This window comes from Microbacterium sp. cf332 (assembly GCF_900102175.1).
Lineage (GTDB): Bacteria > Actinomycetota > Actinomycetes > Actinomycetales > Microbacteriaceae > Microbacterium.
This window is the reverse complement of record NZ_FNKN01000003.1, coordinates 414-56,470: the sequence shown is the minus strand read 5'-3', so window position 1 is coordinate 56,470 and position 56,057 is coordinate 414. Positions and strand designations below refer to the sequence as shown.

Sequence of the window (56,057 nt, the reverse complement as noted above, 5' to 3'; positions counted from 1 at the left end):
CCTTCTACGCGGCGCTGCGGCTCGGAGCGATCGTCGTCGAGCACAACCCGCTCTACACGGCCCGGGAGCTGCGACACCAGTTCGAGGATCACGGAGCGCGCTTCGCGATCGTGTGGGACAAGACCGTCGACACGATCGCCGACTTCCCCGCCGACGTCCGCCTCGAGCGCATCGTGAGCGTCGATGTCACCGCGGCGCTCCCCCGCAGCAAGCGGCTGCTGCTGCGACTGCCGATCGCGAAAGCGCGCGCCTCGCGGGCGCAGCTGACGGCGACGCCGAAGGCGAAGGACGCGCTGCCGTGGACGAAACTGCTCGGTCGCCGGCCGATCTCGACGCGGGTCCCCGGGCCCGAGCTCGACGACACGGCGCTGCTTCAGTACACGAGCGGCACCACCGGCATCCCCAAGGGCGCCGTGCTCACCCACCGCAACCTGCGCGCGAACGCGATGCAGGGACGGGCGTGGGTGCCGGGTCTGGTCGAGGGCGAGGAGACCTTCTACGGCGTGCTGCCGCTCTTCCACGCCTACGGGATGACGCTCTGCCTGACGTTCGCGATGAGCATAGGCGCGAAGCTCGTGCTGTTCCCGAAGTTCGACGTGGGCCTGATGGCGGATGCAGCCAAGAAGAGTCCGCCGACCTTCCTGCCGGCCGTACCGCCCATCTACGACCAGCTCGCCCGGGCGGCGTCCCGCGGGACGATCGATCTGTCGCGGGTGCGCTTCGCCATCTCGGGGGCGATGAGCCTGCCTGTCGCAACCGTCGCGCGCTGGGAGGAGACGACGGGTGGACTCCTCGTCGAGGGGTACGGCATGACCGAGTCCTCGCCTGTCGCGCTCGGGAACCCGATCGGCCCGTCGCGTCGACCCGGCACGGTCGGGGTGCCGTTCCCGAGCACCGAGATCCGCGTCGTCGACCCCGATGATCCGAGCGTCGACCGCGAGCCGGGCGAGGAGGGCGAGCTCCTCCTGCGCGGGCCCCAGGTGTTCTCGGGCTACTGGCAGCGACCCGAAGAGACGGCGGACGCACTCCTGCCGGGCGGCTGGCTGCGCACCGGAGACATCGCCGTCGTCTCGCCCGACGGGTTCGTCACGATCGTCGACCGGCTCAAGGAGCTCATCATCACGGGCGGCTTCAACGTCGCGCCGAGCGAGGTCGAGGACACGCTGCACGCGCATCCCGACGTCGAGGCGGCCGCCGTCGTCGCGGCGCCGCGGAACGCGGGCGGCGAGGAGGTCGTCGCCGCCGTCGTGCTGCGCGCCGGGGCCGAACTCGACGCCGAGGGGCTGCGCGACTTCTGCCGTACCCGCCTCGCGGCGTACAAGGTGCCCCGTCGCATCGTCGCCGTCGACGAGCTGCCGCGTTCCCTCATCGGCAAGGTGCTGCGCCGCCAGGTGCGCGACCAGCTCCTCGCGGCCGACTGATCCCGATCCGCCGACCGGGCCGGGCCCTCAGCGCAGGCGTCGCAGCCCGGTCGAGGCAGGCCCCTCGATCCGTTCGCCCGCCGGCGTGAACCGCGAGGCGTGCAGCGGGCAGTCCCACGTGCATTCGAGATCGTTCCACTCGAGCACACCACCCAGGTGCGGGCAGATCGCGCTGACCGCGCGGGTTTCGCCGTCGACCGTGGACACGCCGACGGGTCGCCCGTGCTTTCCGGCAACCGTCCCCGTGCCTTCGGCCGGCCTCGCCACGGGGGTCGACCGGCCGAGCGCCCCGGCCCAGCCACGCGCCGCCTCGGTGCCCGCTTTCGCGTTCTCGGCGGCTCCGCGCGCCAGATCGGCCGGTACCGTCAGCCGCGTGCCGATGACCGTCATCCACGACGGGCGATCGCGCCGTCTCTCGCCGTGCAGCTCGCTCGCGATCCGCAGAGCGGCGGCCGGCGCGTTCGTGAGCCCCCATTTCGCGTAGCCCGTCGCGAACCGCACCCGTCCGAGCGTGCGCGGCATCACCCCGATGAACGGCACGAGGTTGTGCGAGGTGTAGTCCTGCGCCGACCACCGATGGGTCTCGGTTCCGACCGGGAGGGTGTCGCGGGCCCAGGCGACGAGCTCCTCGGCGAGCTCGCGCTCGCTCGACGCACGTCCGACGGGATGCCCGGCTCCTCCGACGATGAGCTGCGGCGCCCGGTCCGATGCGGCACCCGCACCATCGGCGGCCGTCACGGTGCGGACCGAGCGGGTGGGGTCGTCGGCCGACAGGTACATGTCGTCGGGGACGTCGCCGACGAGGTCGAACGAGACGCAGACCGAGCGGGCGGCGCTCGTCTTGGCGAAGTACAGGCCGCGGTCGGTGAAAGGCGTCCCCGTCGCGAGCACGATGTCCGTCGCGAAGAGCGAGCCGTGCTCGGTCTCGATGCGCGGCCTCGGCAGCACCCGCACACGCCGCACGGCCGTGCTCAAGTGCAGCCGTCCTCCGGCCGCGACGAAGGCGCCTGCCAGTGCCGTCAACAGGCTCATCGGGTCGATCGCACGCTGCTGATCGAGCACGACAGCCGTGGCCATGCGTACGGGACCGGCGGCGAGCTCGTCGGCGGTGGCGAGCCGCACGTCGAGTCCGGCTTCGCGGGCCGCCCGGTACTCGTCGGTCACCGCCCGCACCCCGGCCGCGGACTCCGCGTGGGTGACGGCGGTGCGCACGGTCGTCGGCACGCCGAGCTCGTCGGCGGCACGGGTCGTCCACTCGAAGCCGTCGCGGTTCGCCTCCACGTACGCCCGCACGAGCGATGCGGGGTGGTGCCGACGGAGGGCCGAGAGGGTCGTCCCCTGCAGCAGCGAGATCTTGCCGGTGTTGGACCCCGAGGCGAGTTCACCGATGCCGCCGCGTTCGACGACCGCGACATCCATGCCGCCGCGGACGAGCTCGAGGGCCGTGGCGAGACCCGTGAGACCGGCACCGACGACGATCACGTCGTGTCTGCGCCCCGGCTCGAACGGTGTTGCAACAGGCGGCGCGACGTCGGTCTTCCACAGCGAGGTCATGCCCGCATCCAACGCTCGGCGCGGGCCGGCGGCAAGCGACTTGACACTAGGCTCGGTGCCCATGACCGACGCCCCTCGCACCACCGGCGGCGCCCTCGTCGCGGCCGCCGTGGCGCTCTTCGACGAGCAGGGGTACGAGCGCACGTCGGTCGACGACATCGCGCGAGCGGCGGGCATGTCGCGGTCGACGTTCTTCCGGCAATACGGCGGCAAGGACGATGTCGTGTTCGCCGACCACGACGTCGCCCTCGCGTCCCTGCGCGACCTTCTCGACGCGCCGCACGAGAGCCCGTGGCGCGCGGTGTGCGACGCGGTGCTCGCCGCGTTCGACCACTTCGCCGCCGACCTCGGGCTCGCGCGGCGACGCTACCGCGTCGTCCGCGGCATCCCGTCGCTCCGCGACCGCGAGATCGTGACCGTCTTCCGTTACGAGCGGCTCTTCGCCGAGCATCTGCGCGCTCACCTGCCGGGTCTCGACCCCGCGGATGCCGTCGCATTCAGCGCCGCGGCCACCGCCGTGCACAACCACGTGCTGCGCCGCGCCATCCGCGGCGACGACGCGGTGTCGCGCGCGACCCTCGAGAGCGCTCTCGACGACCTCTTGCATCGCTTCGCGGTGCACCCCGAGGGCGAGCCGCCCGCGCCTGACGACGTCGTCGTCGCCGTCTTCCCGCGCCGGATGCCGGTGGGCGAGGTCGCGCGCCGCCTCCGCGACGACCTCTCCTGAGGGGCCGCGGCGAGGCGCGATGCGCGGCGGGCTCTATGCCGCGCACGATGTGACGTGACGCGGGATGACGACATCCGCCGACATCCGCCGACATCCGGGCCGGTGTGGTGAGGACACCGTCCGCGCCGAGTGGCGAGGATGGTTCCATGGAGATCACGATCCGCGAGCCGAGCGCTGCCGACGCCGGCCCTCTGGCCGCCCTGCACGTCGAGACGTGGCGCGAGTCGTATGCGCACCTGCTGCCCGCGGGCTTCTTCACGCGCGAGTTCATCGAGGGCCGGCACCGTATGTGGAGGCACGTGCTGGCCGACGCGCGCCCCGACATGACGGTACGCGTCGCGGACGCGGGGGGCGACCTCGTCGGGTTCGCGTGGGCGGGGCCGACGGTCACGAGCGGGGAGGCGCCGCCGCGCCGCGAGCGCCAGCTGTACGCGATCTACGTCGCCGCGGCCCATCACGGCACCGGGGCGGGCCAGTCCCTGCTCGAGGCCGTCCTGGGCGCCGGACCCGCCGAGCTCTGGGTCGCGAAGGAGAACCCTCGCGCGATCGCGTTCTACCGCCGTAACGGGTTCGAATTCGACGGCATCGAGCAGATCGATCCGACGGCGCCCCGCATCACCGACGCGCGGATGGTGCGCTGACGCATCCCCAACGATGACATCCAGTATCAATCAGAGTGATACTGGATGTCATGACTGATGACGTGCGGTTCGACGACGATCTGCTGCCGGGCGAACGGGTGACCTCTTACGACCTCACGGGGCGCCGCGACACCGACTACTACGGCGTCTTCGCCGACGTCGACGGCGCCGACCGGGCCGCGTGGGACCGCGCGCGCGGCTTCGTCGACGAGGTGGGCGATCGGATGCGGCGGGCGTGGGACACGGCCGAGTACCCCCTCGACCTCGTCCGACGCATGGGCGAGCTCGACCTCTATGTCGACGGTATCGAGCACCCCGAGCTCACCCGCATCAGCCCGCTCGGCGCGGGCCTGGTCAACATGGAGATCTCTCGCGGCGACGGATCCCTGGGCACTGTGCTGGCCGTGCAGGGCGGCCTCGCGGTCCGCACCCTGGTGCTCTTCGGGTCGCGGGCGCAGCAGGACCGTTGGCTCCGGCCCCTCGCGACCGGCGAGGTGCTCGGCAGCTTCGCCCTCACCGAGCCCGACCACGGCTCCGACTCCGTCTCGCTCGAGACCACCGCTCGCCGCGAAGGCGACGAGTGGGTGCTGCGCGGAGCCAAGAAGTGGATCGGCAACGGTGCTTCGGGCGGTGTCACCTTCGTCTGGGCACGCGTCGACGACGAGGGTGACGAGCTGAACGGCGCCGTCCGCTGCTTCCTCGTCGAGCAGGACCGGCCGGGCTACACCGGCACGGTCATCGCCGGGAAGGCCTCGCTGCGCGGCATCCACCAGGCGCACGTCGCGTTACGCGATGTCCGACTGCCGGCGGACGCGGTGCTCGAAGGCACGCGGTCGTTCCGCGACGCCTCGACCGTGCTCTACGCCACCCGGTCGGGCGTCGCCTGGTCGGCGCTGGGTCACGCCACCGCATGCTACGAGGCCGCGGTGACCTACGCCGGGGAGCGCATCCAGTTCGGCCGCCCTCTCGCGCGCTCGCAGATGGTGCAGGAACGTCTCGCCCAGATGCTCGACGAGCTCACGGCGATGCAGCTCTACTGCCGACGCCTCGCCGATCTCGAGATCTCCGGCGGGCTGCGCCCGACCCAGGCGTCGCTCGCGAAGTACCACAACACCCGGGTCGCACGCCGGGTCGCGCAGATCGCGCGCGATCTGCTCGGCGGCAACGGCATCCTGATCGAGAACGGCGTGATGCAGCACCTCGCCGACATCGAGGCTATTCACACCTACGAGGGCACGGAGAGCGTGCAGGCCCTGCTCCTCGGACGCGACATCACGGGCGTCGGCGCGTTCGTCTGACCCGCGGCCCCTCAGCGGCGAGCGCGATCGGCCGCGACGGCGGCCTCGGCCGCGGCCGCGATCCGTCGCTGCGTACGGCCGCGAGCGCGGACGACGAGCAGGATCACCGCCGCGAGGACAGCACCCGTGCCCACGGCGAGAATGAGCGCCGACCACGGCACGGCCGCCGATGAGAAGCTCGACGAGGCGGCCTCGGGGAGCGGCGCCCGATCGTCGCCCAGCGAGACCGGCGTGACGAGCACCTCGCCGGCCGCGAAGAAGAGCGGGGTCAGCGGGATGTCGATGCGCCGGGTGGCCGACCCGCCCGGCAGCAGCTCGAAGACCTCATCGCTGCCGGCGGCCGGCAGGGCGCCGAGGATCCCCGAGGCACGCGCATCCGCGCTCGCACCGAATCGCACGTTGCCCGTGTTCGTCACGCGGTACTCCACCCGCAACGTGCCCGCGGAGAAGGGCTGCCACGACGGCTCGAAGGTCGCCGCTGCGGCGTCGATCCGCAGCGACGGGGCGATCTCGCCCGTCACCTGCAGGTGCATTCGCACGCCGACGCGGTGGGTGACGGTGACCCCCGACTCCTCGCTGCTGAGCGCAACGACGATCCCGGCGGGATGATCGCCGGGCGTCGCGTCCGCGGGGACGCCGATCGCGACGGGGAGCACGCGGGTCTCCCCCGCCGCGAGCGCCAGCGATCCGTCGTCGAGGCCGGCGACCGAGACCCACGATCCGCCGGCGACCGGGTCGTCGGTTCGGACGTCGTACGCACCGTCCGCCCCAGCGATCCCGTCTCCGGCCGCGACCACGAACACCGCGGCATCCGCGGAGTGGTTGGTGACGGCGATCGCATCGCGGACCGTCGCCCCCGGATCGATCGCGTGGCGCAACGACACGCGGCCGTCGGGGCCGGAGGCGTCGGCGGGCACGACACCCCACTCGGTCACGGGGCCGGTCGCAGCAGACGACGGCGCGGCGACGACGGATGACGCGGCGGCGGGCGGGCCGACGGTCAGCGTCGCCGAGGCGATGACGAGAGCGGCCGCGACGAGAAGCCCGGCGGGGCGGGGACGAGCAGGGCGGGGACGAGCAGGGCGGGGCATGGCGGTCTCCGGGGGCGGGAGGACAGGGCGGTGGTGGGGACGGGCTCGGCCCGCCCCCACCGGTCGATCCTCAGTCCTGCGCGAACAGGGTGAGGGTGATCTCGCTGCCGTATCGGCCGCCGGCCGCATCGGCCGGGACAGCGAGATCGAGATCGGCTCCGACGACGGTCGCGCCGAGGCGCGAGGTGCGGTCGGCCGCAGCCAGCGTCGCCGGGGCCTGCAAGGTCGCGCGACCACCGGCCGCCGCGCCCGATTCGGAGCGGACGACGCGCGGGGTCCAGGCGAGGTTCTCGGCCTCGAGGGTGCGGTTTCCGGCGACGAATGCGCTCGCCGATCCGGCGAGGGTCCAGCCGCGACCCTGCGCGCGCACCTCGTTGCGGGTGTCGGCCACGGTGACCAGCGGCAGCGTGGCGTCGAGCTGAGAACCGGAACCGGTGAACGAGACCCGCTCGCCGTGACCGGCGATGCTCAGGCTCAGGGCGCCGTCGGCCTGCTGACCGGCGACCGTGGCCTCGAGCGGCACGGCGTCGGCCGAGCCACGCTCGGCGTGGCCGAGGAAGTCGAAGATCGTCTCGCCGATGGCCGTGTTGTCGAGGTACGCGCCGCGCACGAGGTCCCACTGGTCGGCGCGCGCATCGAGCACATCGGCTCCGGCGCCGCGGGCGAACACCGGCACGAGCGCATTCGTGTGCCCGCCCGAGTGCCAGTCGAGACCGGGCAGCTCGCCGGCTGCCCCGGTGAGCGGCGTCCAGCCGGCGTCCGGTCCCGACCCCGGCCCGGCGAGGTAGCCGGTCTCGTGGTCCGCGGTGACGATGACGAGCGTCTCGTCCCAGCTGCTGTTGCTGTCGACCCACGACTCGACGGCTTCGACCGCGTCGTTGAAAGCGATCTGCTCTTCGACGAGACGGGTGCTCTGGTTCGCGTGCCCGGCCCAATCGACCGCGCCGCCCTCGACCATGAGGAAGAATCCCTCGTCACCCGTGTCGAGCACGTTGAGGGCCCCCTGCGCGAGGGTGTCGAGGTCGGCGACGTCGTTCGCCGGGTCGCTGTACGGCAGCACATCGTCGTTGGTGAGACCCGGACGGTTGTACTGCAGCGTCTCGGCCACCTGAGCGAGGCCGAACACCTTCTCGGGTACGTCGCCGCCGGCAGCGAGGACCTCGAAGTCGGCACGATCCTCGACGAAGGTGTACGGCGTCGCGCCGGACGCCACGCGCTGGTAGTCGTCTTCCGCGATCCAGGTCCAGTTCGCGGCGCGAGACTCGTGCGCGTCGGTGTAGTACGGATGCCCGCCGCCCATGAGGACGTCCACGCCGCTGTCGATCATCTCGGCCGCGAGCCCCTGATAGTCGTTGCGGTCGGCGTTGTGCGCGATGAAGCCGGCGGGAGTGGCGTGGTTGAAGGGCACCGAGGTCACGAGGCCGACCTTCTTGCCGACCGCCTGCGCCTGCTCACCGACCGTGAGCAGGCGATCGCCGCCCGGCGTGATGCCGAGCATGCCGTTGTTCGTCTTGACGCCCGTGCCGAGGGCGGTGCCCGCAGCCGCCGAGTCGGTGGCGCCCGAGGCGACCCAGGTGAAGTCGCCCCACGCCTGCTCGGTCACGTACTCGGCCCGGCCCGATGCCGAGTAGTGCGACTGCCCGACCTGCACGGGCCAGTTCTCGTAGACCTGGCCCGGCACCGCGGGCGCGTGCGCGATCGCGCCGCTCGCGGGATCGACGGTGACCTGGTGGGCGCTCGTACCGTGCTCGAAGAGGCTGGCGGCGTCGAACTGGTTGTAGCCCGCTCCGTCGGAGATGAGCAGGATGATGTTCTTCGGCGCCGACGGGTCGGTGCCGGTGCCGGCGCCGGTCGTGGCGGTCGCGGCGAGCGCCGGGATCGACGCGAGGGCGAGACCCGCGACGATGCTCGTCGCGGTCAGGGTGCAGGCGCGCGTGTGCGCTCTCCGGTGCATGGAGATCCTCTTTCGTATCGGGGGGGTATGGAAGCCGCCGCGACTGGGCGGCTCCTCCACCCTGGGCGGCGCGGGTGGCCGCCCGCCGACCGGTCGGCAACGGGAGGGTGAACGGGTCGCACCGCCTCTGCGACCCGCCTGTCGCGCGGAGGTGCCGAGCGCAACCCCCGGTCCCGATCGGCTCGGTCCGCTACCGTCGTGGTCATGAGCCTGTTCCGACGGGGCCCGCGGCCCGAGACCGTGCTGGCGGATGCCATCGATCGCACCGCCGAGCGAGCGCCGGCGAGCCTGTGGGCCGACGGCTTCGGACGACTGGCGATCCGCGCGACCCAGATCATCGTCCTGGTCATCCTCGCGATCGGCGTCGTCTATGTGCTGCGACAGGTGTCGGTGGTCGCGATCCCGCTGATCCTCGCCCTGATCTTCGCGTGCGCCTTCGCCCCGGCCATGAGTTGGCTGCGGCGACACGGCGTGCCCTCGCTGCTCGCCACGATCATCACCCTGCTGACGATCGTGGCACTGCTGACGGGTCTGTCGTGGCTGATCGTATGGGCCGTCCGCGATCAATGGGACGACCTCTACTCCCAGGCGCAGGAGGGCTTCGACCAGCTCGTCGCCTGGGCGCAGACGCTGCCGTTCTCGATCGACCAGAGCCAGATCGACGAGTGGCTGGGTGCGCTTGGCGATTTCGTCACGAGTGCTCAGTTCGGCTCGGGGGCCATCGCCGGCGTCAGCGCGGTCGCGACCTTCATCACGGGCGCCGTGCTGCTGGTCGTCATCCTCTTCTTCTTCCTCAAGGACGGCCCGCGCATGTGGGAGTTCCTGCTGCGCCCCTTCCGCGGCTCGAACGAGCGGCGGGCTCGCCGCATCGGCGACAAGACGGTGGTCGTGCTGGGCTCGTACATCCGCGGCACCGCGGCCGTCGCGTTCGTCGATGCGGTCGGCATCTTCATCGCGCTGCTCATCCTGCAGGTGCCCCTCGCGATCCCGCTCGCCGTGCTCGTGTTCCTGCTGGCGTTCATCCCGATCGTCGGAGCGACCCTCGCCGGCATCCTGGCCGCCCTCGTCGCCCTCGTCGCCAACGGCCCCCTGAACGCGGTGTTCGTCGTCGGAGCGGTGGTGCTCGTGAACCAGCTCGAGGGCAACTTCCTGCAGCCGGTGCTGATGGGACGCACGATGAAGCTGCACTCGTTCGTCGTGCTCGTCGCCCTCACCGCGGGCACCGCGATCGGCGGCATCCTGGGCACGCTCCTCGCGGTCCCGATCACCGCGGTCGTCTGGGGCATCGTCCAGGTGTGGGACGGCCCGAACCTGCCGGCCCGCTGGGCTCGGCCGAAGCACCGCGAGCAGCTGCAGGCGTGACGACGTCATGACCTACGACATCCCCGCGCCGATGCTGGCCAAGGCGGTGCCGGCGATCCCCGACCCGGCCCGGTCCGCCGGCGGACTGTCGTTCGAGCCGAAGTGGGACGGATTCCGTGCCATCGTGTCGTGGGACGGCGCGGAGGTCGTGATCGGCAGCCGGGGCTCGAAGCCGCTCACGCGGTACTTCCCCGAGCTCGTCGAGGCCTTCGCGCAGCTCCTCCCCGAGCCGTGCCTGCTCGACGGCGAGATCGTCGTGGCCACCGACACGGGAGCGGGCCGGCGCCTGCAGTGGGACGCGCTGTCGCAGCGCATCCACCCCGCCGCGTCGCGCGTCGCCCTGCTCAGCGAGCAGACCCCCGCGATGTTCATCGCGTTCGACCTCCTCGCCCGCGGCGACCGCGACCTGCAGAGCGACCCGTTCTCGGCGCGGCGACGCGAGCTCGTCGACCTGCTCGGCACCGTGCCCGACCCGATCCACGTCACCCGAGCCACCGACGACGTCGACACGGCCCAGCGGTGGCTCGCCGAGTTCGAGGGAGCGGGTCTCGACGGCGTCGTGGCCAAGCCGCTCGACCAGCCGTACGCCCCCGGCAAACGCTCGATGTTCAAGATCAAGCACGCCCGCACCGCCGACGTCGTGGCCCTCGGATACCGCATCCACAAGTCCGGCTCGGGAGTCGGCTCCCTGCTGGTCGGGCTGTACGGCGATGACGGCGAGCTCCACGGCGTGGGCGGAGTGTCGGCCTGGAGCGACAAGCGCCGACGCGAGCTCGTCGACGAGCTCGCTCCGCTGGTCGAACGCGACGCCGACGGGGTCGTCGTGACCGGTGAGTCCGACCGCTCGCGTTTCGCCTCGTCGAAGGACGTGTCGTTCGTCCGGCTGCGGCCCGAGCTGGTGCTCGAGGTGCGGTACGACCAGCTCGAAGGGCAGCGGTTCCGGCACACGGTGCAGTTCGAACGCTGGCGCCGCGACCGGGATGCGCGCTCGTGCACCTTCGAGCAGCTCGAGACGGTCGCCGCGTACGACCTCTCCGACGTGCTGGACTGACCGAGCGCCGTGTTGCTCCGGCGTCGACGCGCCCGAGCGGCCACGGCCGGTGGAAGGATCGGATCATGCGGGATGATGAGCGCGAGGCCGTGCCCGACGGCACCGCGGAGCTGCACCTCGAACCCGTGCGCTTCATCGCGCGCACCGACGCGGTGCTCCGGCTGGGCACGCTCATGCTGGGCGCGGGCGCATCATCGGCGCGGGTGCGCGACACGATGGATCGCACGGCGCACGCTCTCGGACTCGAGCGCCTCGAGTCGCGCGTGGGCATGACCGACATCGTCATCACGGCGCAGCGCGGACAGCTCTTCCGAACCCGGGTCGCCGAGGTACGGCATCCGGTCGTCAATTCCGAGCGCATCGCCGAGGTGATGCACCTCTCGCACCGGGTGGCCGACGGCGTCACGGCCGACGAGCTGCAGCGCGAGCTCGACCGCATCGAGCGGATGCCGCCGCGGTATCCGGCTGCCGTACGCGTGCTCGCGGCTGCCGCCGCCTGCACCGCTTTCGCCTTCCTGAACAACGGCGGCTGGACCGAATGCCTGAGCGTCGCCCTCGCCGTCGCCCTCGGGCAGTACGTCCGCATCCGCGGCGCACGCCTGCAGGTCAACGAGTTCCTGCTGGTCTTCCTGTCGGCGTCGACTGCGCTGCTGGCCTTCCTCGGGGTCTCGCACCTGCTCGAGCTCCTGGGAACACCGTCACCGCAGTACGGTGCGGCCCTCACAAGTGCCGTGCTGTACCTCGTGCCGGGCTTCCCGCTCGTGACGGGCGCACTCGACCTCGCCCGACTCGACCTCAACGCCGGCGTCAACAGGGTCGTCTACGCGTGCCTGGTGCTGCTGTCGACGGGATGCGCGGTGTGGGCCGTCGCGGCGATCTTCCAGACGAGCGCCGTCGCCGTGGCCGCGCCGGAGCTCGGCGAGCCCCTGCTCTCGCTCGGACGCCTCCTCGCGGGCTTCGTCGGCGTCCTCGGCTTCGCGCTGCTGTTCTCGACGCCCTGGCGCATCGCGCTGGCTGCGGCGGCGATCGGCACGGTCGCCAACGTCGGGCGGCTGCTCATGATCGACCACGGCGCCATGCAGCCGGTCGCGGCCGCAGCGGCGGGGGTGGCGGTCGGCTTCGGGGCGTTCGCGGTGTCGCGTTTCGTCCGCGCTCCGCGCATCACCCTGACGGTGCCCGCGGTACTCATCATGGTCCCCGGGGCGTCGGCGTACCGGGCGATCGTCGGCACCATCGAATCCGACACCATCAGCGCCGTGCAGTACGGGGTCACGGCCGTCTTCGTCGTCGTCGCCCTCGCCGTCGGACTCACGGTCGCCCGCGTGCTCACCGAGCGCGAGTGGCTACGGCCGTCGGCGCCGTGACGCGCGGCGCTCAGCCCTCCGTCGGCTCGGAGTGCCGTGCGCGGCTCGGCTGCACGCGCGGCGGTTCGCCCGGCATCTTCGGGAATTCGGGCGGGAACGGCAGCTCGCCGAGACCGGCCTCGAGATCGCGCTCCCACCACTCGAGCAGCGTGTCGATGCGCCCCGGAGCCGACGGCAGCTCCGCCCACGGATCGCCGCGGTCGGCGAGACGCTCAGGTACCGTGCGGACCGTGAACGAGGCCGGGTCGACCCCGTCCGCCAGCTCGTCCCACGTGATCGGGGTCGCCACCGTCGCCGCGGGGAGCGCGCGGGCGCTGTAGGCCCCGGCCATCGTCCGGTCGCGGTTCGCCTGGTTGAAGTCGACGAAGACGCGCTCGCCGCGCTCCTCCTTCCACCAGTTCGTCGTCACCCGGTCGGGCATACGGCGTTCGAGCTCGCGCGCAGCGGCGATCACCGCATGCCGGACATCGAGGAACTCGTGGGCGGGCTCGATCGGACAGAACACGTGGAGCCCACGGTTGCCGCTGGTCTTGAGGAATGCGGTCAGCCCGGCCTCGGCCAGCACCTCGCGGAGCGCGGGAGCGATGGCTGCGGCATCCGCGAATCCCGTGCCGGGCTGCGGGTCGAGGTCGATGCGCAGTTCCACGGGGTCGTCGGTATCGGCGGCGAGCGACGCCCACGGGTGGAAGACCACGGTGTTCATCTGCACGGCCCAGACGACCGCGGCCGCCTCGCTCAGGACGACCTGGGGATGCCGTCGCCCGCTGTTGTACGTGCAGACCACCTGGTCGACGAAAGCCGGCGCACCCTTGGGCGGATTCTTCGAGAAGAACCGCTCACCGTCGATCGTGTCGGGGAAGCGCTCGAGCGAGATGGGACGATGCCCGTTGGCGCGCAGGAACGGCTCAGCCACGGCGAGCATGTACTCCGCGTACTCGTGCTTGGTGATCCCCGGCTCGGGCCACAGCACACGGTTGGGGCTCGACAGGCCCACCTCGCGATCGCCGTCGGGCCCGGGCACGGTCAGGGTGATGCGCTCGCTCGCCATGGCCCGACCATAGGACCCCGCCGCGGTGGCCGCATCCCCCTGGACAACCGGTCGGCCCCGTGTGCGGATACGTCTGCGGGGCGGCCCGGACGGCAGGCTCAGGATGCGGGCGGCTCGTCGGTCGCGGCGGGAGCGGCGGGCTCGGAGTCGGCGGACTCGGCAGCCGCGGGCGCGGCAGCGCCGTCCACCGCGGCAGCGGACTCATCGGTCTCGTCGGCGCGGGCGAGCACGGGGCCGAGATCCGCGCGGTCGACGTGGATCCACGGGCCTCCGGGGTCGACGATCACACCGCTGAGCGCAGGATTGGAGGCGATCGCGCGCGCGAGCTGGGGAGCGGTGACGGGCACCGGGCGGTCTCCGCGCTCGAGCACGAGCACCTCGAGCGGGTGCGAGTACACCTCGAGGCGGCGCTCGCCGGAGGCCGTACGCGACTCGGCGAGACCGAGCTGACCGCTGTCGCCCGCCGGGCCGGCAGCGACCCAGAGCGGTGCCGCCGCGAGGGCTTCGCCGACAGCGGCGGCTGTCTCGGCCGACCGCGGACCGGCCAGCAGGTTCTTGATGGTGAACGCGGGGTCGCCCTCCTCGAACGCCTTCGAGATGAGCTGCACGGGCAGCACGATGCGCGAGCCCGCGATCGCGTGATCGATGACGAGACCTTCGTAGGGCCCTTCGATGGCGTTCCGGAACACGTTCGCCACCGGCAGCCCGAGCGCCGACGTGTCACGGTCACCGTCGGCCTCGACGCTCGCGCGCAGCGATGCCCCACCGGTGAACGCGAGCAGGAACCGGGCGCCGTCGATCTGCGAGACGGCGAGCGTGATCGGCTTGCCCTCGGCGGTGAGGGCGCGGGCGTCGCCGCGCACGCGCACGTACATCGTGCCCTGCATGCTCTGACGCATGACGTTCATGACGTCGACGTTGCCCGGCTTCTCGGGCAGCGACGCCAGGGCTGCCTGCACGAGGGTGTTGTCGGGCATGCCCGGCACCGTCTCGGTGCGGGCGGGCGCCTCGGCGGGCGGACGGGTGACCGATCGCTGAGGCTGCTGCGGCGTGGCCGACGGCGCCGGGGCGCCGAAGGTCGACATCGAGATGCCGACGTGCGGAACGGTCTCGACCGGGGTCTGCTCCGCGGTGCGCGCGGCCCCGTCGGCGTCCGCCCCGGAGACGGCGTCGACGTCGACGTCGTCCGCGGGCTGGCTCGTGGTGTCTCGCGCGGAGCGCTTGAAGATCGCCATGACTCGAGCCTAACCCGCGGCCCCGTGTCGGGCGCGGGTGTCTCGACGGCCCGAGCGTCTCAGAGCTTGGTGATCGGCGCGATCTTGATGAGCAGCTTCTTCGCGCCGGCCGAGTCGAAGCGCACGTGCGCGACGCGTTTCGCGCCCTCTCCCGTGACGGCGTCGACGCGTCCCTCGCCGAAGTCGTCGTGGCGGATGCGGTCGCCCGGGCCGAGCTCGAGATCGCCGTTGTCGCGCACCTTGGCGGGGATGCGGTTGGCGAACTTCGCGATGTCGGCGCTCTTCTCGCGGCGCGGCAGCGGCACCAGGTCATCGCCGTAGCGAGGTCCCGAGCCGCCGCCGGCTCCCCCGCCGCGTCGACCGTTGAGGGCGCGCGACTGCATCCCCCCACGCGAGTTGACGTCGCCCGGCGATTGCCGCCAGTCGATGAGATCGTGCGGGATCTCCTGCAGGAACCGGCTCGGCATCGCCGCCGACACCTCGCCGAACTGGGCGCGGGTCATCGCGAGCGAGAGGTGCAGGCGTTTGCGGGCGCGGGTGAGGGCGACATAGAAGAGGCGGCGCTCCTCCTGCGGCCCGCCGGGCTCGTTGGCCGAGATGCGATGCGGGATCAGGTCTTCCTCGACGCCCGTGACGAACACGGCGTCGTACTCGAGGCCCTTCGCGGTGTGCATCGTCATGAGCGACACCGTGCCCGACGCGTCGTCGAGATCGTCGGCATCGGCGACCAGGGCCACCTCGGTGAGGAAGTCGAGGATGGTGCCGTCGGGGTTGTTCCGCGCGAACTCGCGGGTCACCGCGATGAGCTCGTCGAGGTTCTCGAGGCGCGCCTCGTCTTGCGGATCGCGGCTCGCGCGCAGCGCATCCATGTATCCGGACTTGTTCAGGAGCACGGTGAGCCCCTGCGTCACCGCGGTCGGCGGCGCGACCTCGCCCGAGCTCGGCAGCATGATCTCGGTCGCCTCGGCGAGCACGGCGTCGAGCTGCGCGATCGCGGCCTGGATCTTCGGCCCGACACCGAGCGCCGACGCGTTGGCGAGCGCGTCGCGGAAGGTGATCTGCTGATCGGCCGCGTATCGCGCGATCGACGTCTCGGTGACGTCGCCGATCCCGCGTCGTGGCCGGTTCAGGATGCGGCGCACCGCGAGCTCGTCCGCGGGGTTCGCGACCGCGACCACGTACGCGAGCGCATCCTTGATCTCCGCACGGTCGTAGAACTTCGTGCCGCCCATGATCTTGTACGGGATCGCCGCACGGATGAATATCTCTTCCAGTGCGCGGGACTGCGAGTTCGTCCGGTAGAACACGGCCATCTGCGAGTACGGCACCGATGAGCGGTGCAGCGCCTCGATCTCGTCGGCGACGAACTGGGCCTCATCGTGCTGCGAGTAGCCGGTGAAGCCGACGATCGCGTCGCCGGCGCCGACATCGGTCCAGAGCTTCTTGTCCTTGCGGTCGAAGTTGTTCGAGATGACGGCGTTCGCAGCGGACAGGATGTTCTGGGTCGAACGGTAGTTCTGCTCGAGCAGCACGACCTTCGCGCCGGGGTAGTCGCGCTCGAACTCGGTGATGTTACGGATGTCGGCGCCGCGGAACGCGTAGATCGACTGGTCGGAGTCGCCGACGACGGTCAACGAGGCGCCCTCGACCTCGGGCGTCGTCTCGGGCTCGAAGATCATCATCCCGCCCGCCGAGAACGCGTCGCCGCTCTCGCCCTGGACGGGACGCGTCAGCTCGTGGATGAGCGCGTACTGCGCGTGGTTGGTGTCCTGGTACTCGTCGACCAGGATGTGGCGGAACCGCTTGCGGTAGACGTCGGCGACGTGCGGAAAGGCCCGGAAGAGGTAGACCGTCTGCGCGATGAGGTCGTCGAAGTCGAAGGCGTTGGCACGCTGCAGCGCCGACTGATAGGCCCCGAAGAGCTCGACGAACACGCGCTCGGCGGGGTCGGACATGTTGGCCTGACGCGCGTAGGAGTCGGCGTCGGCGAGCTCGTTCTTCAGCTTCGAGATACGGCTCTGCACGCCGGCCGGCGTGAGCCCGAAGGCATCCGCCTCGTGCTCTTTGACGAGTCGCTTGATGAGCGCGCGCGAGTCGCCGGAGTCGTAGATCGTGAAGCTCTTCGTGAACCCGAACTGCTGCGCCTCGCGTCGGAGGATGCGCACACAGGCGGAGTGGAACGTCGAGATCCACATGCCCTGGGCGCTGTCGCCGATCAGCTGGCGCACACGCTCGCGCATCTCGCCGGCGGCCTTGTTGGTGAAGGTGATCGCGAGGATCTGGCTCGGCCAGGCCTCCCGGCTGCGCAGCAGCGAGGCGATGCGGTGCGTCAGCACGCGCGTCTTGCCCGAGCCGGCTCCGGCGACGATCAGCAGCGCGGGCCCTCGGTAGGTGACGGCCTCGCGCTGCGGCGGGTTGAGTCCCTCGAGAAGGTCGGCGTCGGGACGCTCGTCGGGACGCGGGGATGCGGCGGAGCCGACGATGACGGGCTTGATGGGCTCTGGCATGACCCCTCGATTCTACGTTCGACCGCCGACACCCCCGCGAGACCCCACTTCCGCCCCGAGACCCCGGCGCGCACCCACCTTCTCGGGGCGCGAGTGAGGTCTCGCGGCTCTCATCTCAGAGGAGGCGGCGCGCGGTCGCCCAGGCCGTGAGCTCGTGCCGCGACGACAGCTGCAGTTTGCGCAGCACCGCCGACACATGGGTCTCGACGGTCTTGACCGAGATGAAGAGCTCGGCGGCGACCTCCTTGTACGCGTACCCGCGCGCGATCAGACGCATCACCTCCTGCTCACGAGCCGACAGTCGGTCGAGCTCGTCGACCGCGGTCGCCGTCTCGCCGGCGACCGCGCCGAACGCGTCGAGGACGAACCCGGCGAGCCGCGGCGAGAACACCGCGTCGCCGCCCGCGACCGCCGCGACGGCGCTGCTCACCTCGTCGCCCGAGGATCCCTTCGTGATGTAGCCGCGGGCACCGGCGCGGATGACGCGGACGACGTCGTCGGCGGCATCCGACACGCTCAGCGCCAGGAAGCGCGTCCGCGTCGACCCGACTCCCGCGATGACCTCGGCTCCGCCCGCGCGCTCGTCACCGGAACCGCCGGGCAGGTGCACGTCGAGCAGCACCACATCGGGCTGCGCAGAGCCGATCACCGCGAGGGCGGATGCCACGTCGTGGGCCTCGCCGACGACGTCGATCGTCTCCGCCAGGTCGGCGCGCAGGCCGGATCGGAAGATGGAGTGGTCGTCCACGATCACGACGCGCAGGCGCTCAGCCGCGGGCATGAGCTCAGCCACGCGCATCCCCCGCGCCGCCGACGTGCAGGTGCACCTCGGTGCCGCCGGCCGCTGCGGGACGCACCGTCGCGCCGCCGCCGGCGCGGCGCATCCGTCCGACGATCGACTCGCGCACACCGAGCCGGTCGTCGGGGATGGCCGCGACGTCGAAACCGGGCCCCCGGTCGCGCACCCACACATCGACGCCGCGCGCCCCGCCCTCGATGTAGACCGACACGTCACCGCCGGCGTGACGCGCGGCGTTGAGCATCGCCTCCCGAGCGGCCGCAGCGAGTTCACCGCTCGCCCGCTCGGCCGACAGGCCAGCCGACACGACGTCGATCCGCGCCGCGAAGTCGAGCTCGAGGGCCGCCGCGTGGTCGCGGAGGTCGGTCGGCAGGTCGCTGTCGGCGTGCGCCTCACCGTCGAACAGCCAGGCGCGCAGCTCGCGCTCCTGGGCGCGGGCGATGCGGGCGGCCTCGCTCGATGCGCCCGCCGTGTTCTGGATGAGGGCGAGCGTCTGCAGCACCGAGTCGTGCAGATGGGCGGCCATCGCGCTCCGCTGCTCCTCGCGGATGCGGCGAACGCGCTCGCCCGAGAGCTCGCGCCAGCGGTTCGCGAGGGTGGCCCCGGCGAGCGCGAGCATGCCGACGACCGGGAGCACCAGCGCGGGCAGGGCGACGATGCCGTCGGAGTCGATGCGCGGGAGAGCGAGGAGCGCCACCACGACGAGCACGCCGGCCGACACCGCCCGGACGACGACGGCGTGGCGCGTGCCTCGTGAGACGTCGCGGCGGTCGACGAATGTCGCCCAGCACCCGCCGGCGACGGCGACGGCGCTGATCGCCGCGGTCACGAGGATGAGCACGGGCGAGAACCCGCGCGACATCCACGCGTCGCGGGCTTCGATGGCGAGGACCGCGAGGAGCACGGGGAGGGCGGCGACGCCCGCCGACACGAGGATCCACGCGATCGGCGCGCGCCGGGTCGGCGCCTCGCGGCCCGGCTGCCACGGCACGAGCGCCCACAGCCACAGGTACAGCAGCGGCCCCGCGCCGCCGACGAAGGCCAGCGAGACGAACAGCACCCGGATCCCGCCGGCACCGACACCGAGGTGCGTCGCGAGGGCGGGGCTCACTCCCGATACCAGGCAGTCCCGACGCCGCTCGAGCATCGGACGCGCCCGGGCCGCGCGCGTCGGGCGGGGCGGCGGCGGCCCCGGGTGGACGGCGGTCTCGAGCGCGGAGGACATGGCGACATCCAATCACCCCGGATGCCGCACGACACCGCCCGGGGCGGAGGTTCAGGGGCCGGTCAGGGCCATCCCCCATATCGGCCGAGCACCCCGTCGCCGGAGGATCGGAGCATGACCTCTCGGCCGCTCACCGCCGCCCCGCCGTCTCCCTCGGTGGACGCGGGCACCGACCGCCGCTTTCTCACCTGGGCCGCCGGTCTCGGACTCGTTCGCCGCGACGGCTGGGTCGGAGGCGTGTGCGCCGGGCTGGCGGCGCGGTGGGGTGTCGACCCGGTCATCGTCCGAGGCGTCGCGGTCGTCGCGACCGTCATCGGACTCCCCGCGATCGTCGCGTACGCGGCGGCCTGGGCGGTTCTTCCGGACGCCGCACGCCGCTCGCACGCGTCCGACCTCGAGAACGGCAGGTTCTCGTATGCGCAGGCCGCGATACTCCTCACCGCGATCATCGGGCTCCTGCAGGCGCTCGTCCTGTTCGTGACCATCGCGGCGGTCGTCGCGGGCTCGAACGCCGGGGCGGCCGTGGCGGTGCTCGCCGTCGTCGTCCTCGCGGGCGGCATCGTGGTGGCGGCCACGGTGATCGCGCTGCTCGTGCGGGCAGCGCGTCGGACCCCGGGCACCGTCGATGGGGAGCTGCGTCGGGTAACCGTGGCATCCCAGACGGTCCCGGCCGCATCCGTCGACGGCTCTGTCGCGGATGCCGGCGCGGGCGGGGCGGAGGTCGCTGACGCGCCCGCCACGCCCGCGCCCTCGGACGTGGACGGCGACGCCGATGCGGATGACGATGCCGATGCCGATGCGACCGCCCTGGCCGCCTGGCGCGCTCAGCATGCCTCGTGGAGAGAACGCGATCGGGCGTGGCGTCGCGAGCAGGACGATGCGGAGCGCGCGGCACGGGCGCTCGCGCGGGAGGAGCGGCGCGCCGCGGCGGCCGTATTCGCGCGCGCGGCAGCCGAGCGACGCGACCTTCGACGCGCGCAGCATCCGCGCACGAGCCTCGCGTTCGTCGCGGCGAGCGCCGGGGTCGCGGTCATCGCCGGAACGTTCGCCGGGCTGGCCTCTCCGGGCGAGCTGTCCGTCGCGCTCGGCCTCTTCGTCGCCGCCCTGGTGACGGCCCTCGCCATGATCGTCGCCGGCGCCGCGCGGCGGCGGAGCGGCTTCCTCGCCTTCACCACGGCGTGCCTGCTGGTGGGCGGCGGCGGCGCGATCGCCGTCCCGGTCCTCCTCGAGCTGCACGTCGGCTCCTACTCGATCTCCAACGTCTCGTCCGACGCGACCGAGCCGTTCCGACAGACCTTCGGCGACGTCTTCGTCGCTCTCGTGAATTCGCCGGATGCGAGGCCGGTGACGATCGAGAAGGGCGCGGGAACGACCCTGATCACCGTCGAGCCGGGCGTCGAGCTGTCGCTGCGCGCGTCCGTCGGCGACGAGGCGTCGTTCACCCTCTCCCAGGGCGACGAGTGGACCCTGCTCACGGACGATGCTGACGCGAGGCCCGATGGAGCCGGCCGAACCGCGGTCGTGACGACGATTCCCTCGGCGGGCTCGACGGTCACGCGGCAGGTCCTCACAATCGACCAGGACAGCGGCTACATCGAGATCCGCATCCTCGAACCGGAGGACATCGATGACTGACCCCGACATCTCGGCCGGCACCTCGGCCTCCACCGACACCGACACCGACACCGACACCGACACCGACGGAACGGACAGCGCTGTGACCAACACGATCGAGATCGAACCGACCGCGTCGGCGGCCCCTGTCGATCGCCCTCGGGTCCGCTGGGCGGGCATCGTCTGGGGTCTCGCCTTCGCAGCGACAGCGATCGCCGCTCTCGTCTTCACCCGCTCCCCCGATGCGTACGGCGCGCTGGTCGAGTGGGTCGCGGCGCCGTCGTTGCCGGAACTCGTCGCCGCGGCGCTCCTGATCGCCGGCACGGCGATACTCATCGCCGGGGTCGCCGGGATGCTGCGCCGCGGCCAGCGTCTTCGCGCGTCTCGACGCGCGTCGCGCACGCCCACGCAGGCACCCGAGAAGACCGTCGAGCGTCATACCGCGTAGCACGACGACTCCGACCTTCACAGCGCTGGCGGTCCTTTATGGCCCGACGTAGCGTGAGGGCATCGCGGCGATCCGGGTGGTCCCGGGCATCGGCTCATAACCGATCGCGTTGCGGGTTCGACTCCCGCCGTCGCGTCTACTCCGCTCTTGTCGCAGCGGCGAAGATGCGCTGGCGCAGCAACGACAGGCGCTCGTTCGCCTCGGCGACCTGCGACGACGCGACGCGATGCCCGTTGATGGGATGGATCACGAGGTCGTTCAGGCTGCCCATCCCGCCGAACGCCCGACGGATCGCGGTCGGGTCACCGCCGGCGGCGACGTGATCCGCCGATCGCGAAGCCCACTCCGCCCACGGATCAGCTCCGACGGAACGCAGCAGCGACGCCAGCTCTTCGAGAGCAGCGCGAAGATCGGGTTCGCCCATGAGGCGAGTCTGCCAGTGCCGACCGCCGCCGTGCTCGGCTCAGCCCGCGTCGAGCTCGTCGAGGCGCCGCAGCGCATCTCGCGCCCGTGCGAGGCGCTCGCGCTCGGGCTCGTCCCACCAGTACGGGCCGCGCTCCCCCAGGCCGTGCTTGGCCAGCCCCACCCGTTCCCGGGCCGCCGCGACGCCCTGGTCGTCCCCGCGACGCTTCGCGGCGCCCACCGCCGACCGCCCGCGCCCGAGGTGCGACTTCAGCGCGGCGACGACGTCGTCGGGTAACGAGGGATCGGTGCGCCGCCAGCGCCGGCCGTCGATGACGAGCCAGCGTTCGGAATCGACATCGGCCACGGACTCAGTATGAGCCGTGGCCGATGTCGGAGGGTGCTGCGTGTCAGGCGCGGCGGTACTCCGCACGCATGGGGCAGTCGAACGGATCGCGAGCCGCGAGGCCGACGCGGTTCAGGTACCCGATGACGATGGCGTACGAGCGCCACAGCGTGGTCTCGGTGTAGGGGACGTCGAGCGTCGCGCACTGGTCCCTGACGATCTCGCGCGCGCGGGCGAGCGCCGGACGCGGCATGTTCGGGAACAGGTGATGCTCGATCTGGTAGTTGAGCCCGCCCATGAGCCAGGTGGCCCACCAGCCGCCGCCGATGTTGCGGGAGGTCCGCACCTGCTTGCTGAAGAAGTCGAGCTTCGCGTCGGGCGCGATGATCGCCATGCCCTTGTGGTTCGGGGCGAACGACGCCCCCATGTAGAGACCGAAGACGGCGACCTGAACGCCGAAGAAGGCGAAGGCCATGCCGAGCGGCAGGAAGATGAAGACGGGGGCCACGAACACCGCGAACCGGGCGAGGATCAGCGTGATCTCGAGGGCCCGCTTCTTCACGGGACCGCGGCTGACGAGGTGGCGCACCGACAGTGCGTGCAGGTTCAGGCCCTCGAGCAGCAGCAGGGGGAAGAAGAACCAGCCCTGGCGCTGGGTGATGAACCGGCGGAGGCCGCGCGCCGTGGCCGCATCCTCTTCGACGAACGAGATCGTGTCGATCTCGATATCGGGGTCCTTGCCCACCTTGTTCGGGTTCGAGTGGTGGCGTGCGTGCTTCGTCGTCCACCACGACAGGCTCATACCGACGACGCCGACGGCGAGGAACCGCGCGAGCCGGTCGTTCGCCGGGCCCGAGGCGAGCACCTGACGGTGGTCGGCCTCGTGGGCGAGGAAGGCGATCTGCGTGAAGACGATGCCGAGGGCACCGGCGATGAGCAGCTGGAACCAGCTGTCACCGAGCAGCACGAAGCCGGTGACGCATCCGCCGATGGCGAGCAGGAGGGCCAGCCCGACGAGGCCGTAGAACCACGGCGTACGATTCAGAAGGCCCGACTCGCGAACGACGCGCGAGACATCGGTGAAGGCCTTCGCCATCGGCGGGAAATCGGCGGTGCCGGCGTACGTGGTGCGGACGGGGCCGAGACGCGACTCGACGACGGATGAAGCGATGGGAGCACCTGCTGACTCGTTTAGACCGGGAAGGTCGGGAGCAGAAGGCGGATGCCGACGGCTGAGGCCCACACTACGGAGCGGTGGATCGCCGCGGCGGTATATGCGCCGTACTCCCTGCTGATGCACGGTCGTCACCCAGGTGGCGGCCGACGCCGTGAGCCCTATTCCACGGTGTCGACGAACGTGCCGTTGCGCGGCGTATCGGGCGGCTCCGGAACGACGTAGAGGCCGGTGGGCGAATTGGCCGTGAAGGTGAGCGCCTCGAGCCACGCTCGATTGAGGGCGGGGGTCCGGCTTCCGTAGTACTTGAAGACGAGGCCGCAACCCGGGTGCAGCCACACCGTCGTCCGGCCGTCACCGATGCTGACGTCGTCCTTCCAGGTCAAGGTGAAGGCTTCGCCGCGGCGGAGCTTGGTCGTGATGACCGTCTGGAGATGGACGAGGGTCCGGTCCTCGAAATCAGCACGTATCTGGTTCTCGTAGATGAATCTGCCCATCGTGTCTCCTCTCCGTAACGGGGCCGACCTTAACGAGCGGCTTCTCGACGGGGGCAGCCCCTTGTGCTGGCGCGTCAGATCGGTAGTCTCGCCTGACACGGCCGTGCTGCGCCGTCGAATGGGGGGCGGATCACCGTGGCCAAGAGAGTCGATCTGTTCTACGGCGGTCGCCTCTACAGCATCGGCGGACGCGAGATCGAGGATATCCGGGCCGAGATCGCTGCCGCACTCGCGTCCGGGCACGGATGGCTCACCGTCAACGACGGGGAAGGTGTGGCGCAGACGACCGACCTGCTGATCTCGTCGGGCGTCGATGTGACGCTTGCCGCCATCCCCGGCGACTGATGTGTACTGCCGAGGGCGCCGAAAGTCAACCCCCTCCCGCAGATAGATCAATCCCTCGAATCTGCCGAGGCACAGCACGGCTGTGCGCGTCGCGGATCGCGCGCGCGCGGAACGGACTCTTCCACGCGGCGCCGCGAGGCGATCGCAGAAGCTGAGGATCGCGCCGAACCTTGGCGCGCGAGGAGGAATGTTGGGCAGGTTCGTTTACGACGGCAGCAATCGTGTCGACATCGAGGACCGCACGCTCGCTCACCTCCAGATGACCATCGGAGCGAAGCTCCGCCGCGGCGAGGCCTTCTTCTTCACCTGGAAGGACGACGTCAGCGTCGGCAAGGGACGGACGACCGTGTGGATGCACGCGGGTGCGTCGCTCGTGTTCACCTTCCACGGCAGCCGGAACCCCGCCATCAACCGATCCTGGCTCGAGGCCCTCATGTACACGGCCAACTCGCCGAGCGGGCTCTATGTCGTCCCCGAGCCCGCCGAGTCCGCGGCCGACAAGCTGGTCGTTGAATAGCCAGCCCGTTCGGCGGGGGTTGCAGACCGACGACCCCGGTCGAGCGCAGGAATCGGTCAGTTCCCTCTACGAGACGCCCGTCGCGCTCTCCGTCGAACCCGCCACCAGCTTCCGCTACGAGATGGCCGCTCTCGCGCACCCCGCCGCAGCTGCTGCGGCCGTGCGCTTCAGCGGCTCCGTGCGCACGACGACGCGGGCCTTCCCCCGCCTCGTCGTCGCGCACGCCGCGCAGGGGAACCACCGCTGGCAGGTGGGCAACGAGTCCGGCGACGGCCGAACGCCGTTCGTCGTACCGCCCGACACGGAGTTCACGGCGGAGTTCGGGCAGCTCCACCTCCGCACCTTCAGCATCACCACCGAGACGCTCGACCATGTGCTGCGATCGCTCATCGGCGACGATCCGCGCCGGTTGCAGTTCTCGGGTCTGAACCGCCGGGCCACCAACCCGCGGCTCGTGGCCGAGACCCTCCGGTTCCTCGAGGCGACGATGCTGGCCGACGAGAGCGTCGCGGCGTCCCCTCTGATGCGCACTCAGCTCCTCCACCAGGCGGTCGCCTCGCTCGTCAGCGCGTTCCCGCTGCTCGACCCCGACGACAGCGAACGACGCCGGCCCGCCGCACGAGCGGTCCGGAGCGCGGTCGCGTACATGGAGGAGAACATCGGCGAGGCGATCAGCATCCACGACATCGCCGTCGCGGCCGGCATCTCCGTCCGCGCACTGCAGAGCGCGTTCCACAAGGCGTTCGGCATCCCGCCGAGCACCTACCTGCGACGGCTGCGGATCGAAGGCGCCCACCACGACCTGCGAGCGGCGCTTGCCGGATCGACGACGGTGCGCGAGGTCGCCCTGCGCTGGGGCTTCGCCCACACGGGACGCTTCGCCCAGCTCTACGCGGCGATGTACGGCGAGCATCCCTCGCACACGCTGCGGCGCTGAGCGACCCGACCCACGTCAGGCGGCGGCTTCGGCGTCCGGATCCGGAAGCAGGATCCAGACGCGGGCGCCACCGAGCGGCGACTCGTCGAGTCCGACGCGGCCGCCGTGCGCCTCGATAACGCGCCGGCACGTCGACAGTCCGATGCCGAGGCCCTCGGTATCGGACTCGCCCCGTTCCATGAGTGCGAACACACGCTCGCGGTCGGCCGGCGGAACGCCCGGGCCGTTGTCGTCGACCGTGATGCGCCAGCCGCCGTGGACCGCGTGGGCGTCGACCTCCACGCGTGGCACCCGGTCGACGGCGGCGGTGAACTTCAGCGCATTCGCGACGATGTTCTGCAGCACCGCGCGCAGCAGCGTGGGGTCCCCGATCGGCTGCACGTCGATGTCGACGCGCACGTCGGCGCCGGAGGCGGTGATCTGGGCGTCGACGTCCTCGATGACCGCGTGCATCACCGCCGCGAGGTCGACGTGGGTGCGCTGCGGGCTGGCCCCGCCCACTCGGGCGTAGGCGAGGATGTCCGAGATCATCGCGTTCATGCGATCGGCCGCGGACTCGGCTCGTGCCAGCACGCGTGCAGCGTCGGGCGCGTTGTCCATGTCGGGGCTGTCGATCGCGAGCTCGAGAAAGCCGGTCAGCGCAGTCAGCGGATTGCGCAGATCGTGGCTGATCTGTCCCGCGAAGCGGGAGAGCTGATCGTTCGACGCGGTGAGCTGACGACTGATGCGGCGCAGCTCGAGGAGGTCGACGACCTGGTGTGCGAGCAGGTCGAGCGCCTCGCGCTCCGGCTCGTCGAGATCGCCGACGGTGTCGTTGAAGACGCACAGCGTCCCGATCGCGACGCCCGCCGGCGTGACGAGCGGGCTCGACGCGTAGAAGCGCACGTGCGCCACCTCACCCGTGACGAAGGGGTTGTGCGCGAAGCGCTCGTCGAGGCGAGCGTCGGGCACGACGACGCGCCCGGGGCGTGCGATGACGGCGGCGCACATCGAGTCCTCGCGCGAGCACACGGCCGGCTCGAAGCCGACCGCGGCGATCTGGTGCTGGAAGCGGTCGTCGATGATGTTGATGACGGCGGTGTCGACGCCGCAGACGGTCGCGGCCAGACGCACGATCCCCTGCAGGTCGGGAGAGGGCGTCTCGCCGATCACGTGGTAGGCATCGATGGCCTCGCGGCGGGTGATGTCGAGTTCGGTGACCATGATCTTCCTACGCTATCCGCGTTCCGGGGGGCAGAGCCCGTGCGGGGGTCCTCGTCCGCGCCCACGCTCCTGCCACGAGCAGCCCGGCGAGGATGACCTGCACCCCGAGGCCGACGAACCAGCTCGGAACCGTGTCGTCGCGGATCTCCGCAGGCGTGCGGATGTCGTCCTGAGCATTCGGAGCGCACTCGTCGTACCCGCTCGAGAGGTCGGGGGCGAGCTGAGCCTGACGCACGCCGGAGGCGATCTGCCCGAACAGGTCGATCGGATACCCCTGCGGGTCGTACTCCGCCGGTGTGGCGTCGGCGAGGATCACGAACGGGTTCGCGGCGAGCACCCACCACACGCGATCGAACCGCGGCACGGTGTAGACGGACTCCTGCGGCTCGCCGCAGACCATCTGCGCGGGGTCGTTCCAGCAGTCCTCCGAGCCGTCGCGGCACTGCGGCGAGCCGTCGGGGTTGTAGAGCATCGGCCGGTAACTCGTCGTCGCCTCGCTCGAGAGCGCGGTCGAGCCGAGCCCGAACGCGATGAGCGTCCCGAACACGAGCGCCGACACGACGAGATAGGTCGCCGCGACCGAGAAGAGCGGCCGCGCGATTATGCCGCTCAGCCCGACGCCGATCGCCGCGATCACGCCGATCTCCACGATCAGCACGAGCAGCGATACGACGACCACGCCGGGGTCGACTCCCCCGGCGAGCGTCGCGATGATGAGGAAGGGAGCGGCGACGGCTGCGAACGCGAGACCGGTGATCCAGGCGGCGAGCACCTTGCCCAGCAGGATCTCCGAGGTTCGCGCGAAGGTCACCTGCACGGGAGCGAGTGTCGCGGCATCCCGGTCGCCGTTGATCGAGTTCCCGCTGAGGGTCGGCGAGACCAGGACGACCAGCAGCAGGGTGATGATGACGATCGTCGAGTAGATGCCGGCACCGCGCTGGCCGGCGTCCGGGACGACGCCGCCGAACGCCAGGAACGACAGCGCCGTCACGCCGATGAGCAGCACGGCGAAGATGCCGAGCAGCACGTACCACGACACCGTCCGGATGCGCTGGAGCAGCTCGAGGCGCGCGACGGTCCACAGACGGGCGATGCTCATGCGGCCCCCTTTCCCCCGGTACCGAGATCGAGGAAGGTGTGCTCGAGCATGCCGCTGGCGGCGGAGAACTCGGCGACCGCGATGCCGGCCGAGATCAGCGATCGCAGTCCCGCCGCGGCATCGGCCTCCGAGGCGAACGGGACGAGCACGTCGCGACGATCGGTCGGCACATGCGCGACGTCCAGACCGAGCGCGGTGGCGACGGGAAGCGCCGCGGCCTTCGCGTCGGCGTCGGCGACGCGGATGCGCCAGGTGCGGGTCCGACGGGCCGCCTCGGCGACCCGGTCCGGGCTGACCGTCGCCCCGTCGAGCAGGAACACGGCGTCGTCGACGACCTCCTCGAGCTCGGAGAGGATGTGACTCGAGATCAACACCGTCTTACCCGCCGCGGCGAAGCCCCGCAGCAGTCCACGGAGGTCGACCCGCGCCTGCGGATCGAGTCCGGATGCCGGCTCGTCGAGCAGCAGGACCGACGGGTCGTGCACGAGGGCCCGGGCGAGACCGAGTCGCTGCTTCTGACCACGCGAGAGCACGCGGGCGGGCGACCCCGCGAGCGAGGCGAGACCGACCTGGTCGAGGAGCTCCGCCGCCCGCCGCGCGGCCGCCGCCCGGTCGAGGTCGTACAGCCGGCCCGTCATCTCGAGCGTCTCGCGCACCGTGAGCGAGCCCCACGCGCCGAGCGCGTCGGGCATCCATCCCAGACGGGCACGGGCGGCGGCGGGATCGGCGACGGGATCGATCTCGGCGATCCGGATCGTCCCGGCGTCGGGCTGCAGGAGCGATGCCAGCATGAGCAGCAGCGTCGTCTTCCCGGCGCCGTTCGGTCCGACGAGCCCCGTGACCGCGCCGGCACGGGCCTCGAGGGTCACTCCCCGGACGGCATCGACGCGCCCGAACGATCGACGGACGTCGCGGACGGTTATCCCGGCGGTCACCATGACCGACACCCTAGGGGACGGTGGTGACGGGATCGAGTCGCGACGGATCGGCCGCGGGAGCCGCGGCGCGCGGCAGACGAATGAGTGCCGTGGTGCCCTGGGTCGGTCCGGGCGTCAGCTGGACGTCGCCGCCGTGCGCCTGCGCCAACCCACGAGCGAGCGAGAGGCCGAGACCGAGACCTTGATCCGCGCTGCGGCGGGACCGGGCGGTGCGGTAGAAGCGCTGGAACGCCTGTCGGCGCTCGGCGACGCTCATGCCGGGGCCGGCGTCCGACACGGCGATCTCGATCTCGTCGGCCGTTGTCGTGAGCGCGATCGAGATCGGGGCGCCCGACGGCGAGACCTGACGCGCGTTGTGCAGGAGTTCGAGCAGGATCGCCTGGAGATCACGGGCCCCGATCCGTGCATCGGCGGCCGACCCGTGCACGGTGACCGCCGAGGCGACGCCCTCGGCGGCCTCCTCGGCGAGCGCCCGGTCGACGACGACGCGGACATCGCACGGGCCCGCGCCGCGGGGCGTCGCGTGGGCCCGCCCGGTCGCGAGCATGAGCTCGACGGTGTGCTCCAGGCGCTCGGCGGCTCGCTGGATCGTCTCCCAGCGATCGGTGTGTTCCGGCATCGCGCCCGCGAGGGCGAGCTCGGCGTTGCCGAGGATGACCGTGAGCGGGGTGCGCAGCTCGTGCCCGACCGTGTCGAGGAATCGGTCGCGCACGTCGACCGCCTCGATCAGCTCCGTGATGTCCTGCGCGACGACCAAGACGCCGATGGGTTCGTCGTCGAGCGCGATGGGACGCGCGACGAACCGCACGGCGACCTGGTCGCCCGGCTCGCCCAGCCACACCAGACGCGGGTCGGCGAGCTCGCCCGCGAGGATGTCGTCGTGCAGGCCCGAGCCGACGACGATCGGCGTGACGCGGTCCTCCTCGTACACGGACGCGCGACCGTCCTGCTCGAGCGAGATCGGGATCCCCGCGCGCTGCGACAGGCGATGCGCGGGCGCGTTGGCGAGCAGCACCGTGCCGTCGTCCTCGAACACCACGATCGCCTCGGGGCTCGTGTCCATCACCTGCTGCAGCGCGGCGTCGGCACGGTGGGACGAGTCGAGCGCCTGCGCCAGCCGCCGGGTGGCGCGTCGCGCCCGACGGCGGTTGCGATCGAGGTCGACGGCCACGAAACGGCTGCCGATCGCGAACATCCCGAGGAGCGCAGGGACCGTCAGCAGCGACGCCCACTCGCCCATGCTCGTCGGCACGCTGCGCGAGGACGCGAGAGGGAGGAGCCCCGCCATCACGACGCCCAGAGCGGTGACGAGGGGCGGGAAGGCGAAGGCGAGCCACGCGATCGGGAAGATGACGAGCATTCCCGTCACGGGCAGCAGATCGATCGCTCCGCTGCGCAGCGGAGCGCACGCGAGGATGGCGGCGAGCGGCACGATGCAGACCCAGACGGTGCCCCGGGTGGGCTTGTAGTGCCAGACCACGACCATCGCGACGCAGGCCGCGCCGATGACGGCGAGCCCGACGATGTAGGCCCCGGTGATGCGCGCGGGCTCGACGACGGCGACGGTCGTCGTGACCATGGCGGCCGATGCGCCCAGCAGGAGCTGCGCGTAGGGCTGGATCTGGGGTCTGCTGAGCATCGGGCCTCATCCGCGGGCATCCGCACACCCGTCGACGATCACCCTCCCGAGCGCCCGGCGCCCGTGTCAAGTCCGCCGGGCTCGCGCGAGTCAGCCTCCGAAGACGGCGACACCCCGGTCGGGGTGGTCGACGAAGACCCCGTCGACGCCGGATGCCGCAAGCTCCGCCCACTCGGTCTCGTAGTCACCCCAGGCGGCGCGCTCGCGGCCGCGACGATGCCGGCGGAGGAGGAAGGCGTTCTCAGGACGCGCCGTCCATGTGAAGACGCCGAGGTCGCGCGCGTGCGCGGCGCCCACCAGGCTCGGCCCGCCGTCTGTGCCCCGAGCGGGGTCGAGGATCATCCGCTTGTCGAGGCTCACCCCGTCCACCCGTCCGCGCAGCGCGTCCAGCCCGGCCGGCGAGACCCACTCGCGGTACGTCCGGGCGGACGGCCCCTCCGACTCCGTCAGGTCGGCGGGGGCCCCGTCGGCCTCGACGAGGAAGATGCGCGAACCCCCCACCCCCGCGGCGGCCAGTCGATCGAGGACGGTGAGCTCGAACGACTCGATCCACAGCGGGTGCGCGCCGCCGTCCCACCCGGCGGCAGCCAGCTCGGCTGCGATGAGTCCGGCGACGTCGAAGCCCGCCCGCCCCAGGAACGTCGCGTGCTTGACCTCGAGAACGACGCCCGGGTCCCGACCGGTCGACGTGGCGAAATCCGTTACGAGGTCGAGCAGGTCGCGCAGCCGCAGCATCGGCTCGGCGTCGTCGTGGCGGGCACTGTCGGGCCGTAGTTGCGGGAGCCGCTCACGGCAGCGCAGTCGCGACAGCTCGTCCCAGCTGAAGTCCTCCGCGAACCATCCGGTGAGCTCGTGGCCGTCGACCGTCTTCGTCGTCCGCCGCGACGCGAACTCCGGGCGATCGGCGACGTCGGTCGTCGTGCCGATCTCGTTCTCATGACGGATCACGGCGACCCCGTCCCGGCTGAAGACGATGTCGGGTTCGACCGCGTCGACGCCGCTCTCGAGCGCGAGCAGATAGGACGACCGGGTGTGCTCGGGCAGATAGCCGGGCGCACCCCGGTGGCCGATGACGAGCGGGCGGGACACGGGCTCAGGCTAGGCCAGCAGGCGTCCGATTACGCTCAGGGCGATCGGCTTCATAGCCTGCTCACAGCGCCCTGCATATCCCGCGGCAACCGGTTCCCGTAGGCTGGTGGCACACGGCATCCAGCTGTGTCGACCCCTCGACTTGGAGTGTGAGAGCAGTGGCCCTCAATAACCCCGCATTCGACAACCCCGCGTTCAAGGAGCAGCGGCCGGGTCTGACGCCGCCCGCCGCCCCCGGTACGCAGACCGCTTCGGCGCAGCACGCGGCCGTCAACGCCGCGACGCAGGCCCACCTCGAGGGTCTGTACGCGTCGCCCTCCGCCGGCGCGCAGGAGACCGACCGCATGACGGTCGAGGACACCGTCGTCAAGACGCTGAGCCTCTTCGGCGTCCTCCTCGTCACCGCGGTCATCGGCTGGGTCTGGACCCTGCTCCCGGTGACGCAGGCGAACCCGTACCCGACGATGATGCCCTGGATCATCGGCGGCCTGGGCGGCTTCGCCCTGGCCATGGCGGTCACCTTCACGTCGCGCAAGAAGGTCCGGCCCGGCCTGATCTTCGCCTACGCCGCGTTCGAGGGCCTGTTCGTCGGCGGCATCTCGGCCTACTTCGAGTTCATCTGGCCGGGCATCGTCATGCAGGCGACGCTCGCTACGGTCGCCGTCGTGGGCGTCACCCTCGCGCTGTTCGCGAGCGGCAAGATCCGCGCGTCGGCGAAGGCCACGAAGGTCTTCATGATCGCGATGGTCGGCTACCTCGTCTTCTCGCTGCTGAACGTCGGCCTGATGCTCTTCAACGTCATCCCCGGCGACATGATGTTCGGCCTGCACAGCACGAAGATCGCCGGCATCCCGCTCGGCCTGATCATCGGTCTCCTCGTGGTCGTCATGGCCGCCTACTCGCTCGTGCTCGACTTCGACCAGATCCAGCAGGGCGTGCGCAACGGCGCTCCCCGCAAGTTCGCCTGGGTCGGCGCCTTCGGCATCATGGTCACGGTCATCTGGCTCTACGTCGAGATCCTGCGCATGATCGCGATCCTGCGCGGCAACAACTGACGCAGCCGCTCCACGCACGAAGGCCCGTCCGGTTCGCCGGGCGGGCCTTCGTCGTCCCCCGGCCACGCCACGCGGCCCGGGCGCGGAGGTCGCGCTGCGTTTTATCCGGCGCGCCCGCGTCATCTCATCCTGCATGTAGTGCCTGAATCGAGATCCAACCCCAACATCTGGGCCCCGATCACGAAGGACGCTCATGCCCACGACCGCCATCCCCGTTGCAGCCACCGTCGACGAGTACCTGGAGCGCCACGACTGGCGCGTCAACGCGAACGCCAACCAGGGCTACAGCCTGGGCGGACTGATCCTGAACGCCTCCGGCAAGCTCATCGCGAACTACTGGCTCGACGAGGTCTACGCGCCGGAGGCGGGCGCGGCCCACCGCGACGGCGACATCCACATCCACGATCTCGACGTCTTCGCCGGCTACTGCGCCGGATGGTCGCTGCGTCAGCTGCTCGAGCAGGGGTTCAACGGCGTGCCCGGCGCCATCTCGTCGGCCCCGCCGAAGCACTTCTCGAGTGCGCTCGGTCAGATCGTGAACTTCCTCGGGACCCTCCAGAACGAGTGGGCGGGCGCCCAGGCGTTCAGCTCGTTCGACACCTACCTCGCACCCTTCGTGCGGCTCGACGGGCTCGACGAAGGAACCGTGCGCCAGGGCATCCAGGAGCTCGTGTTCAACCTCAACGTCCCCTCGCGGTGGGGAACTCAGACCCCGTTCACCAATCTGACCTTCGACTGGACGTGCCCCGACGACCTTGCCGAGCAGCGCCCGCTCGTGGGCGGTCGTCTCGTCGACTTCACCTACGGCGACCTTGCGCCCGAGATGGCCATGATCAACCGGGCGTTCCTGTCGGTGATGACGGAGGGCGACGCCGATGGCCGGGCGTTCACGTTCCCCATCCCGACGTACAACATCACGAAGGACTTCGACTGGGCCGCCCCCGAGGTCGACGCGCTGTTCGAGATGACGGCGAAGTACGGCCTGCCGTACTTCCAGAACTTCGTGAGCTCCGACCTCGATCCGGGCATGGTCCGCTCGATGTGCTGCCGTCTGCAGCTCGACCTCACCGAGCTGCTCAAGCGCGGCAACGGCCTGTTCGGATCGGCCGAGCAGACCGGTTCCATCGGCGTCGTCACCGTCAACTGCGCCCGGCTCGGGTTCGTGCACGCCGGCGACCGGGCAGGCCTGTACGCGCAGCTCGACCGGTTGCTCGAGATCGCCCGTGACAGCCTCGAGGCCAAGCGGGACGTCATCGGCCGGCATCTCGACGCGGGCCTCTTCCCGTACAGCCGTCGGTACCTCGGCACGCTCGCGAACCACTTCTCGACGATCGGCGTGAACGGCCTCAACGAGGCGGTGCGGAACTTCTCCGCCGACCGGTGCGACATCTCGACAAATGAGGGGATGCGGTTCGCCGCCGACCTCCTCGATCATGTCCGCGGTCGCATGGTCGAGTTCCAGGAGCAGACCGGCCACCTCTACAACCTCGAGGCCACCCCGGCCGAGTCGGCGACCTACCGCTTCGCGCGGGCCGACATCGCGCGCTTCGACGGCATCTGCCATGCCGGCACGGCGAGCAACCCGTACTACACGAACTCGTCGCAGCTGCCGGTCGCTCACACCGACGACCCGTTCCTCGCGATGGAGCTGCAAGAGGACCTGCAGCAGAAGTACACGGGCGGCACGGTGCTGCACCTCTACATGGGTGAGGCCGCACCGTCGGCATCCGCGTGCAAGGCGCTCGTCCGCCGGTCGCTCGAACGGTTCCGCATCCCGTATCTCACCATCACCCCGACGTTCTCGATCTGCCCCCAGCACGGCTACCTGTCCGGCGACCACGCATCGTGCCCGCAGTGCCGCGCCGAGTGCGAGGTCTGGACGCGGGTGATGGGCTACTTCCGCCCGGTGTCGTCGTTCAACATCGGTAAGAAGGGCGAGGCGGCCGAGCGCCTGCCGTTCGCCTACGGTCGTGCGACCGACGGGGCCTGAGCCGGCGTCCGCTCCCCGCGTCCGCGATGCGGGGGTGCGGGTCGCCGGCCTCGCCCGGTTCTCGTCGGTCGATTGGCCGGGGCGGATCGTCGCGACGGTGTTCCTGCAGGGCTGTCCGTGGGACTGCCGGTACTGCCACAATCCCGACCTCATCGCCCCGCGAACACCGGGCGCGATGCCCTGGCCCGAGGTCGAGTCCTTCCTCGCCGCGCGGGTCGGACTGCTCGACGGCGTCGTCTTCTCGGGCGGCGAGCCCACCATGCAAGCCGGCCTGCGCGCCGCCATCTCGCGCGTGCGGGAGTTCGGCTTCGCCGTAGGGCTCCAAACGGGTGGCGCGTTCCCGACACGGCTCGCGCGCGTGCTGCCCGACGTCGACGGGATCGGACTCGACGTCAAGGCCGCGGCCGTGGACTACGCGGGCGTGACGGGTCGCGGCCCGAGCGGACGGGCGGCTTTCGCCTCGCTCGACCTCGTGCTGGCGGCACAGCGAGCGCGCGACGGGTCGTCGCGCCCGCTGGACGTCGAGGTCCGCACCACCGTGCATCCCGATCTCATCGACGACCAGCGACTGGGTGCCCTCGGCGCCGAGCTGGCGTCGCGCGGAGTGCGCCGATGGGCGGTGCAGCGCTTCCGCCCCACCGGCACCCGGTGCGGCGCCCCGGTGCGTGCCCCGCTGCGACTCGACCGACTGCCGTACGACGCGATCGAGTGCATCGAGGTGCGATGACCTGGAGAAGCGTCAGCGCACTCCCCGCGCCGTCAGGGCATCGCCGAGGTCGTCGGCGTGCTTCAGGGCGAGCACGATGAACGCGAGTGCCGACGAGCGGATGCCGTGCCCGGCGCCGCGTGCCCGGTGCGCGTCGCGCACGTCCCGCGCGATACGGCCGAGTGTGGGAACGGCACCGAGGGCGACGACGAGGAGAAGGGCGATGCGCTCCGCATCCGCTCCCAGGAGTCTCGCCGGCCGGAGCGCTCGCTCGAACAGGTCGAGCAGGGCGGTGACCGGCGTCGTGAGGGCGAGCAGCGAGGCGAGGAGGACCGCGACGACGATGCGCACCGTGCCGATCAACGCCGGCTCGATGCCGAGGAAGACCGCCTGACCGGCGAGCGCGACGACCACGAGCCAGCGCAGCGCCCACGCCTGACGAGCCAGTTCGCGCCAGCCCGTTCCCGGCACGGCGTAACAGGCGAGGCACACCGCGGCCGAGGCGGCGGCGTTCTCCGGACGGGCGGGAAGGAGCGAGACCGTCATCACCATCGCGAGCAGGAGGACCGACTTGGGAGCGGGCGGGAGGCGGTGCCACCCGCGCGACCCCGGGCGATGGAGGGTCAGCATCCGACCGGTCCGCGCATCGCGCGGCTCATCGTCGCCACGTGCTCTCGTAATCCGCGACGACGCCGGCGGCCGGCCCGGTGCCGACGACGCGTCCCGCTTCGATGTGCACGGCGACCTGGCATCGGCGCGCGAGGTCGAGGTCGTGGGTGACGAGCAGAAGGCGGTGGCCCGTGCCGTCGAACAGGTGCTCGGCGACACGGGCGGCGTTGCGTCCATCGAGGAACGCGGTCGGCTCGTCGGCGACCACCAGCTCGGGATCGCGGACGAATGCGCCGCACAACGCGAGCAGCTGTTTCTGTCCTCCCGACAGCTCGTGGGCCGGATGATCGCGCTGACCCTCCAGCCCGAAGCGCTGCAGCGCACGTTCGACACGGGCAGCGCGCTCCGATCGCGGCGACCGGTCGGAGCGGAGCGAGAAGGCGACGTCCTCGGCGACGGTGGGCATGACGATCTGGGCGTCGGGGTTGCTGAAGACGATCGCGGTGCGCCGGCGCAGCGCGGCGGCGTCCCGGACGGTGTCGCATCCGAGCACGCGCACCGTTCCGGCGGTCGGCCGGATGAGACCGGCGACGAGCCGGGCCACGGTCGACTTACCCGATCCGTTGTCGCCGACGACGGCGACCGTCCGCGCGTCGAGGTCGAGCGAGATCGGCGCGAGGACGTCGGCGTCGCCGAGGCGCACGGCGGCGCCATCGAATCGGATGCCGCTCACCGCCGTCGCGCTCGTCATGCCGCTGCCGCGACGGTCACGGGGCGGTCGGGGCGGTCGGGGCTGCGACGGTGGGGCGTGTCTGGCCGAGAGCGTCGTCAGGGCGGGACCACGTGCGGCGGAACGCCCGCGGGTACCCTCGCACGAGCGCACCGACGACGGCGGTGGCCACGACGACCTTCACGACGTCGCCCGGGATGAAGGCGAGGTTCGCCAGCGCCGCCTGCTCGACGGGAAGGCGCAGCACGAGGCTCTGCACCGGGATACCGCAGGCGTAGACGACGAGGACACCGCCGACGAGCAGACCGGCGGCGGTGCGCCACCAGACGGGACGGCGCGTCCCGGCGTGCACGATGAGCCCGATGACGACCGCGCCGACGAGCCATCCGACGAGGTAGCCGGCCGTCGGTCCCACGAAGACCGCGAGTCCGCCACGGCCTCCGGCGAGGAGCGGCAACCCGATCGCGACGAGGGCGAGCAGCGTCGCCACGGAGGTGGCCCCGACGGCCGGCCCCAGCACGGCGCCGGCGAGCATCACACCGAGCGTCTGCGCAGTGATCGGCACGCCCCCGAAGAGGGTGAACGAGCCGGGGAGTCCGAGCACGGCGATGAGGGCGGCGAACACGGCGGCGCGCGCGAGATCGGTCGCGTCGAACCTCCGGCGGACGCCGTCGGCGGAATGGGTCATCTCTCCTCCTGAACACCGTTCACGTGAACGATGTTCAGGTAGAGTAGCGCCATGGTCGTCGACGGTTCAAACCCGAGCGCGCGCGGGACCCGGCGCTCGAAGGACGACGTGGTCGACGCCGCCCTCGAGCTCCTCGATCGCGTCGGCCTGCCCGATCTCTCGATGCGTCGGCTCGCCGAGCATCTCGGGGTGCAGCCGAGCGCGCTGTACTGGCATGTCGAGAACAAGCAGGAGCTGCTGGCCGCCGTCAGCGGACGCATCCTCGCGACGGTGACGAGTCCTCCGCGGCCAGCCGCCGCCTCCGACGCCGGCCCGGTGCTCGACGTGGCCGCGCGAGACCTCGCCATGCGGCTGCGCGACAGTCTTCTCTCCCATCGCGACGGCGCCGAGGTGGTGTCGAGCTCGCTCGCCCTCGGTCTCGTCGACCCGCCCGTCCACGCTCCCCTCGCGGCGATCGGCGCGGAGTCCGCCGCCCCACCCGGTCTCTCGGACACGATCGCCGACGCCGTCACGCATTTCGTCGTCGGCTTCACGTTCCATCAGCAGCAGCGGCGCAGCGCCGACCAGTGGGGAGCCGCCGCCCCGCCCGCGCAGCTGTCACCGCAGCGCGTCGCCGACGCCGACGACGACGGCTTTTCGGCCGCCCTCGATCTGATCATCGCCGGAGCCTCCACGGCGCTGGCCGACCGCGGCCCTCAGCGATTCGACCGCGCCGACCGCTGAGCGTGGGTCGGCCGATGCTGCCAGGCGGCATCCGCGGCCACGGCGGCGGCGACGGTCACGATGTACACGACGAGGTCCCGGGCGTCGAAGACGGTTCCGAGCACGAGCATCGCCGGTGGGAAGATCCTGGCAGCGCCCCCCGGCAGACTGCTCAGCTGCAGCAGCTCGATCGCCACGCACCAGCCGGCGGCGACCGCGCCGACGAGCATGGGCCGTAGTCCCGGCGCGCAGGCGACGACGAGCAGGTGGATCAGGAGAGCGTAGAGCGCGTCACCTGCGATGTCGGTCGCGGCCGTATCAGGGAGGACCCCGTGCACGAGGAGCCCGGCGACGACGACGCCGACCGCGAGAAGCACCGCTGTCCCGCGCCGCGAGGCGGGCCTCCGCGGTGCGGCTGATGCGGCCGGGCGGAGCGGTGCTCCCCCGGCGGGGCTCACAGGCGGTCGCGCAGCCAGGACGTCGAGACCGATCGCGCCCCGGTCGTCTCGACGCGGGCGCGCAGACCGCGGTCCGAGGTCACGACGGTGACCCGACCGCCCGCGGCGATAGCATCCGCCGCTGCGGCGACGATCGCGTCGTCTCCCGCACCGGGCGCGCGCGCGAGCTCGATACCGGCGGGCTCGGCGACCGCCGTCGCCTGCCCCTCCACGACCGCGACGACGCGCGGGAACCAGGTGTGCTCGGGCAGATCGAGGCCCGCGGCATCGGTTCCCCGAGCCGCGAACGCTGCGAGCTGCTCGAGCAGACGGTCGGCGGCGCCGGCGCGATCGCGCCACCACCCGTCGGGCACCGAGCCGACGACGTTGGCGACGTCGACGACGAGCACCGGGCGCAGCGACAGCAGCTCGCGCAGGCGGGGCCAGGATGCGGCGAAGCCGGGATGCAGCGGGTACGACTCGACCGCGTCGATGGGCACCCACGCGAGCTCGCGGCTCTCGGGGTCGCTGATGACGGGCTGGAAGGGGGTGGTGACGTCGGCGACGAGGGTCCCGTAGGTCCACACCCCGAGATCGAGGACACTGAGGAACCGCGGTGACACCGCCTCGGCGGGCACGCCGGCCTCCTCCGCGGACTCGCGCAGGGCACCGTCGCGCGCGGACTCCCCCGCGTGACGGGCACCGCCCGGCAGGCCCCAGGTGTCGCCGAAGTGGCTCCACGAGACGCGGTGCTGCAGCAGCACGCCCTGATCGGCGTCGACGGCCAGCAGGCCCGCGGCGCCGAAGCGGCCCCAGTAGCGCTCGCCCGACGGCGCGACGACCCAGGCATCGCCCGGGTCACGCGGACCGTGCGGCGGACGCGGCGCGGCGGTGGGGTCGTCGGTCATCACCACAGCCTGACACAGCCCGGGTCCACGGGCTCGCGATTGGCATCGTGTTACCGGCCGTGCCCGACGGCGGCGGCATCCCACAATGGTCACGTGGACTACGAGATCGATGATTCCCCCGCCCGCATCCAGCGCGACAGGGTCTGGAGCTGGCTCTCGTCCGAGGCCTACTGGGGCCGGTGGCGCGACCGCGCGGCGCTCGAGGCCCAGCTCGACGGGGCGTGGCGGGTCGTCGGCGCGTACCGCGGCGACACCGGCGAGCAGATCGGGTTCGCCCGCGCCGTCTCGGACGGCGTCGGCTTCGCCTACCTCGCGGACGTGTTCGTGGTCGCCGAGCACCAGGGCGCGGGTGTCGCGCACCGCATCCTCAAACGCATGATCGACGAGGGGCCGGGACACGACTTCCGCTGGACGCTCTTCACGCGCGACGCCCACACCCTCTACGCCGACTTCGGGTTCGAGACGCCCGACGCGACCGCGATGGTGCGGCGCGCGTCACCCGAGAAGCGCTGAGCCCTGTTCCCCGCTCCCCGCCACGCGCTTCACCGGGCAGATCTCGCCCCCACAACCCGTGCGTCGGGGCGCGAACCGCCAGGTGAATGGCGCTCAGCCGGTCAGCGCTGGCGCTTCTCGCGCACCCGCATGTTGGTGACGATCGGCGTGCCCTCGAAGCCGAAGATCTCACGCAGGCGGCGCTGGATGAAGCGGCGGTAGCCCGGGTCGAGGAATCCGGTCGTGAACAGCACGAATGTCGGCGGACGCGTCGACGCCTGCGTGCCGAACAGGATGCGGGGCTGCTTGCCGCCACGCAGCGGATGCGGGTGCTCCGCCACGAGCTCGGCGAGGAACGCATTGAACTTGCCGGTGGGGATGCGCTGATCCCACGACTGCAGCGCCGTCTCGAGGGCGGGGACCAGCTTGTCGAGGTGGCGCCCCGTACGCGCCGACAGGTTCACCCGCGGCGCCCAGGTGACGTGGGCGAGATCCTGCTCGATCTCGCGCTCGAGGTACCGGCGCCGGTCGGCGTTGTCCATGTCGGCGTCGTTCAGGCGATCCCACTTGTTGAAGGCGAGGATCAGGGCGCGACCCGACTCGAGCACGAGGTCGATGATGTTCAGGTCCTGGACGCTGATCGACTCGGTCACGTCGAGGACGACGACGGCGACCTCGGCCTTCTCGAGGGCCGCCGACGTGCGCAACGACGCGTAGAAGTCGGCGCCCTGCTGCAGGTGCACGCGGCGGCGGATGCCGGCGGTGTCGACCAGGCGCCACAGCTTGCCGCCGAGTTCGACGACCTCGTCGACGGGGTCGCGGGTCGTGCCCGCGAGGTCGTTGACGACGACACGCTCTTCGCCGGCCGCCTTGTTCAGCAGCGACGACTTGCCGACGTTCGGTCGACCGAGGATCGCGACGCGACGCGGTCCGCCGAGCTCGTTCTTCGCGACGGCCGAGACCTCGGGGAGGACCTTCATGAGCTCGTCGAGCAGATCGGCGACTCCGCGGCCGTGGATGGCGGAGACCGGATGCGGCTCGCCGAGGCCGAGGTTCCACAGCGCAGCGGCCTCGGGCTCCTGGCGCGCGTCGTCGACCTTGTTCGCGATGAGGAAGACCGGCTTGTCGCTCTTGCGGAGCAGCCGCACGACCGCCTCATCGGTCGAGGTGGCGCCGACCATCGCGTCGACGACGAACAGCACGACGTCGGCCAGGTCGATGGCTACCTCGGCCTGTGCCGCGACCGACCGGTCGATGCCGCGGGCGTCGGGCTCCCACCCGCCGGTGTCGACGAGGGTGAAGCGGCGGTCGAGCCACTCGGCCTTGTAGCTCACCCGGTCGCGCGTGACACCCGGGGTGTCCTCGACGACGGCTTCGCGACGGCCCAGGATGCGGTTCACGAGCGCCGACTTGCCGACGTTCGGGCGCCCCACGATCGCGACCACCGGCAGCGCCGGCAGTACTTCGACGACCTCGCCTCCCGCGGTCAGTCCCGCGAGCAGGTCGGCGTCGTCCTCGTCGAGCTCGTAGTCGGCGAGCGATGCGCGAAGCGCTGCCGCCCGCTGGTCGGCCAGCTGCTCGTCGAGGTTCGCGAGCTTCTCCTCGAGCTGGTCGGGACCGCCCTCGTACTCGTCGTCGGTGGTAGCCATCAGTTCTCTCCTGTCGCGGTGCGCACGACGTCGATGACGGCGTCCACGGTCCGATCGAAGTCCAAATCGGTCGAGTCGACCACCACGACGCCGGGAGCGGCGGTAAGGAAGTCGACGACCTGCGAGTCCGAGGCGTCACGGCGGTGGAGCGCCTCGGCGACCGCCGCGGCATCCTCTCCCGTGAGCTCGGCGCTGCGGCGCGCGGCGCGCACCTCGGGGCTGGCGGTCAGCAGGATGCGCACGGGCGCATCGGGGAAGACCACCGTCGTGATGTCGCGGCCCTCGACGATGACCCCCGCCGAACCGGATGCCGCCACCAGTGCCCGGAACAGGACGTTCACGCGCTCGCGCACCTCGGGCACGCGGGCGACGCCGCTGACGGCCGCCGACACGCGCGGCTCGCGGATGTCGGCCGTCACGAGGTCGTCGCCGACGCGGACCCAGTGGTCGTCGGCGTCGAGCGAGATCGCGTAGTCGAAGTCGTCGAGCGCGCGCACGACGGCATCGGCGTCCGCGGTGTCGTCGCCGCGGTCGAGCACGTGCCAGGCGAGCGCGCGATAGGCGGCGCCGGTGTCGAGGAATCCGAAGCCGAGCACGCGGGCGACCTGCTTCGAGACGCTCGACTTGCCGCTGCCGGCGGGCCCGTCGATCGCGACGGTCACGGGAAGGGTCTCAGGCATGCGGCACGCTCGCGATTTTCCAGCCGCGCTCCTCGAGCCCGGCGACGGCTTCGTGGACGGCGCTCGGGACGACGCTCAACTCGGCGAGTCCGAACTGCGCCCCCGGGGAGTGCTCGAGCCGCAGGTCCTCGATGTTGACGCCGAGCTCGCCCAGGTCGCCGAACAGACGCCCGAGCTGGCCCGCCGTGTCGTCGACCCGCACGACGATCTGCTCGAAGCGCCGGTTCTGCCCGTGCTTGCCCGGCAGGCGCTCGACGCCCTCGTTGCCGCGGCGGATCGTGTCGGCCACCGCTCGTCGAGCCCCCGGTGCGCCCGGGTCGCGGAGCGCGTCGGCGACGGCATGCAGGTCGGCGGCCAGGTCGTCGAGGACGGCGACCACGGGCGCGGCGTTCGCGCCGAGGATCTGCACCCACAGCTCGGGAGCGGATGCGGCGATGCGCGTCGTGTCGCGCACGCCCTGACCGGTGAGGCGCAACGAGCCCTCGGGCGCCCCGACGAAACGACCGGCGAGGAGGCTCGCGATCAGCTGCGGGACGTGCGAGGTCAGCGCCACGGCCTCATCGTGTTCCTCCGGCGTCATCTCGAGCGGCATCGCGCCGAGGTCGAGCGCGAGGCCTTCGACGACCGCGAGGTCGGAGGCACGGGTCTCGGCGTCGCGGCAGACCACCCAGGGGCGACCGGCGAAGATGTCGGCGCGCGCCGAGATCGCGCCGCCGCGCTCACGGCCGGCGAGCGGGTGCGAGCCGATGTAGTGGGTGAGGTCGACGCCGCGGGAGCGCAGCTCGAGGTACAGCTCGAGCTTGACGCTCGCGACGTCCGTCACGACGATGCCCGGATGCGCCCGCAGCTCGCGCTCGATGACATCCGCGGTCACGTCGGGCGGTACGGCGACCACGACGAGCACGGGGCGGTCGTCGGCGGCGGCGAGGCGCCCGGCGCCGTAATCGACCGCGAGGCGCAGCTGCGCGGGCGAGGCGTCGTCGAGCACGACGTCCACGCCGAGCAGGCGCAGCGCATGTCCGATGCTCGACCCGAGCAGCCCGGCGCCCACGATGCGCACGGTGCCGACCGTGCGCGCGGCACGGCCGCGGCGCACGGGAGCGGGCGAGGGATCGGTCACGGGTTCTCCGGAGAAGTCGGGTGCGGGGCGGCACCGTCGGCGCTGCGCGAGAGCGTCAGCAGCGCACCTCGCTCCACTTTAGTCAACTCGCGGGCGCGTCCCGCCGGGAGGGTTCCCAGGTGGAGCGGCCCGAACTGACGCCGGACGAGGTCGACGACCGGATGCCCGACCTCCGACATCATCCGACGGACGATCCGGTTGCGACCCGAGTGCAGCGTCAGTTCGACGAGACTCGTCTCTCCCGAGATGTCGAGCAACCGTGCCTTGTCGGCTGCGATGGGGCCGTCCTCCAGCTCGACGCCGGTCGTCAGCCGCGCGATGGTCTGGGGCGTGACCCGACCGCGCACCTTCGCGATGTACACCTTCGTGACCCCGAACGACGGGTGGGCGAGGACATGGGCGAGCTCACCGTCGTTGGTCAGCACGAGCAGGCCGCTCGTCTCGGCGTCCAGGCGGCCGACGTTGTAGAGCCGCTCGTCCCAGTCCTTCGTGAAGCGGCGCAGGTCGGCACGACCCTTCTCGTCCTTCATCGAGCTCACAACGCCCGTCGGCTTGTTCAGCATGACGTACCGCTTGGTGGTGTCGAGCTGGACCGCGGTCCCGTCGACGTCGACGACGTCGTTCTCGGGATCGATGCGACTTCCGAGCTCGGTGACCGTCACGCCGTTGACCCGCACGCGGCCCTCGACGATCAGCTGCTCGCACACGCGGCGCGACGCCACGCCCGCGTTGGCGAGGACCTTCTGCAGGCGTACGCCTTCGGCATCCGTCATCGCGGCGCCTCTCCTTCGAAACCGTCGGTGCCGTCGTCGAGCAACGGCGAGATGGGCGGCAGCTCGTCGAGCGAGTTGATGCCGAGGTTGACCAGCAGTGCGTCGCTCGTGCCGTAGAGGATGGCCCCCGTCTCGGGGTCGTGGCCGACCTCTGTGACGAGTCCGCGCGAGAGCAGGGTGCGCACGACCGAGTCGACGTTGACCGCGCGGATCGACGCGACCTGTCCGCGCGACACCGGCTGCTTGTATGCGATCACGGCGAGGGTCTCGAGCGCCGCCTGCGACAGGCGCGAGGGCGCCTGCGTGTTGACGAACTCGCTCACGAGCGCGTCGTGCTCGGTACGGACGTACATGCGCCATCCCCCGCCGACCTCGCGCAGCTCGAAGCCGCGACGGGGTCCGCCCGTCTCGCCGTCGTAGTCGGCGACGAGCCCGGCGACCGCCTGCCGGACGGCCGGGACGGGAGCGCCGACGGCGGCGGCGAGCGCGACGAGGCTCTGCGGCTCGTCGACGATCAGGAGGATGGCCTCGAGCCGACGGGCCACATCGGCGACGGTGGGCGTGGGGTCATCGGTCATAGTCGGCTCCCAGGGTGGCGAGGTTCTCCTCGGACCAGCGCTCGGCGGTCCATCGCAGCGTCAGTTCGCCGAGCGGCTCGAGCTGCTCGAAGGAGAGCGCCGCGTGACGGTAGAGCTCGAGGACGGCGAGGAAGCGTGCCACGACGATGCCGGGCTGCGCGACGCCGGCGATGAGCTCGCGGAAGTTCAGGGTACCCGCGCCGCGCAGCAGCGTCACCACGACGGCCGCCTGCTCGCGGATCGACACGAGCGGCGCGTGCAGGTGGTCGAGCCCGACCACCGGGATCTCCTTCGGGGCGAAGGCGAGCATCGCGAGAGCAGCGAAGTCGTCGGGGGTCAGGGTCCACACGAGTTCCGGCGCGGCCGCGCGGTATTTCTCGTCGAGACGGACCGAGCGGGTGTGGCGGCGGTCCTCGGCGACGACGCGCTCGGCGAACCATCCGGCGACCTGCTTGAACGCCCGGTACTGCAGCAGTCGGGCGAAGAGCAGATCGCGCGCTTCGAGCAGTGCGACGGATTCCGCATCGATCAGCTCGCCCTGCGGAAGCAGCCCGGCCACCTTCATGTCGAGGAGCGTCGCGGCCACCACGAGGAACTCCGATGCGGCGTCGAGCTCCTCGGGCTCCAGACCGCGGAGGTACCCGATGAACTCGTCCGTGACCTTGCTGAGCGAGACCTCGGTGATGTCGAGCTCGTGCTTGCCGATCAGGTTCAGCAGCAGGTCGAAGGGACCGTCGAAGTTCGTCAGCGAGACCCGGAAGCCCGGCGCCTCCTGCGCCTCCGCGGCCGCCACGTGGTCGGCTGCGTCCTCGACGTCCGCCCCCGGCACGGGTTCGGCCGCCCCGGCCGCGTCGACGATGCCGTCAGGCGACGGCGCCACGGGCGACGAGCTCCCGCGCAAGGCGCAGGTAGGCCTGCGCTGCCTGGTGCTCCGGCGCGAAGGTGATGATCGGGACGCCCGCGACCGAGGCGTCGGGGAACTTGACGGTCCGGCCGATGACGGTCTCGAGGACGTCGTCGCCGAACGCCTCGACGACGCGCTCGAGCACCTCGCGGGAGTGCAGGGTACGCGGGTCGTACATCGTGGCGAGCACGCCGTCGAGCTCGATCGAGGGGTTGAGGCGGTCGCGCACCTTGTCGATCGTCTCGATGAGCAGCGCGACGCCGCGCAGCGCGAAGAACTCGCACTCGAGCGGGATGAGCACCCCGTGGCTCGCGGTCAGCGCGTTGACGGTGAGCAGCCCGAGCGAGGGCTGGCAGTCGACCAGGATGACGTCGTACTCGGAGGAGACGCCGCGCAGCACACGCGCCAGGATCGTCTCGCGGGCGACCTCGTTCACGAGGTGGACCTCGGCGGCCGACAGGTCGATGTTCGCGGGGATGACGTCGAGGCCGGGCACCGAGGTCGAGACGATGACCTCGTGCGGGTCGCGCTTGGTGTCGAGCAGCAGGTCGTAGATCGTCGGGACGTCGTGCGTGGCGATCCCGAGACCCGCCGACAGCGCGCCTTGCGGGTCGAAGTCGACCGCGAGCACCTTGCGGCCGTAGTCGGCGAGCGCCGCGGCGAGGTTGATCGTCGTCGTGGTCTTGCCGACGCCGCCCTTCTGGTTGCACAGGGCGATGATGCGCGCCGGGCCGTGGCCGTCGAGCTTCGGCGGGGTCGGGAAACCTCGGTATGGCCGACCGGTGGGTCCGATCGGGGTGTCTTCCGTGGGGGCCTTCCCGGCCTTCCGCGACTTGTCCGTCACCGAGACTCCTGCTTTCCGTAGCGTGCGATCGATTCTCGCACAGGCACGCGCGGCACGCCGGGAGAGCACGCGGCGGGGCGCGGTGCGCAGACCGCGGCCCCGCCTCAGAGGGTGCCGAGCACGTCGAGTCGCAGCTGGGCGGCCACGGCGATCAGGAGGTAGTCCAGGACGACGATGAGCGGGCTCCACGAGAGCACGAACGCCCCGACGCGCTCGACCCCGGCGCCTCGGCCCCATACCCCGGCCCGCAGGGTCCACCCGCACGTTGTCCAGAAGAGCGGAATGGTGACGAGCCATACGACCATGCACCACGGGCACAGCGAGCCGTACTCGAACACGCTTCGCCACGCCAGGACGTGCACGAAGACGACGGCCCCGGTCACGAACAGGGCGAACACGCGCCAGTACCAGGGGCGCAGCCCGGATCTCGCGGCGAGGGCCGACACCCCGGCGAACACGGCACCCGGGAACAGCACGATCCCGATGATCGAGTTGCTGAAGCCGAGCAGGTTGCCTCCGGGGCTCAGCAGGTTGGGGCCGCACGTCACGATCGGGCTGATGTCGCACGTGATCATGGCTTCGGCGCCGGTCAGCTGCCCGATGTACTCGTGGTAGAGCAGGAACGACACGACCCAGCCGATCGCCCCGGTGACGATCCACAAGATCGCGACGGCGGACCCGGGACGCGTCTCGCGCGCGGGGACGGAGGATGCGGCCATGCTCCCATCCTGTTCCGCACGGCCGGCGTGCGGCGGTGCCGGTCCCGGGAAAAAGTCGCGACGGGACCGGTCAGCGCGCGCGCGGATGCGAGGTCGCGTAGATCTCACGCAGCGTGTCGACCGTCACATGCGTGTAGATCTGCGTCGTCGCGACCGAGGCGTGCCCCAAGAGCTCCTGCACGACCCGGACGTCGGCGCCGCCCTGCAGCAGGTGGGTCGCGAAGGAGTGCCGGAGCGTGTGCGGTGAGACGTGGGCGGTGAGCCCCGCCCGCTCGGCGGCCTGCTGGATGGCGAGCCAGGCGCTCTGCCGTGAGAGCGGGGCGCCCCGCACCCCGAGGAAGAGGCGCGGGCTCGCCCGCCCGCGTCGCGACAGCTCGGGCCGGGCCCGTGCGAGATACGCGTCGACGGCTGCGCGCGCGAACGACCCCACGGGCACGATGCGCTCCTTCGCCCCTTTCCCGCGCACACGGACGACATCGCCGAGGGCCAGGTCGTCGACATCCAGCTGCACGACCTCCGACACCCGCGCGCCGGTCGCGTACAGCAGTTCGAGCAGCGCACGGTCGCGCACCGCAGACAGATCCGACTCCGTGGCGGAGCCCGGTGCGGGTCCCGCACCGTCGAGCAGGCTCTCGACCTGCTCGACGGTCAGAGCCTTCGGCAGCCGGCGCGGCGTGCGGGGCGGGCGCAGCCGCTGCGTCGGATCGGCATCCACGATCCCCTCGCGGGCGAGGAAGCGATGCAGCCCCCGCAGCGACGACTGCAGTCGCGCGAGCGAGGTGGCGGCTGGCGGCGGATCGGCGGATGCCGCGTCCTCGGCGAACCGGGTCACATCGTCGACCGTGACGTCGGCCGCGTCGGCGATGCCCTGCTCCCCCAGCCACGCGATGTAGGCGTCGAGGTCGCGCCGGTAGGCCGCGACGGTGTGCTCCGACAGCCCGCGTTCGACGGAGATGTGGCGCAGGTACGCCGCGACGGCGCGGTCGAGCCGCACGTCCGTCAGCCCCGTCGGAGCCGTTCGGCCGCAGCGAGCACACCCGTCGCCAGGATGCCGTTGCGGAAGCGGCCGGCGAGCACGCCGTCGACGACCTCCGTGAGCGGCACGCGCTCGACGCGCATGTCGGCCTCCTCGTCCTCGCGCTCGTACGCGTCGGGCGCGGCACGGAGGCCGCGGGCGAGGAACACGTGGATGATCTCGTCGTTGCCACCCGGCGTCGTGAAGATGCTCACGAGCGGTTCGAGCGATTCGGCGACGAGGTCGACCTCCTCGGCGAGCTCGCGCCGCGCCGTCTCGATCGGCGGCTCCCCCGCGACGTCGAGCAGCCCCGCGGGGATCTCCCAGTCGCGGTGACGGATCGGATGCCGGTACTGCTGGATGAGCACCACGTTCTCGTCGTCGTCGATCGCGACCACGGCGGCCGCTCCCGGGTGGTCCACGAACTGGCGAGTGATCTCGCCGTCGCCGAAGCGCACCGTCTCGCTGCGCACGTCCCACACGTGGCCGGAGTACACCAGCTCGCTCGAGACGACCTCGGGTTCGACGGGCTCGTCGCTCAGCTCAGGCATCGTCGACCTCGAACAGCTCGCTCGCACGGTGTCGGTCGAGCGCGGCCGCGATGAGTCCCCGGAACAGCGGGTTCGCCTCGGTCGGCCGCGAACGCAGCTCGGGGTGGGCCTGCGTCGCGATGTAGTACGGGTGCACCTCGCGGGGCAGCTCGACGTACTCGACGAGGTTGCGGTCGGGCGAGAGGCCCGAGAAGACGAGGCCGGCCTCGGCGATCTGGTCGCGGTAGCGGTTGTTCACCTCGTAGCGGTGACGGTGGCGCTCCGACGCCCGGGTGGCGCCGTACACCTCGGCCGCGAGCGATCCCTCGGCGAGGTCCGCCTCGTACAGGCCCAGGCGCATCGTGCCACCGAGGTCGCCCCCGGCGATGATGTCGACCTGCTCGGCCATCGTCGCGATGACCGGGAACTCGGTGTCGGGGTCGAACTCGCTCGACGACGCTCCGGCGAGACCCGCCTCGTTCCGCGCGTACTCGATGACCATGCACTGCAGGCCGAGGCAGATGCCGAGCGTGGGGATGCCTTGCTCGCGCGCGAACCTGAGCGCGCCGAGCTTGCCCTCGATGCCGCGGATGCCGAAGCCGCCGGGCACGACGATGCCGTCGACGGCAGCGAGCGCCTTCTCGGCGCCCTCCGGCGTCTCGCACAGGTCCGAGGGGATCCAGGTGACGTTGACCTTCGTCTCCTGCGCGAATCCGCCGGCCTTGAGCGCCTCGGTCACCGACAGGTAGGCGTCGGGCAGGTCGATGTACTTGCCCACGAGCCCGACGGTGACCTCGTGCTTCGGGTTGTGCACGGCGTCGAGCACCTTGTTCCACCGCGTCCAGTCCACTTCGCCGGCGCGCTCGGCCAGGCCGAGGCGACGGGCGATGTACGCGTCGAGTCCCTGGGAGTTCAGCGTCGAGGGGATGTCGTAGATGCTCGGCAGGTCGACGGTGTTCACGACGCCTTCGACGTCGACGTCGCACATGAGGGCGATCTTGTTGCGGTTGCTCTCGCTGACGGGACGGTCGCTGCGCAGCACGAGGGCGTCGGGCTGGATGCCGAGCTGCCGGAGCGCTGCGACCGAGTGCTGGGTCGGCTTGGTCTTCTGCTCGCCGGAGGCACCCATGAACGGCACGAGGGAGACGTGCGCGAAGAACACGCTGTCGCGGCCCAGCTCGTGACGCAGCTGACGCGCCGCCTCGAGGAAGGGCTGCGATTCGATGTCGCCGACGGTGCCGCCGACCTCGGTGATGATGACGTCGGGCCGCGGCTCCTCGGTCGCCTGCAGGCGCATGCGCCGCTTGATCTCGTCGGTGATGTGCGGGATGACCTGGACCGTGTCGCCGAGGTACTCGCCCCGGCGCTCCTTCGCGATCACCTGCGAGTAGATCTGGCCCGTCGTCACGTTGGCCGCCTGGCTCAGCTCGATGTCGAGGAAGCGCTCGTAGTGGCCGATGTCGAGGTCGGTCTCGGCACCGTCGTCGGTGACGAAGACCTCACCGTGCTGGAACGGGTTCATCGTGCCGGGATCGACGTTCAGATACGGGTCGAGCTTCTGCATCACGACGCGGAGTCCGCGGGCGGTGAGCAGATTGCCGAGGCTGGCGGCGGTCAGTCCCTTCCCGAGAGAGGAGACCACACCACCGGTCACGAAGATGTGCTTGGTGGTGTTCTGGGAAGAGGCCGCGCGATGAGTGTCCGTCACGGGCTTCTATTCTATCAGTCAGGAACGCGACAGGTTCAGCAGTTCGCGCGCGTGCTCGATCGCGGCGTCGGAATCGGGCAGTCCCGACAGCAGACGCGCCATCTCGCCCTCGCGTTCGCCGCCCTCGAGGCGGCGGACGCTCGACGCCGTCACCGAGCCGTCGTGCGACTTCACCACGGTGAGATGATTCGTCGCGAAGGCCGCCACCTGCGCCAGATGGGTCACGACGATGACCTGGCTCGTCTCGGCGAGCCGAGCGAGCCGGCGACCGACCTCGATCGCAGCGGCGCCGCCGATGCCGGCGTCCACCTCGTCGAAGACGAAGGTGGGCACGGGATCCGTGGCGGCGATGACCACCTCGATCGCGAGCATCACCCGGCTGAGCTCGCCGCCCGAAGCGCCCTTGGCCACCGAACGCGGCTCGGCCCCGGGATGCGGGGCGAGCAGGATCGTCACGTCGTCGCGACCGGATGCCGAGGGCGTGCCCGGTTCGACGTTCACGATCAGCCGGGCGTCGGGCAGCGCCAGTTCGCGCAGCTCCGCGGTCACCGCGGCTCCCAGCCGCTCGGCGGCGGCCGTGCGCGCCGCCGTCAGCTCGGTCGCAGCCGCATCCAGCTTCTCGTCCAGTTCGTTGCGCTGCGCACGCAGCCGGTCGACGCGGTCCCCGTCGTCGTCGAGCTCGACGAGCCGGGCGGAACCGGTCTCGAGCAGACTCAGCGCCTCGTCGAGCGTGCCGTGCACGCGCAACAGGCCGCTCAGCGCCGCGCGGCGCTCCTCGACGGCTGCGAGCTCCTGCGGTCCGCTCTCGTCGATGTCGGCGAGGTAGGCGCTGAGCCCCGTGACGAGATCGGCCGCGCGGTACGCGAGGTCGGCGAGCGGCTCGACGAAGACGGCGAGGGCGGCGTCGCTGGCCGCCGAGCGCTCGATCGCGCGACGTGCCTCGGCCAGCAGCGAGACGGCATCCGGCAGTTCGTCGTCGTTCGAGAGCGCGTCGTGGGCGGTCGCCGCCGCGGCGCGTAGCTGCTCGACGTTCGCGAGCTTCTCGGCACGCTCGGCGAGGGCGGCGTCCTCACCGAGCTGAGGTGCCACGGCCTCGATGTCGGCGATCCGGGCGCGCAGGTCGTCGGCCTCTCGCCGACGCGCGTCACGGTCCGCGTCGAGCTGTGCGAGCTCGGTGTCGACCGCCCGCCAGGCGTCGTATGCGGCTCGGTACCGGTCGCGCACAGCCACGAGGGCGGGCCCGCCGAAACGGTCGAGGGCGTCGCGCTGGGCGACGGCGGACTTCAGCCGCAGCTGGTCGGACTGCCCGTGCACGACGATGAGCTGCTCGGCGAGGTCGGCGAGCACCGCGGCGGGAGCCGGCCTCCCTCCCACGCTCGCACGACTGCGTCCCTCGCTCGATAGGACGCGCCCGAGGTACAGCTCGGAACGCCCCCCGCCGATCGGCTCGAGCTCACCGCCGGCTTCGCGCACGCGGTCGGCGACGGGTCCGTTCTCGTCGACGATCCAGACACCGTCGACGGAGGCCTGAGGTGCTCCCGCGCGCACGGCACCGGAGTCGGCGCGCTGCCCGAGCAGCAGCCCGAGTCCCGTCACGACCATCGTCTTCCCGGCACCGGTCTCGCCGGTGATCGCGGTGAAGCCCGGCCCCATGGGCAGCGTCGCCTCGGCGATGACCCCGAGGCCGCGCAGGCGCATCTCCTCGATCACGATGCGCCGTCCCGCAGCTCGACGATCGGCCCGCGCCAACCGACCACCGGCAGCCGGAACTTCTGCACGAGCCGGTCGGTGAACGCGGCGGGATGCAGCCGCGCGAGGCGCACCGGCGTGCTCGATCGCCGCACGACCACCCGCGCCCCGGGGGGCAGCTCGTGCGAGCGGCGGCCGTCGGCCCAGAGGATGCCGGTGCCGTTGGTTCCGGCTCCGACCTCGATGGCGATGGATGCGTGCGGGCTCACGACGAGCGGACGCGCGAACAACGCGTGGGCTGAGAGGGGCACCACGGCGACGGCCTCGACGTCCGGCCAGATCACCGGGCCGCCGGCGGAGAAGTTGTAGGCGGTGGAGCCGGTGGGGGTCGCGATGACGACGCCGTCGCAGCCGAACGCCGAGAGCGGGCGGCGGTCGACCTCGAGGACGACCTCGAGCATCCGCTCGCGGCTCGCCTTCTCGACCGTCGCCTCGTTCAGCGCCCAGGTCTCGTAGACGACGTCGCCCGAGCCGTCCTTCACCCGTACCGAGAGCGCCATGCGCTCCTCGACGTCGTAGTCGCGGGCGATCACGCGCCCGACGGCGTCATCCATGTCGTCGGCCTCGATCTCGGCGAGGAAGCCGACGTGCCCCATGTTGATGCCGAGGACGGGGGCCGAGCCACCGCGTACGAGGTCGACCGCTCGTAGGATCGTGCCGTCACCGCCGAGGACGATCGCGAGCTCGAGGTCGGCGACGCGCACGTCGCGATCCAGGGTCAGGACGCCCGGCAGCTCGCCGAGCTCGGCCACCAGCTCGGCTCGGTCGTCGGCGGCGAGCACGGGCCGCGCGCCGGCACCGGCGAGGGCGTCGAGCACGCGCTTCGCCGCCGCGACGGTGTCCGGACGGCGGGCGTGCGCGACGACGAGGATATTGCGCGTCGCGTCGGTCATCAGGCTCCCGCCAGTTCGTCCACCGTGTGTATCCATTGTGTCGGATTGCCCTCGTCGCCGACGCGGACGCACAGATGGACGACGTATTCCTGATTGCCGTGGGTACCTACCAGCGGCGAGGCGATCACGCCGTGGGTGCCGAGCCCGGCATCCCATGCCGCCCAGAGGACCCCGGTCACGGCATCCGCGCGCAGACCCGGGTCGGTGACAAGCCCGCCCTTGACGGCGGTCCGGCCGACTTCGAACTGCGGCTTCACCAGCAGGACAACATCGGTGTCCGGCGAGCAGACCGAGACGACGGCGGGCAGCACGTACTCGAGGGAGATGAACGAGAGATCACCGGTGACGACCTCCGGCGCGAACGCCCAGCCGGCGGCGGCCTCGAGCGACGCGGGCGTCAGGTTCCGCACGTTGAATCCTTCGACGCTGATCACGTGCTCGTCGGCCGCGACGGCGGGCGCGAGCTGCCCGTGTCCGACGTCGACCGCGACGACCGGCCGGGCGCCGCGCTCGCGCAGCACCTGCGTGAACCCGCCCGTCGAGGCGCCCATGTCGAGCGCACTGCGCCCGTCGACCGTGATCGAGAAGGCGTCGAGACCGGCGATGAGCTTGTGCGCGGCCCGGCTGACGTAATGGTCGGCGCCCGCCACGATCACGACGGCATCGTCCGGCACGGGGTGCGACGCTTTCACGACCGTGCGCCCGTCGACGGAGACGAGGCCCTCGGCGATCAGCGTCGCGGCGTGACTGCGCGAACGCGCGAGACCTCGCGCCGCCAGAGCCGAATCGAGTCGCGTGCTCACGCGACGCCGGTGGGACCGGAGTCGAGGCGCCGCGCGAGCTCGTCGTGCAGCGCGGCGTATGAGGCGGCGCGCTCGCTGAGCGGCTGGTCCTCGATCACGTCGAGCGACGACACGAGGTCGTCACGCCACTGCTCGGCGGCGCTCTCGCTCGCGGCGTGCTCGTGATCGGCCGGGATCGCGCCCTCCATCGACATGCCTTCCACGATACGCGGGGTCAGGGACGGTGGAACGGATCCGCGTAAAGACGCTCCGGGACGCGGAACCCGTAGATCGCGCGCCCGGTCGCCCAGATAGCCGCCGCGCCGGCACGGAGAAGATCGACGGGGCGATCGCCCTCCTCGACGATCACGATGTCCGCGCCGTCGATGCGCACTGACGACCGGCCGACGCTCGTCAGTTCGCCCTTCGTCCTCACCTCGGGGTACGGCTCGTGCAACTCGCGCAGGTCGCCGACGATGTAGGTGGGTCGCGACGTCGCCGGTGCCGCGAGCACGTGCTTGGGCCGGTCGATGCCGGTGAGCACGAGCGCCGAGCGGATGCCGGCGGCCTGCGCCCCGGCGATGTCGGTGTCGAGACGATCGCCGATGAAGAGCGGCCGCTCGGCGCCGAACCGCGCGACGGCCTCGTCGAAGATCGGGCGTTCCGGCTTGCCCGCGACTGTCGCCAGCCGGCCGACTGCCGTGTGCACAGCCGAGACGAGGGTGCCATTGCCCGGCGCGATGCCGCGGGCCTGCGGGATCGTCCAGTCGGTGTTGGTGGCGATCCAGGGGATGCCGCCGTCCTCCTCGGGTGTCGCAAGCGCGTAAGCGGCTTCGGCCAGCTGCGCCCACCCCACCTCGGGAGCGAACCCCTGCACGACGGCAGCCGGCGCGTCGTCGGCGGAGCGCGTCGCGACGTAGCCCGCCTTCTCGAGCTCGTGCACGAGGCCGTCACCGCCCACGACGAGCACGGTCGCACCCTGTGGCACGCGGTCGCGCAGCAGGCGCATCGCGGCCTGCGGACTCGTGATGACGTCCTCGGGGCGCGTCGCCTCCAGCCCGAGTTCCCGGAGGTGCTCGGCCACGACCGAATCGCGCCGCGAGGCGTTGTTCGTGATGTACCCGAGGCGCCGCTTCTCACCGGCGCGGTTCAGGCTCTCGATGGCGTGCGGCAGTGCACCGGGTCCGGCGTACACGACCCCGTCGAGGTCGGCGAGCACGGCGTCGACCCCGTCGAGAGGCGTCGCGCTCGGGCGGGAGAACAGGCTCATCAGCGCCCCTCCCCCTGCTCGTTCGTCGCCGGCGCCTCGCTCTCGAGTGCGGCGGTCTCGTCGATGTCGTCGACCACGATCAGCTCCCGGTCGGCGTCGGTAGCGCCGAGCGCCTCCTCAGCGACGACGGCGCGACGCTGCCACACCGCCGCCTCGTCGGTGCGACCGAGATCGTCGAGCACGGCTGCCCGCGCGGCGAACAGCGCCGGGCTCCATGAGAACGCGCGATCGGGGTCGAGCTCGGGGATATCGAGCTCCTGAAGTGCGCGCTCGGTCTCGCCCAGGTCGAGGCGGGCACCCGACATCGCGATGGCGAGTTCGACGCGCACCTCGATCGGAAGGGTCGCGCGGTCGACCGCGCGACCGACCTCGAGGGCACGATCGGGGCGCCCGACGCCCCGCTCGCTGTCGACCATCATCGCGATCTGATCGTCGCTGCCGGAGATGCGTCGGTACGTGCGGAGCTCCCGCAGTGCGAGCGCGTAGTCGCCGGTGGCGTAAGCGGTGATGGCCACCGTCTCGCGCACCACGCCGACGCGACCAGCCCGCCGGGATGCGGCGAGGGCGTGCTCATGGGCCAGCTCGGGATCGTCGTCGATCAGCTGAGCGACCATCGCGAGATGGCGGGCGACCTGCTCGGCGTTCTCCTTGCTGAGGGTCTTGAGCTCGTTCCGCGCCGCGCCGGGGAGATCGCGAGCCGTGACGGTCTCGGGGATCTCCGGGCCGCGCGGAACCTCGCGGCGTTCCGAGCCCTGCGGCGGACGCGAGGCGCGCGCGCCGCCGTCGCGGTCATCGCGACGGGGGTACGTCGGACGGTCGCCATCGCGACGGGGGTACGTCGGACGGTCGCCATCGCGACGGGGGTACGTCGGACGGTCGCCATCGCGACGGGGGTAAGACGGACGGTCGCCATCGCGACGCGGACGCGCGCCACCGTACGAGGGACGGTCACCATCACGCTTCGGATACGACGGACGGTCACCATCACGCTTCGGATACGA

Annotated in this window: 55 protein-coding genes, 1 tRNA gene and 1 pseudogene (1 of these 57 only partly in view); 18 read left to right on the top strand and 39 right to left on the bottom strand. The window is 71.5% G+C overall.

Annotated features, from left to right (window positions below):
- A protein-coding gene (locus BLT21_RS11875) for a long-chain-fatty-acid--CoA ligase (protein WP_091502408.1) crosses the window boundary here: on the top strand, positions 1 to 1,421 show its 3' portion. The gene continues 274 nt to the left of window position 1, outside the view; 1,421 of the gene's 1,695 nt are visible here — the last part of the coding sequence; the start codon falls outside the window, past its left edge; it ends in the stop codon at positions 1,419 to 1,421.
- A 27-nt stretch (positions 1,422 to 1,448) separates the two neighbouring features.
- Here BLT21_RS11875 and BLT21_RS11870 read toward each other — a convergent pair whose 3' ends face one another.
- On the bottom strand, positions 1,449 to 2,975 hold the full coding sequence (locus BLT21_RS11870; RefSeq protein ID WP_091502406.1) for an FAD-dependent oxidoreductase: 1,527 nt from the start codon (positions 2,973 to 2,975) through the stop codon (positions 1,449 to 1,451).
- Positions 2,976 to 3,036: 61 nt separating this feature from the next.
- Here BLT21_RS11870 and BLT21_RS11865 point away from each other — a divergent pair, with 61 nt between their 5' ends.
- From BLT21_RS11865 to BLT21_RS11855, 3 genes are all read left to right on the top strand, one after another.
- Positions 3,037 to 3,702, top strand: a complete 666-nt coding sequence (locus BLT21_RS11865) for a TetR/AcrR family transcriptional regulator (RefSeq protein WP_091502404.1) — start codon at positions 3,037 to 3,039, stop codon at positions 3,700 to 3,702.
- Between the two features lie 146 nt (positions 3,703 to 3,848).
- Positions 3,849 to 4,343, top strand: a complete 495-nt coding sequence (locus BLT21_RS11860; RefSeq protein WP_091502401.1) for a GNAT family N-acetyltransferase — start codon at positions 3,849 to 3,851, stop codon at positions 4,341 to 4,343.
- Between the two features lie 50 nt (positions 4,344 to 4,393).
- Positions 4,394 to 5,641 (top strand): acyl-CoA dehydrogenase family protein, encoded by a 1,248-nt coding sequence (locus tag BLT21_RS11855; RefSeq protein WP_091502399.1) that lies wholly within the window; start codon positions 4,394 to 4,396, stop codon positions 5,639 to 5,641.
- An 11-nt stretch (positions 5,642 to 5,652) separates the two neighbouring features.
- On the opposite strand, the gene BLT21_RS11850 is transcribed toward BLT21_RS11855, so the two are convergent.
- Together BLT21_RS11850 and BLT21_RS11845 are read right to left on the bottom strand one after the other, a co-directional pair.
- Positions 5,653 to 6,732: a COG1470 family protein gene (locus BLT21_RS11850; protein ID WP_091502397.1), complete on the bottom strand. Its 1,080-nt coding sequence runs from the start codon at positions 6,730 to 6,732 to the stop codon at positions 5,653 to 5,655.
- A 70-nt stretch (positions 6,733 to 6,802) separates the two neighbouring features.
- Positions 6,803 to 8,686, bottom strand: coding sequence for an alkaline phosphatase (locus tag BLT21_RS11845; protein ID WP_091502395.1), 1,884 nt, complete (start codon positions 8,684 to 8,686; stop codon positions 6,803 to 6,805).
- Between the two features lie 204 nt (positions 8,687 to 8,890).
- On the opposite strand from BLT21_RS11845, the gene BLT21_RS11840 reads away from it, so the two are divergent.
- From BLT21_RS11840 to BLT21_RS11830, 3 genes are all read left to right on the top strand, one after another.
- Positions 8,891 to 10,048, top strand: a complete 1,158-nt coding sequence (locus BLT21_RS11840; RefSeq protein WP_091503414.1) for an AI-2E family transporter — start codon at positions 8,891 to 8,893, stop codon at positions 10,046 to 10,048.
- 7 nt (positions 10,049 to 10,055) lie between these two features.
- Positions 10,056 to 11,099 carry an ATP-dependent DNA ligase gene (locus tag BLT21_RS11835; RefSeq protein ID WP_091502393.1) on the top strand — a complete coding sequence of 348 codons (1,044 nt, stop codon included), beginning with the start codon at positions 10,056 to 10,058 and terminating at the stop codon, positions 11,097 to 11,099.
- Positions 11,100 to 11,164: 65 nt separating this feature from the next.
- Positions 11,165 to 12,463, top strand: a complete 1,299-nt coding sequence (locus BLT21_RS11830; protein ID WP_091502390.1) for a threonine/serine exporter family protein — start codon at positions 11,165 to 11,167, stop codon at positions 12,461 to 12,463.
- Positions 12,464 to 12,473: 10 nt separating this feature from the next.
- Here BLT21_RS11830 and ligD read toward each other — a convergent pair whose 3' ends face one another.
- The 5 genes from ligD to BLT21_RS11805 all read right to left on the bottom strand — a co-directional run bounded on the left by ligD (position 12,474) and on the right by BLT21_RS11805 (position 19,277).
- On the bottom strand, positions 12,474 to 13,511 hold the full coding sequence (ligD, locus tag BLT21_RS11825) for a non-homologous end-joining DNA ligase (protein ID WP_091502388.1): 1,038 nt from the start codon (positions 13,509 to 13,511) through the stop codon (positions 12,474 to 12,476).
- 98 nt (positions 13,512 to 13,609) lie between these two features.
- Complete coding sequence (locus BLT21_RS11820) at positions 13,610 to 14,746, bottom strand: SseB family protein (protein ID WP_091502385.1); 1,137 nt, start codon at positions 14,744 to 14,746, stop codon at positions 13,610 to 13,612.
- A gap of 59 nt (positions 14,747 to 14,805) precedes the next feature.
- A complete protein-coding gene (locus BLT21_RS11815) occupies positions 14,806 to 17,253 on the bottom strand; it encodes an ATP-dependent helicase (protein WP_091502383.1) in 2,448 nt (815 codons plus the stop codon).
- A 115-nt stretch (positions 17,254 to 17,368) separates the two neighbouring features.
- Complete coding sequence (locus tag BLT21_RS11810) at positions 17,369 to 18,034, bottom strand: LuxR C-terminal-related transcriptional regulator (RefSeq protein WP_091503412.1); 666 nt, start codon at positions 18,032 to 18,034, stop codon at positions 17,369 to 17,371.
- Between the two features lie 4 nt (positions 18,035 to 18,038).
- A complete protein-coding gene (locus BLT21_RS11805) occupies positions 18,039 to 19,277 on the bottom strand; it encodes an ATP-binding protein (RefSeq protein ID WP_091502381.1) in 1,239 nt (412 codons plus the stop codon).
- A 114-nt stretch (positions 19,278 to 19,391) separates the two neighbouring features.
- Here BLT21_RS11805 and BLT21_RS11800 point away from each other — a divergent pair, with 114 nt between their 5' ends.
- The 3 genes from BLT21_RS11800 to BLT21_RS15685 all read left to right on the top strand — a co-directional run bounded on the left by BLT21_RS11800 (position 19,392) and on the right by BLT21_RS15685 (position 21,475).
- A complete protein-coding gene (locus BLT21_RS11800; RefSeq protein WP_176786901.1) occupies positions 19,392 to 20,912 on the top strand; it encodes a PspC domain-containing protein in 1,521 nt (506 codons plus the stop codon).
- Complete coding sequence (locus BLT21_RS11795; RefSeq protein ID WP_091502376.1) at positions 20,905 to 21,339, top strand: hypothetical protein; 435 nt, start codon at positions 20,905 to 20,907, stop codon at positions 21,337 to 21,339. The genes BLT21_RS11800 and BLT21_RS11795 overlap by 8 nt, the downstream gene beginning before the upstream one ends.
- A 63-nt stretch (positions 21,340 to 21,402) precedes the next feature.
- A tRNA-Met gene (locus tag BLT21_RS15685) sits at positions 21,403 to 21,475 on the top strand.
- Here the strand turns inward: BLT21_RS15685 and BLT21_RS11790 are convergent.
- The 4 genes from BLT21_RS11790 to BLT21_RS11775 all read right to left on the bottom strand — a co-directional run bounded on the left by BLT21_RS11790 (position 21,476) and on the right by BLT21_RS11775 (position 23,758).
- A complete protein-coding gene (locus tag BLT21_RS11790; RefSeq protein ID WP_091502373.1) occupies positions 21,476 to 21,763 on the bottom strand; it encodes a DUF6966 domain-containing protein in 288 nt (95 codons plus the stop codon). It abuts the tRNA gene before it with no gap.
- 39 nt (positions 21,764 to 21,802) lie between these two features.
- Entirely contained in the window at positions 21,803 to 22,108 is a 306-nt protein-coding gene (locus tag BLT21_RS11785; protein ID WP_091502371.1) for a biopolymer transporter Tol, read from the bottom strand.
- Between the two features lie 43 nt (positions 22,109 to 22,151).
- The gene (locus BLT21_RS11780) at positions 22,152 to 23,183 is read right to left on the bottom strand and encodes a fatty acid desaturase family protein (RefSeq protein ID WP_176786900.1); all 1,032 of its coding nucleotides are present in this window, start codon (positions 23,181 to 23,183) and stop codon (positions 22,152 to 22,154) included.
- Positions 23,184 to 23,422: 239 nt separating this feature from the next.
- Entirely contained in the window at positions 23,423 to 23,758 is a 336-nt protein-coding gene (locus BLT21_RS11775) for a DUF7882 family protein (protein ID WP_091502366.1), read from the bottom strand.
- Between the two features lie 135 nt (positions 23,759 to 23,893).
- Here BLT21_RS11775 and BLT21_RS11770 point away from each other — a divergent pair, with 135 nt between their 5' ends.
- The 3 genes from BLT21_RS11770 to BLT21_RS11760 all read left to right on the top strand — a co-directional run bounded on the left by BLT21_RS11770 (position 23,894) and on the right by BLT21_RS11760 (position 25,557).
- Positions 23,894 to 24,103, top strand: a complete 210-nt coding sequence (locus tag BLT21_RS11770) for a hypothetical protein (RefSeq protein WP_091502364.1) — start codon at positions 23,894 to 23,896, stop codon at positions 24,101 to 24,103.
- Positions 24,104 to 24,293: 190 nt separating this feature from the next.
- A complete protein-coding gene (locus BLT21_RS11765; protein WP_091503409.1) occupies positions 24,294 to 24,620 on the top strand; it encodes a DUF7882 family protein in 327 nt (108 codons plus the stop codon).
- A gap of 19 nt (positions 24,621 to 24,639) precedes the next feature.
- Positions 24,640 to 25,557, top strand: coding sequence for a helix-turn-helix transcriptional regulator (locus BLT21_RS11760; protein WP_176786899.1), 918 nt, complete (start codon positions 24,640 to 24,642; stop codon positions 25,555 to 25,557).
- A 15-nt stretch (positions 25,558 to 25,572) separates the two neighbouring features.
- Here the strand turns inward: BLT21_RS11760 and BLT21_RS11755 are convergent, their stop codons facing one another.
- The 5 genes from BLT21_RS11755 to BLT21_RS11735 all read right to left on the bottom strand — a co-directional run bounded on the left by BLT21_RS11755 (position 25,573) and on the right by BLT21_RS11735 (position 31,525).
- Positions 25,573 to 26,760 (bottom strand): sensor histidine kinase, encoded by a 1,188-nt coding sequence (locus BLT21_RS11755; RefSeq protein WP_091502360.1) that lies wholly within the window; start codon positions 26,758 to 26,760, stop codon positions 25,573 to 25,575.
- Between the two features lie 7 nt (positions 26,761 to 26,767).
- The gene (locus BLT21_RS11750) at positions 26,768 to 27,859 is read right to left on the bottom strand and encodes an ABC transporter permease (protein ID WP_091502358.1); all 1,092 of its coding nucleotides are present in this window, start codon (positions 27,857 to 27,859) and stop codon (positions 26,768 to 26,770) included.
- Positions 27,856 to 28,797, bottom strand: coding sequence for an ABC transporter ATP-binding protein (locus tag BLT21_RS11745; RefSeq protein ID WP_091503406.1), 942 nt, complete (start codon positions 28,795 to 28,797; stop codon positions 27,856 to 27,858). Before BLT21_RS11745 ends, BLT21_RS11750 begins: the two co-directional genes overlap by 4 nt.
- 10 nt (positions 28,798 to 28,807) lie before the next feature.
- Complete coding sequence (locus tag BLT21_RS11740) at positions 28,808 to 30,436, bottom strand: PAS domain-containing sensor histidine kinase (RefSeq protein ID WP_091502355.1); 1,629 nt, start codon at positions 30,434 to 30,436, stop codon at positions 28,808 to 28,810.
- A 90-nt stretch (positions 30,437 to 30,526) separates the two neighbouring features.
- Complete coding sequence (locus tag BLT21_RS11735) at positions 30,527 to 31,525, bottom strand: glycerophosphodiester phosphodiesterase family protein (protein WP_091502353.1); 999 nt, start codon at positions 31,523 to 31,525, stop codon at positions 30,527 to 30,529.
- 158 nt (positions 31,526 to 31,683) lie between these two features.
- Between BLT21_RS11735 and BLT21_RS11730 the strand changes: the two genes are divergently transcribed.
- The 3 genes from BLT21_RS11730 to BLT21_RS11720 all read left to right on the top strand — a co-directional run bounded on the left by BLT21_RS11730 (position 31,684) and on the right by BLT21_RS11720 (position 35,297).
- On the top strand, positions 31,684 to 32,580 hold the full coding sequence (locus tag BLT21_RS11730) for a Bax inhibitor-1/YccA family protein (RefSeq protein ID WP_091502351.1): 897 nt from the start codon (positions 31,684 to 31,686) through the stop codon (positions 32,578 to 32,580).
- 193 nt (positions 32,581 to 32,773) lie between these two features.
- Complete coding sequence (locus BLT21_RS11725; RefSeq protein WP_091502348.1) at positions 32,774 to 34,570, top strand: ribonucleoside triphosphate reductase; 1,797 nt, start codon at positions 32,774 to 32,776, stop codon at positions 34,568 to 34,570.
- Positions 34,551 to 35,297, top strand: coding sequence for an anaerobic ribonucleoside-triphosphate reductase activating protein (locus BLT21_RS11720; protein WP_176786898.1), 747 nt, complete (start codon positions 34,551 to 34,553; stop codon positions 35,295 to 35,297). Before BLT21_RS11725 ends, BLT21_RS11720 begins: the two co-directional genes overlap by 20 nt.
- A 12-nt stretch (positions 35,298 to 35,309) precedes the next feature.
- Here the strand turns inward: BLT21_RS11720 and BLT21_RS11715 are convergent, their stop codons facing one another.
- From BLT21_RS11715 to BLT21_RS11705, 3 genes are read right to left on the bottom strand one after another with little or no spacing between them, the layout of a single operon-like run.
- A complete protein-coding gene (locus BLT21_RS11715; RefSeq protein WP_091502344.1) occupies positions 35,310 to 35,906 on the bottom strand; it encodes a CbiQ family ECF transporter T component in 597 nt (198 codons plus the stop codon).
- Between the two features lie 25 nt (positions 35,907 to 35,931).
- The gene (locus BLT21_RS11710) at positions 35,932 to 36,636 is read right to left on the bottom strand and encodes an energy-coupling factor ABC transporter ATP-binding protein (protein WP_091502342.1); all 705 of its coding nucleotides are present in this window, start codon (positions 36,634 to 36,636) and stop codon (positions 35,932 to 35,934) included.
- Between the two features lie 16 nt (positions 36,637 to 36,652).
- Positions 36,653 to 37,303 carry a biotin transporter BioY gene (locus tag BLT21_RS11705; RefSeq protein WP_091502340.1) on the bottom strand — a complete coding sequence of 217 codons (651 nt, stop codon included), beginning with the start codon at positions 37,301 to 37,303 and terminating at the stop codon, positions 36,653 to 36,655.
- 51 nt (positions 37,304 to 37,354) lie between these two features.
- Between BLT21_RS11705 and BLT21_RS11700 the strand changes: the two genes are divergently transcribed.
- Positions 37,355 to 38,026 (top strand): TetR family transcriptional regulator, encoded by a 672-nt coding sequence (locus BLT21_RS11700; RefSeq protein ID WP_091502338.1) that lies wholly within the window; start codon positions 37,355 to 37,357, stop codon positions 38,024 to 38,026.
- Here the strand turns inward: BLT21_RS11700 and BLT21_RS11695 are convergent.
- On the bottom strand, positions 37,999 to 38,382 hold the full coding sequence (locus BLT21_RS11695) for a ribosomal maturation YjgA family protein (protein ID WP_256336058.1): 384 nt from the start codon (positions 38,380 to 38,382) through the stop codon (positions 37,999 to 38,001). The genes BLT21_RS11700 and BLT21_RS11695 overlap by 28 nt on opposite strands.
- A 77-nt stretch (positions 38,383 to 38,459) precedes the next feature.
- Entirely contained in the window at positions 38,460 to 39,350 is an 891-nt protein-coding gene (locus BLT21_RS11690) for an NUDIX domain-containing protein (RefSeq protein ID WP_176786897.1), read from the bottom strand.
- Positions 39,351 to 39,443: 93 nt separating this feature from the next.
- On the opposite strand from BLT21_RS11690, the gene BLT21_RS11685 reads away from it, so the two are divergent.
- Entirely contained in the window at positions 39,444 to 39,863 is a 420-nt protein-coding gene (locus BLT21_RS11685; RefSeq protein WP_091502334.1) for a GNAT family N-acetyltransferase, read from the top strand.
- 101 nt (positions 39,864 to 39,964) lie between these two features.
- Here the strand turns inward: BLT21_RS11685 and der are convergent, their stop codons facing one another.
- The 17 genes and pseudogenes from der to BLT21_RS15870 all read right to left on the bottom strand — a co-directional run.
- Positions 39,965 to 41,491, bottom strand: a complete 1,527-nt coding sequence (gene der, locus BLT21_RS11680; RefSeq protein ID WP_091502332.1) for a ribosome biogenesis GTPase Der — start codon at positions 41,489 to 41,491, stop codon at positions 39,965 to 39,967.
- Positions 41,491 to 42,171 (bottom strand): (d)CMP kinase, encoded by a 681-nt coding sequence (gene cmk / locus BLT21_RS11675; protein WP_091502330.1) that lies wholly within the window; start codon positions 42,169 to 42,171, stop codon positions 41,491 to 41,493. The genes der and cmk overlap by 1 nt, the downstream gene beginning before the upstream one ends.
- Positions 42,164 to 43,291 carry a prephenate dehydrogenase gene (locus BLT21_RS11670; protein WP_091502328.1) on the bottom strand — a complete coding sequence of 376 codons (1,128 nt, stop codon included), beginning with the start codon at positions 43,289 to 43,291 and terminating at the stop codon, positions 42,164 to 42,166. Before BLT21_RS11670 ends, cmk begins: the two co-directional genes overlap by 8 nt.
- On the bottom strand, positions 43,288 to 44,064 hold the full coding sequence (locus tag BLT21_RS11665; protein ID WP_091502325.1) for a pseudouridine synthase: 777 nt from the start codon (positions 44,062 to 44,064) through the stop codon (positions 43,288 to 43,290). The genes BLT21_RS11670 and BLT21_RS11665 overlap by 4 nt, the downstream gene beginning before the upstream one ends.
- The gene (scpB, locus tag BLT21_RS11660) at positions 44,061 to 44,642 is read right to left on the bottom strand and encodes an SMC-Scp complex subunit ScpB (RefSeq protein ID WP_091502323.1); all 582 of its coding nucleotides are present in this window, start codon (positions 44,640 to 44,642) and stop codon (positions 44,061 to 44,063) included. Before scpB ends, BLT21_RS11665 begins: the two co-directional genes overlap by 4 nt.
- Positions 44,632 to 45,522, bottom strand: coding sequence for a segregation and condensation protein A (locus tag BLT21_RS11655; RefSeq protein WP_371113443.1), 891 nt, complete (start codon positions 45,520 to 45,522; stop codon positions 44,632 to 44,634). The genes scpB and BLT21_RS11655 overlap by 11 nt, the downstream gene beginning before the upstream one ends.
- Entirely contained in the window at positions 45,506 to 46,390 is an 885-nt protein-coding gene (locus BLT21_RS11650) for a ParA family protein (protein WP_091502319.1), read from the bottom strand. The genes BLT21_RS11655 and BLT21_RS11650 overlap by 17 nt, the downstream gene beginning before the upstream one ends.
- Before the next feature lie 104 nt (positions 46,391 to 46,494).
- A complete protein-coding gene (locus tag BLT21_RS11645) occupies positions 46,495 to 47,109 on the bottom strand; it encodes a vitamin K epoxide reductase family protein (RefSeq protein ID WP_091502317.1) in 615 nt (204 codons plus the stop codon).
- Between the two features lie 70 nt (positions 47,110 to 47,179).
- Positions 47,180 to 48,103, bottom strand: coding sequence for a site-specific tyrosine recombinase XerD (gene xerD, locus BLT21_RS11640; protein WP_091502315.1), 924 nt, complete (start codon positions 48,101 to 48,103; stop codon positions 47,180 to 47,182).
- Positions 48,104 to 48,108: 5 nt separating this feature from the next.
- A complete protein-coding gene (locus BLT21_RS11635) occupies positions 48,109 to 48,675 on the bottom strand; it encodes an NUDIX domain-containing protein (RefSeq protein WP_091502313.1) in 567 nt (188 codons plus the stop codon).
- A complete protein-coding gene (locus BLT21_RS11630) occupies positions 48,668 to 50,362 on the bottom strand; it encodes a CTP synthase (protein WP_091502311.1) in 1,695 nt (564 codons plus the stop codon). Before BLT21_RS11630 ends, BLT21_RS11635 begins: the two co-directional genes overlap by 8 nt.
- An 18-nt stretch (positions 50,363 to 50,380) precedes the next feature.
- Positions 50,381 to 52,072 (bottom strand): DNA repair protein RecN, encoded by a 1,692-nt coding sequence (recN, locus tag BLT21_RS11625; RefSeq protein WP_091502309.1) that lies wholly within the window; start codon positions 52,070 to 52,072, stop codon positions 50,381 to 50,383.
- A complete protein-coding gene (locus tag BLT21_RS11620; RefSeq protein WP_091502307.1) occupies positions 52,069 to 53,004 on the bottom strand; it encodes an NAD kinase in 936 nt (311 codons plus the stop codon). Before BLT21_RS11620 ends, recN begins: the two co-directional genes overlap by 4 nt.
- Positions 53,004 to 53,807, bottom strand: coding sequence for a TlyA family RNA methyltransferase (locus BLT21_RS11615; protein WP_091502305.1), 804 nt, complete (start codon positions 53,805 to 53,807; stop codon positions 53,004 to 53,006). Before BLT21_RS11615 ends, BLT21_RS11620 begins: the two co-directional genes overlap by 1 nt.
- Positions 53,804 to 54,001, bottom strand: a complete 198-nt coding sequence (locus BLT21_RS11610; RefSeq protein WP_256336057.1) for a hypothetical protein — start codon at positions 53,999 to 54,001, stop codon at positions 53,804 to 53,806. The genes BLT21_RS11615 and BLT21_RS11610 overlap by 4 nt, the downstream gene beginning before the upstream one ends.
- Positions 54,002 to 54,021: 20 nt before the next feature.
- Positions 54,022 to 55,056: an HAD-IIA family hydrolase gene (locus BLT21_RS11605; RefSeq protein WP_091502303.1), complete on the bottom strand. Its 1,035-nt coding sequence runs from the start codon at positions 55,054 to 55,056 to the stop codon at positions 54,022 to 54,024.
- Positions 55,056 to 56,057: pseudogene (locus BLT21_RS15870) on the bottom strand (primosomal protein); the annotation flags it as partial. The pseudogene BLT21_RS15870 and the gene BLT21_RS11605, both read right to left, overlap by 1 nt.

Coding starts and splice junctions, on each gene's coding strand:
- BLT21_RS11870 (WP_091502406.1), bottom strand. CDS start 2,975: ATGACCTCGCTGTGGAAGACCGACGTCGCGCCGCCTGTTGCAACACCG.
- BLT21_RS11865 (WP_091502404.1), top strand. CDS start 3,037: ATGACCGACGCCCCTCGCACCACCGGCGGCGCCCTCGTCGCGGCCGCC.
- BLT21_RS11860 (WP_091502401.1), top strand. CDS start 3,849: ATGGAGATCACGATCCGCGAGCCGAGCGCTGCCGACGCCGGCCCTCTG.
- BLT21_RS11855 (WP_091502399.1), top strand. CDS start 4,394: ATGACTGATGACGTGCGGTTCGACGACGATCTGCTGCCGGGCGAACGG.
- BLT21_RS11850 (WP_091502397.1), bottom strand. CDS start 6,732: ATGCCCCGCCCTGCTCGTCCCCGCCCTGCTCGTCCCCGCCCCGCCGGG.
- BLT21_RS11845 (WP_091502395.1), bottom strand. CDS start 8,686: ATGCACCGGAGAGCGCACACGCGCGCCTGCACCCTGACCGCGACGAGC.
- BLT21_RS11840 (WP_091503414.1), top strand. CDS start 8,891: ATGAGCCTGTTCCGACGGGGCCCGCGGCCCGAGACCGTGCTGGCGGAT.
- BLT21_RS11835 (WP_091502393.1), top strand. CDS start 10,056: ATGACCTACGACATCCCCGCGCCGATGCTGGCCAAGGCGGTGCCGGCG.
- BLT21_RS11830 (WP_091502390.1), top strand. CDS start 11,165: ATGCGGGATGATGAGCGCGAGGCCGTGCCCGACGGCACCGCGGAGCTG.
- ligD (WP_091502388.1), bottom strand. CDS start 13,511: ATGGCGAGCGAGCGCATCACCCTGACCGTGCCCGGGCCCGACGGCGAT.
- BLT21_RS11820 (WP_091502385.1), bottom strand. CDS start 14,746: ATGGCGATCTTCAAGCGCTCCGCGCGAGACACCACGAGCCAGCCCGCG.
- BLT21_RS11815 (WP_091502383.1), bottom strand. CDS start 17,253: ATGCCAGAGCCCATCAAGCCCGTCATCGTCGGCTCCGCCGCATCCCCG.
- BLT21_RS11810 (WP_091503412.1), bottom strand. CDS start 18,034: ATGCCCGCGGCTGAGCGCCTGCGCGTCGTGATCGTGGACGACCACTCC.
- BLT21_RS11805 (WP_091502381.1), bottom strand. CDS start 19,277: ATGTCCTCCGCGCTCGAGACCGCCGTCCACCCGGGGCCGCCGCCGCCC.
- BLT21_RS11800 (WP_176786901.1), top strand. CDS start 19,392: ATGACCTCTCGGCCGCTCACCGCCGCCCCGCCGTCTCCCTCGGTGGAC.
- BLT21_RS11795 (WP_091502376.1), top strand. CDS start 20,905: ATGACTGACCCCGACATCTCGGCCGGCACCTCGGCCTCCACCGACACC.
- BLT21_RS11790 (WP_091502373.1), bottom strand. CDS start 21,763: ATGGGCGAACCCGATCTTCGCGCTGCTCTCGAAGAGCTGGCGTCGCTG.
- BLT21_RS11780 (WP_176786900.1), bottom strand. CDS start 23,183: ATGGCGAAGGCCTTCACCGATGTCTCGCGCGTCGTTCGCGAGTCGGGC.
- BLT21_RS11775 (WP_091502366.1), bottom strand. CDS start 23,758: ATGGGCAGATTCATCTACGAGAACCAGATACGTGCTGATTTCGAGGAC.
- BLT21_RS11755 (WP_091502360.1), bottom strand. CDS start 26,760: ATGGTCACCGAACTCGACATCACCCGCCGCGAGGCCATCGATGCCTAC.
- BLT21_RS11750 (WP_091502358.1), bottom strand. CDS start 27,859: ATGAGCATCGCCCGTCTGTGGACCGTCGCGCGCCTCGAGCTGCTCCAG.
- BLT21_RS11745 (WP_091503406.1), bottom strand. CDS start 28,797: ATGGTGACCGCCGGGATAACCGTCCGCGACGTCCGTCGATCGTTCGGG.
- BLT21_RS11740 (WP_091502355.1), bottom strand. CDS start 30,436: ATGCTCAGCAGACCCCAGATCCAGCCCTACGCGCAGCTCCTGCTGGGC.
- BLT21_RS11725 (WP_091502348.1), top strand. CDS start 32,774: ATGCCCACGACCGCCATCCCCGTTGCAGCCACCGTCGACGAGTACCTG.
- BLT21_RS11715 (WP_091502344.1), bottom strand. CDS start 35,906: ATGCTGACCCTCCATCGCCCGGGGTCGCGCGGGTGGCACCGCCTCCCG.
- BLT21_RS11710 (WP_091502342.1), bottom strand. CDS start 36,636: ATGACGAGCGCGACGGCGGTGAGCGGCATCCGATTCGATGGCGCCGCC.
- BLT21_RS11705 (WP_091502340.1), bottom strand. CDS start 37,303: ATGACCCATTCCGCCGACGGCGTCCGCCGGAGGTTCGACGCGACCGAT.
- BLT21_RS11700 (WP_091502338.1), top strand. CDS start 37,355: ATGGTCGTCGACGGTTCAAACCCGAGCGCGCGCGGGACCCGGCGCTCG.
- BLT21_RS11690 (WP_176786897.1), bottom strand. CDS start 39,350: ATGACCGACGACCCCACCGCCGCGCCGCGTCCGCCGCACGGTCCGCGT.
- der (WP_091502332.1), bottom strand. CDS start 41,491: ATGGCTACCACCGACGACGAGTACGAGGGCGGTCCCGACCAGCTCGAG.
- cmk (WP_091502330.1), bottom strand. CDS start 42,171: ATGCCTGAGACCCTTCCCGTGACCGTCGCGATCGACGGGCCCGCCGGC.
- BLT21_RS11665 (WP_091502325.1), bottom strand. CDS start 44,064: ATGACGGATGCCGAAGGCGTACGCCTGCAGAAGGTCCTCGCCAACGCG.
- scpB (WP_091502323.1), bottom strand. CDS start 44,642: ATGACCGATGACCCCACGCCCACCGTCGCCGATGTGGCCCGTCGGCTC.
- BLT21_RS11645 (WP_091502317.1), bottom strand. CDS start 47,109: ATGGCCGCATCCTCCGTCCCCGCGCGCGAGACGCGTCCCGGGTCCGCC.
- BLT21_RS11635 (WP_091502313.1), bottom strand. CDS start 48,675: ATGCCTGAGCTGAGCGACGAGCCCGTCGAACCCGAGGTCGTCTCGAGC.
- BLT21_RS11620 (WP_091502307.1), bottom strand. CDS start 53,004: ATGACCGACGCGACGCGCAATATCCTCGTCGTCGCGCACGCCCGCCGT.
- BLT21_RS11610 (WP_256336057.1), bottom strand. CDS start 54,001: ATGTCGATGGAGGGCGCGATCCCGGCCGATCACGAGCACGCCGCGAGC.
- BLT21_RS11605 (WP_091502303.1), bottom strand. CDS start 55,056: ATGAGCCTGTTCTCCCGCCCGAGCGCGACGCCTCTCGACGGGGTCGAC.